The organism is Kitasatospora sp. NPDC094016 (assembly GCF_040304045.1).
Classification (GTDB): domain Bacteria; phylum Actinomycetota; class Actinomycetes; order Streptomycetales; family Streptomycetaceae; genus Kitasatospora.
This window is the reverse complement of the sequence record NZ_JBEOUK010000005.1, coordinates 1-55,712: the sequence shown is the minus strand read 5'-3', so window position 1 is coordinate 55,712 and position 55,712 is coordinate 1. Positions and strand designations below refer to the sequence as shown.

Sequence of the window (55,712 nt, the reverse complement as noted above, 5' to 3'; positions counted from 1 at the left end):
ACCCTTGACGAGCGCCGGGTGTCGTTCACCGTGGCCGGCGACCTAGACCCCGCTATCGAGTCGTGGGCAGGGCTCCGGGACGAACTGAGCATGACCCCCGAGGGCGCCCCCGTAGCGGGCAGCCGGGTCCGCCTCGCCGAGCCCGCCGCGGCGTAGCCCACAGCGGGGGTGGTGACGGGTGACGTTGGAGACGCAAAATCTGGTTTCTCTATGACACTGCACATCTAGAGAAAACCAGAATCACCCTCACCAACGTCACCCCGTCACCACCGCGGGAATTCGTCCCCCTCTTCTACTGGCGACCCCGAAGACACGGGCTCTGCCATCGACAGACAGAGGAGCACCGGTGAACACCGCCAGCCGATACCAGTACGCCCACGAGGACCGGGAGGCCAAGCGGCTCCGACTTCACGCCGACGCCTTCAAGTACAACGCCGCCATGGAGCAGCTTGCCCAGATGAAGCGCGACCGCCCCGAGCAGTACGAGCAGATGAGCCCTGTCGTCCGTATCTCGCTGGGTCACTACGAGGCTGCAAAGGCTGCCGCGAAGCAGCTCGGCCGCAACGTTTCCGCTCCCACCGATCGCGAGGTCTGAAAGTGAACCCTGACGTTTCCAAGGCGGCCGACAAGCTCGCCAAGCTGCGTGCCCAGGCGGACAAGCTCGCCGCTCCACTTGCGGAGGCCGAGGCAGCTTTGGCGGGCGCCGAGGCGGTCGAGCAGGCTCGCCGTGCCGAGCGTGCCACCGAGTACGACCGCGCGTTCGTCAAGACGTGGATAGCGCAGGCCGAGGGTCGATCCACGCGGGGCAACGAGCTGCATGCGGAGTTCCTTGAACTCCTTTCCGCTGAGCCGTGGTTCAAGGCATATGTCGCACACCGTGCCGAACGATACAAGCGCGAGAAGATCCTGACCGCTGCACAGAACGCACAGTCCCACCTCGGTGACCCGCTGACCGTTCCAGAGCCGCGCCGGTACGACCTGCGGATCATCGAGGACATCACCAGCGCGGTGGAACGGTCCGCTGAGGCCCTTGGCGCGGCCTACGCCGAGGAACTGGAGACCAAGCGGACCGCCTTCATCGACGGGACCGACTGACATGGCCGTTGACGCTCTCGACCCCGGCCCGGACGGGGCCTATCCGTACTTCCCTCGGGACGCGCAGGGGCGGCCTGTCTGGTCGGACTCCCCAACTGGCCTGCCTGTGATCAACGGTGGGGCGCCGATGCCGCGCGGAGTCCAGCCGATGCGCGATCCGAGGAACCCCGGCCGGCTGCTGGCCGTGGACGTGACGCCGAGGTATCCGGACGGCAGCCCGATCGATCCTCCGGTCACTCCGCCGGGACAGTAGAGCAGCTGCGTGGGCCGCGAGCCCCCTGGATCAGGACCTCTATGGAATTGCTGATCCAGGGGACTCGCGGCGCTACAGCGGCGCCGAGCGGCTTCGCCGGCGAATCGACCGGGGCGGCTCCGCAGTCTGCGGGCTGTGCGACGGGGCGTTCCCTGCCGAGCTGGTCGACGTGGACCACCGGACCCCGCTCTCCCTCGGCGGCGAGGACACCGACGACAACGTGTGGCCGTTGTGCCGCACCTGCCACCGAGGGAAGACCGCAGGGGACTTCGGGGCGTTCGCTGTTGGCCCCTAGCTGTCAAGCACGAAGTGTGTACACGCCGATGATGGTGGAACGGGTGATAGCGGCGAGGCCGAGCAGACAGATCGTTCCGATGATCGACAGTTGCACGATCTCTGAGGGGTTCCCCAACCGCATATGGGCGTTGCCGTACCCGAGTTCAAAGGGACTAGGGGAGGGTGCACCATCGCTGTCATCCGTGTTCTTGGGCATGGACGCAGGACACCGTGCCTTGGGGGTCTCCGTCAAACCCGCAGCTAACGGCGCACTCTTCGTTGCCTCAGTCCGTGCAGGAGGTGACCCCCATGCCACGCAGACCCCGCCCCCCGTGTTCAGTCCCCGGGTGCCCCGAGCTGACCGCCCGTGGTGGTCGCTGCCCCATGCACCAGGCCGAGGCGGACGCACAGCGAGGCACACCAGGCGGAAGCGCGTACGGCCCTCGCTGGCCCCGCATCCGTCGGGCCTACCTATACGCCCATCCGTGGTGCGTGCTGTGCGCGAGGCAGGCGACGACCGCGGACCACTTCCCGGAGTCGCGTCGGTCGCTGGTCGCCCGAGGTGTCAGCGATCCGGACGCGTGGTCGCGTCTTCGTCTGCCGTGTACGCAGTGTCACAGCCGCGAGACGGCTGTTCATCAGCCCGGAGGATGGGTGAGCGAGCGCGCTAAGCCTGTCCGAGGCCCTGACCTGCGGTGATACCCAGGGGGGTGACTCCCTTTCGGTGCCATAAGGCGCGGCAGGGAGGGAAAAGACTCTCGCCGCAACTAGACCCGTTTGCGCGGAGAGTCACAGGTAAAAACACAAAGGCCCCGCCCTGTTCCCCTTAGCGGGACAGGGCGGGGCCTTTTTTCGCCCCGTCAGTCGCTCTACGGGGCTATCTGTAGGCGCATTCCCTCATAGACTTCCCTTAGATCCCGCGCATCGGAGATCCTTCGCACTTCTACTGCTTTGACGACTTCGAGCGCGCGCCAATGGTTAGACGGCGCAACTCGACCAGATAGCATGGCATGCTGCGCCGAGTCACATGCTTCATCCAATCGATTAGTGGCCACCAACGAGAGTGCCAGGTCGATATTGGCGGATGCCACCCGGCGAGGCCATTTGCTCACGTCCTCCGAGGGCGAGAGTCGCGAAATAACCTCTCGCGCATATGCTTCGGCCGCCGGGTCGCCGAGCCATGCAAGTGTGGTAGCCGCATAGGCGAGTGACTCAGCCGGATCGTACTGGAAATGATGTTCTGGCCGATTTGGAGCGCCCATCGCTGCGGAAAGCGCTTGCACTCGATCTATTGCAGCATAGGTCTCGGCCGAATACCCCAAGCGTGCAAACGCCCGCCCCTGCTGCGCAAGAGACTGGATCTCAACGGAGCTTCCGGATGGCGCCAGCTGCTGAGCAGTAGCGCTAAGTTCTGCCGCCTTGGAGTAGCCGCCGTCAGTGAGCACCCGCCAAGCGTCCGTTTCAAAGCACCACGCCTGAATTTCTGAATTTTCAGCGTGCTGCGCTAGGGTCATCGCTGTGCGCAGCCTTGCTGTTGCTGCGTCTTGCTGATTTAGATCGATATGCAGAGTTGCGCCAAGAAGAGAGAACCAGCCACCTATCACGAGTAGCTGCCGATGTTCGGCAAGGGTCTTCTTTGCGTCCATGAGCTTGGCTACATAAAGCGCATATTTCCGCACCTGCCCCAAGAGCTCCTGGGGGGCTACGGTCGGATATTTGATTGCGAGATCATGGAAAGTCAGCTCAAGGCGTTCAAGTGTCTCCTTGCCTACATCGCTGGCAGAGACCCTGCGTGTAAGCTCCAGCGCTTCGATCTCATCGTCATATTCCAGCGTAACGACGGGGAAGCTTTCTTTCTCTGCGGGCTTCGAGGCCGCTGTGGCGTACAAGAGAGAGCCGAGATCAATTAGCGTGACTCGCAGGACCTTGGCCAGGGCCGGGCGCTGCCAGTCCTGGGGGTCTACCTTTCCGCTCTCCCATCGCGCCACGGTTGAGCGATCCACACCCAGATCCTGGGCAAAGGACTCCTGAGTGAATCCAAGGGCCTTTCGCCTATCAACAAAGGCACTGCGCCGCTCTGCCATGCCGCCTCCCGGTCTCTGACTACCCGTTCTAGCAGGTCAGGGCACTCAATGCGGAGACTCTGAGACATGGATGCCACACAGATGCGTCACCGCTGCTCTGTCCTGGCGTGAACGGCAGCTCTGTACTGGTGAATCACACAGTCCGGCGCTGAGCTGATCGGAGGGACGGCAGTGGAACGTCCAAGCATCGTGACTGGCGCCCTGGCCGTGATGGTCGCTCTCGGGCCCGCCGCTCTGCTGGTAGCCCTCGCCAATCTTGACCCGCAGACCGCCCGCCGGTGGGTCTGGTGGTTCCTCGCCTTAGCGGTCGCCATGCTCGGCATCGTCTACGGCGGAGACTGGGAAACCTGGTGGCGCCGAAGACGTGCCACTCCCCGGCGGTCCCGGCTACGGATCACCGTTCGCCACATTCGTCCCGGAGATCCGCCGTGACCGTCCCGGCCGAGGTACTGCCGACGCTGGCCGAGATCGGCGCGGGACGGTTGCCGGAGCCGCCCGACGAAGATGACGGGAACGCGTGGGTGCTCGGGGACTGTTGGCTCTACTGCGGGCGCACCTCGGTCCGGGTGCTCTGGCTCGGACCGGTCACGGCTGCCGGAGGGATCTCGGCTGCACTGCACGCCTGTGCCAAGTGCGTTGCCGAGCTGCACCGCAGGGCGGTCGCTGCGATGACCGAGCGCGACGCCCCGAAGACCGACCCGAACCGGCGACCACGCCACGCGCGACCGAGGACGCCCAGCCCGCTGTGGGCCACGTGGTTCCGCCTGCCCAACACTGACCCCACCACCTGACTCCCGGCGTTGCCTGCGCTGTGCCGGGATGCACAACCCCCTTCCTAGTGACGTGACTTGGATGGCACGGACACCCAGGGCGGGGCCCAACGCTCCTGTTCTGGCGGACGGGGAACGGTCAACACCTCTGCCGGGCGGGTCCAGACCAACAAGGGAGGGTGAACCGTGGAAGCAACGGAACGGGCCCAGCTTGACCGGTACTTCGGTCGGATTGCTACGACGTTCGCACCGCAGCAACGCCCCGCCGGACTGCTGGTTACGCACCTGCTGACGGGGCGGGCGAGCTTCGTACACGCGGCCGACCAGGTGACCGATCTTCGGGCAGTACTGCCCAAGCCGAAGTCCATTGACCCCACCACCCGCCGGGAGGTCGAACAAACACTCGCGGTTGACGACCTGTCGCGCGAGCTGTTCGCCGACCCCGAGGCCGCAGTGACCTATGTGGAGACTCGAGCAGCCGGCGAAGACATGGTGCTGTTGGACGTGGGCGGCTACTTCGTCCCGACCCTCGAAACGCTGTGCGAGCGGTTCACGGGACGCATTCTCGGAGTGGTCGAGGACACCGAGAACGGCCACCAGCGGTACGCCGGGATGGACAAGCTCCCGTGCCCGGTCGTCTCCGTCGCACGCTCGCCGCTCAAGGAGCCGGAGGACTTCTTGGTCGGTCAGTCCGTCGTCTTCTCGACCGAGGCTCTGTTACGAGGGCGCGACGACATCATGCACGGCCGCCCCGCGTTGGTGATCGGATTCGGGAAGCTCGGATCGAGCATCGCCCGTCTGCTGCACGCCAAGGGGGTTCAGGTCACGGTGTACGACGTGGACCCGGTCCGCAAGGTTCAAGCGCTCTCACAGGGCTTCACCGTGGCGCAGGACCGGGACCGAGCGATCCGCCGAGCGGGCGTCGTACTGTGCGCGACTGGGGCGCTGGCGCTCCGCGGTGAGGACTTCCCGCTGTTGCGCAACGGTGCGTTCGTCGCCACGGTCACCAGCTCGGAAGACGAGTTGGAGTTGAGCGGGCTGCCCGACTGCTACACCCGCAGCTCGGCCGGCGAAGGCATCACCCGGTACAACGCGACCGGCCACTACTTCTACTTGCTCAATAACGGAAACGCCGTCAACTTCCTGCACGGCGCGAGCGTGGGACCGTTCATCCACCTGGTACAGGCCGAGATCCTGGCCAGTGTCCGGATGCTCGCCCGGGAAGAACTCGAACCCGGTATGCATGAGGTCTCGGCGGCTGACCGTGCAAGCATCGCCGAAACCTGGCTCCGCTACTACAACAGGTGATCCCATGACCATCACGCCCGAACACATCTGCGACACCATCGGCAGCTACGTCGATCAGCACCCCGAGGACAAAGCCGGGTTGGCCGTGGTACTCGCCCTGCTCGACCAGGGCGCCGACGTGACCAGCCGGAAGGAGTTCCGCGGACACGCCACTGCCGGGGTCGTTCTGGTCGACAACGACGGCAGGGCGCTCTTCATCCGACACGTGGCGCTCGGTCGGTGGCTCACCCCCGGTGGCCACCTTGAACCGGAGGACAGCACCCTGTCCGGTGCCGCTCTGCGGGAGCTGACCGAGGAAACCGGCATCCCTGCCGAGTCGGTCGCCCTCGCCTACCCCGAGCCCGTGCACATCGACGTGCACCCCATCCCGGCGAATCCCAACAAGGGCGAGCCGGACCACCAGCACTTCGACTTCCGTTACGTCTTCCGCCTGCTCGACGGCGCGGCAGTCACCCTGCAGGAGGAGGAGGTCAGCGGGTACACGTGGGGTCCGCTCGACCGGATTCCTGACGAGACGTTCCGTTCCCGGGTACGGGAAGCCCTGCGGTAGGCAGCGGGCAAAGTCAGGCGGGACGCGGGCGTCGAGACCAACAGACGATCCGTGCCGGACCCGCGCCCCTCGGCCCCGTCCCGCTGGTGAACTCCGGCAGGGCGGGGCTACTTCGCTTTCGGCTCCGGTCGCTCACTGAGCGGGACGACAGCCGATCCCTTGCCCCACCGCGTAGTGATCAAGCCCTCTTCCTCGCGGAGCACTTCGAGCGCGCGGCGAACCGTCATATTCGCCATCCCGAACCGGGCCATCAAGACCGTCTCGGACGGGAACGGCTCGCCCTGGTCGTAGGTGCCGCTACGGATCTCGGCAGCCAACTCGGCAGCAGCGAGACGGTAGGGCGGCACTCGGCGGGGGCGATCAGGCATGGCGCCAGCGTAGAGAGCTGATCCGCATCTCTCTACTTAGGTGAGTGGGGGAGTAGAGAACTTAGAGGAGTGGGCCTATCTTGGAGCACGAAAAACCCCGAGCCGCTTAGGACCGGCCCGGGGTTGTGTCCGCACAGCTATTTGGGAGCTGCCGACATGCGTCACCTTATCGCCCTCGCCCTACGGGCCGCCCTGCGCCTGGTCCTGCCGGCTCGGGGCCAGCACCGCCGTCCCCGCCCCCTGGTCGTGATCTGCGGCCCCGCCGAGCCTGTACAGCTCACTGTGCCGAAGCGGGTCATCTGCGCCCCTACCCGGCCGATCCCTGCGCACGTCCTCACCCGCACGATGCCGCTCCCCGTCCCGTCCCGGTTGGTCCCGATGTGGCTGGAGCTGTGGGAGCGCACTCCCGAGGCGCAGCAGCGCGAAGAGCGGGCCCGCCTTGCCGAAGCGGCTTGGCCTCGGTGGCAGCGGACTTACCACGGCGAGATGATCCGCCGGAAGGATCGGGCGGAGAACCAGGAGCACGCTCGGCGGGCTCGGCGGGTGTCTCTGTTTGCTACCGCCTACGACTTGCCCGACCCTGCCGACTGCTGGGCCGAGCTGACCGACGACGCGCCCGTAATGGCCGGGGCGGTGGCGTGATGGGTCGGGCGTTCATCAAGCCTCTGCCGGACGGCACTCGCCGGGGCAACACACGGGGTCTGCGCGAGTGCGAGCGGGACGGGTGGCAGATCCTCGCCGGAGCCCGCCACGTGGTCCGCTACGCCCCCCGTACGCCGCACGACTGCCGCCCGTGGACCGACGGGGTTTCCCGGTTCTGGTCGCGTGACTGCTGGGCCGTGCCGCACCACCGCACGGGCACCCGCCCTGCCGAGTAGTACCCCCTCGCCCCGTCCGGGACCGATCCGGGCGGGGCTCCCTCGGCTCTGCCGTAGAACCCCTAAAACCGCCCCTCCGGAGACCCCGAGGGCAACGAGTTCTGCGTCCACTGACCGCCGGCCCGGGGCAGGCGCCCCCGGGAACGACGGCGGCCCCGCCCTTCCCCCAGGGGGAGAGGGCGGGGCCGCCGGTGGAGCGGTACGGCGTCAGAGCAGGCCGAGGGCCGGCATCAGGTAGTAGAAGGCGAACACCGACGCCACCGCGTACAGCGGGACGGGCACGCTGCGCCCGCGCCCGGCGGCCAGGCGCAGGACGCAGAAGGCGATGAAGCCGAAGCCGATGGTGATGCTAGCCACCACCTTCTTGCGTAACAGGCGGCAACCCGCCATCTGCCTGGCTCCGTCCGGGCTTTAGTCGCCAGCTTGGCCCCCGGCAAGGCCCATCCATTGGATACTTGCTGCAGCAGGCACCTCGGTCCCGTGCTCGCGGGAATGGCTCCGAAGTAAGGCAGCTCTTCGCATCGGCCCCGCGTTCGCGGGGGTAGATCCTCGATCCGAGGCCGAGAGTGCGCCACGCGCTGCGGAATGAAGTAAGTCAACTCACTGCAGAGAAAGATGACTTGATGTTGAGTCAGATAAGCCAGGGGTGCGGAAGCGATGCGCTACTGTAGCCCTCACAACGCAAAGAAGGGCGCCCCTTGCCCTAGGAAGCATTGACGGGGCGCCCGTTCACAATCAGGAGGACAGATGCCTCTCCCGATCTGCGATGCCCGCATGCACGGCAGCATCTCCAGCATCCTTGCATGCCAGCTCAGGCAGAACAAGAACCTGACCACCTTGGCTACGGCCGCAGCAGCCTGCGCGATCAAGGCAGGTCCAACGGCAGGCGCCCAGGGCATCGGCCTGGTTATCGCGGTCATCATCTTGATCACTGTGAGCAGCACCGCCCGGACGTCCAACGGCCGATACCACCCGAGCACGACTGGGATCCGTCCCGCCCGTAGGTAGAAGCGACCGCTCTCGTAGAGGCTCGATGCAAGCCATAGCCCACCGCCAACAGCGGTTGGCGCGGCCCAATGTCCGCCGTGTCCGGCCAATCGATCTTCTCCGAAGCGGCTGATCGGAGACTGTCTGCTAGGGCCCTTTCTTCTTCCAGAGCAGGTCCGACGAAAGCGGCCCTCCCTTCCCCCGCAGGTGCGGGGGAAGGGAGGGCCGCCAAGCCTGCCGCGGAGGAGGATCAGAGCAGGCCGAGGGCCGGCATCAGGTAGTAGAAGGCGAACACCGACGCCACCGCGTACAGCGGGACGGGCACGCTGCGCCCGCGCCCGGCGGCCAGGCGCAGGACGCAGAAGGCGATGAAGCCGAAGCCGATGCCGTTGGTGATGCTGTAGGTGAACGGCATCATCACGATCGTCAGGAAGGCCGGGATCGCGATGGTGTGGTCCGACCAGTCGATCTCCTTGATCGAGCCCGCCAGGATCAGGAAGCCGACGGTGACCAGGGCCGGGGTCGCGGCCTGGGCCGGGACCATGGTGGCGAGCGGCGTGAGGAAGAGCGCGACCACGAAGAGCAGGCCGGTGACGATCGAGGCGAAGCCGGTCCGGGCGCCCTCGCCGACACCGGCGGTGGACTCCACGAAGCAGGTGTTCGCGGAGGCGGAGGTGGCGCCGCCGGCCGCGGTGGCGATGCCGTCGACCATCAGGATCTTGTTGATGCCCGGCAGGTCGCCGTTCTCGTCGAGCAGGTGGGCCTCGTCGGCGACGCCGAGGATGGTGCCCATCGCGTCGAAGAAGCAGGACATCAGCACGGTGAAGACGAACAGCACGCCGGTCAGCACGCCGACCTTCTCGAAGCCGCCGAACAGGCTGACCTTGCCGACCAGGCCGAAGTCGGGGGCGGCGACCGGGTTGCCCGGCCAGGCCGGGACGGTCAGGCCCCACTTGAGCGCCGGGACGTCGACGAGCTTGTCGATCACCACGGCGAGCGCGGTGCTGACCACGATGCTGATCAGGATGGCGCCGGGCACCTTGCGGATCAGCAGGACGAGGGTGAGCAGCAGGCCGAACACGAAGATCAGCACCGGCCAGCCGAGCAGGTGCCCGCTGCCGCCGAGCTGCAGCGGGACGGTGGTGTGCGCGGCGTCCGGCATGCGGCTGACAAAGCCGGAGTCGACCAGGCCGACGAGGCTGATGAACAGGCCGATACCGATCGCGATGGCCTTGCGCAGCCCGAGCGGCACGGCGTTCATGACCCGCTCGCGCAGGCCGGTGGCGACCAGCAGCATGATCGCGAAGCCGGCCAGCACGACCATGCCCATGGCGTCCGGCCAGGTCATCTTGGGGGCGAGCTGGAGCGCCACGATGGTGTTGACGCCGAGTCCCGCGGCCAGGCCGATCGGGACGTTGCCGATCACGCCCATCAGCAGGGTGGTGAGACCTGCGGTGAGGGCGGTGGCGGTGACCAGCTGGGCGCTGTCCAGGTGGGCCCCGGTCATGTCCGTGGCGCTGGCCAGGATGATCGGGTTCAGCACCAGGATGTACGCCATGGTGAAGAAGGTGGCGACGCCGCCGCGGATCTCGCGCGGCAGGGTGGAGCCGCGCTCTCTGATCCGGAAGTAGCGGTCCAGGGCGCCGGTGGGGGGCTTGGGGGCGCTGGAGGCGGGTTCGGGCGACTCGGTGGTCGGCTGGACCACAGGCATGCGTGCGTCCTCTGTGGGGGAGCTGAGGAGGGGGGGACGCCCGGGGCGACGGTGGCCGGGCGGGGAACTTTCAGTATGGTTTCCCGATCGCACACGCGCTATCTTCGCGCGTAGAAGCCCAAGGGCCCCTGAGGGCCGGCCGCCGCACCGTACGCTAGGCCCCATGCCCAAGAAGCCGCTGCACCCCTCACCCCCTCCGCTGGAGGCCAACGACGTCGCCATCGTCGGCGGCGGCACGGTGCTGTGGTTCGTCGCCTTCCTGGCGCTGCTCCCCTTCCAGGGCACCCTCTCCGACCACGGCCACGGCACCTGGCCGTGGATCTGCCTCTCCGGCGGCCTGCTCGGCCTGATCGGCCTCTGGTACTGCCGCGCCCGACGGGACGCCATCGCCCGCGACCGCGCCGCCGAGGCCGCGAACCGGGAGGCCGGAAACGACGGCCAGGACCCGGCCACCCGGTCGGACTGAATAGTCCTTTAGTAGCACGCACCGGACATAAGGCACCCGTAGAGTCGGTGCCATGACGCAGCCTGCCCACCCCGCGGAAGAGCAGCCCGGCGACGCCGACCGCCCCGACGGTGCGCACCCCCTCGGGCTGCTGCCCGGCCGACGCGGCGGACTGACCTCCGCCGAGGTGGCCGAACGGATCGCGCTCGGACAGGTCAACGACATCCCCGTACGGTCCAGCCGCTCCGCCAAGGAGATCGTCCGGGCCAACGTCTTCACCCGCTTCAACGCGATCATCGGCGTGATGTTCGGGATCATCCTGATCGTCGGTCCGCTCCAGGACGGCCTGTTCGGCCTGGTCATCGTCGCCAACACGGCGATCGGCATCATCCAGGAGCTGCGCGCCAAGAAGACCCTGGACAGCCTGGCCCTGATCGGCGAGGCCCGCCCCGAGGTCCGCCGGGACGGCACCGTCGAACAGATCGCCGTCGCCGAGATCGTGCTCGACGACACGGTGCTGCTCGGCATCGGCGACAAGGTGATCGTCGACGGCGAGGTCACCGAGGCGGACGGCCTGGAGATCGACGAGTCGCTGCTCACCGGCGAGCCCGACCCCGTCCTCAAGCAGCCCGGCGACCAGGTCATGTCCGGCAGCTTCGTGGTGGCCGGCGCGGGCGCGTTCACCGCCACCAGGGTCGGCCGCGAGGCGTACGCGGCGCAGCTCGCCGAGGAGGCCAGCCGGTTCACCCTGGTGAAGTCGGAGCTGCGCAGCGGCATCAACAGCATCCTGCGCTTCATCACCTACCTGCTGATCCCCACCGCCATCGGCCTGATCATCAGCCAGCTGGCCGTCGAGGGCCGCGACTGGCGCGAGGCCGTGCGCCGGATGGTGGCCGGGATCGTACCGATGGTCCCCGAGGGGCTGGTCCTGCTGACCTCGGTCGCCTTCGCGATCGGTGTGATCCGGCTGGGCCGCAAGCAGTGCCTGGTCCAGGAGCTCCCGGCGATCGAGGGCCTGGCCCGGGTCGACACCGTCTGCCTGGACAAGACCGGCACCCTCACCGAGGGCGGCATGGACGTCGTCGACCTGCGGGTCCTCACCGACGGCGAGCCCGGCGCCCTCGACCCGGACACCATCAAGCACGCGCTCGGCGTGATGGCCGGCGCCGACGCCCGCCCCAACCCCTCCATGCAGGCCGTCATCGACGCCTACGGGCGCGGCGACGGCGCCCCGGGGGCGGGCGGCTCCCCGGCCGTCGACGGCTGGCGGGTGATCGAGGCGATGCCGTTCTCCTCCGCCCGCAAGTGGAGCGGCGTGCAACTGCTGGAGCCGCAGGGCGGCGAGGCCAGCTGGCTGCTCGGCGCCCCCGACGTGCTGCTACCCGCCGGGCACCCGGCGCTCACCGAGGTCGACGAGCTGGGCGCCAAGGGCCTGCGGGTGCTGCTGCTCGGCCGCACCCCCACCCCGCTGGACTCCCCCGACCCGGCCGCCGGGCTCGCCCCGCTCGCCCTCGTGGTGCTCCAGCAGCGGCTGCGCCACGACGCCGCCGAGACCCTGCGCTACTTCGAGGGCCAGCAGGTGCAGGCCAAGGTCATCTCCGGCGACGCCGCCGTCTCGGTCGGCGCGGTCGCCGGCCACCTCGGCCTGCCCGGCGCCGACCACCCGCTGGACGCCCGGACGCTGCCCGCCGAGCCGGACGCCCTCGCCGACACGGCCGAACGGACCACCGTCTTCGGCCGGGTCACCCCGCAGCAGAAGCGCCAGCTGGTCGCCGCCCTGCAGTCCCGCGGACACACCGTGGCGATGACCGGCGACGGCGTCAACGACGTGCTCGCGCTCAAGGACGCCGACATCGGCGTGGCGATGGGCACCGGCAGCGACGCCACCAAGGCGGTCGCCCAGATCGTGCTGCTCAACGACTCGTTCGCCACCCTGCCCTCGGTGGTCGCCGAGGGCCGCCGGGTGATCGGCAACATCGAGCGGGTCGCGGGCCTGTTCCTGGTGAAGACGGTCTACTCGGTCCTGCTGGCCCTGCTGGTGATCTTCACCCACTCGCCGTACCCGTTCCTGCCCCGGCACTCCACCGTGCTCTCCACCCTCACCATCGGTATCCCGGCCTTCTTCCTCGCCCTCGCCCCCAACAACGAGCGGGCCCGCACCGGCTTCGTGAAGCGCGTCCTGCGGCTCGCCGTGCCGGGCGGCGTCATCGCCGGCACCGGCACCTTCGTCGCCTACGCGCTGGCCCGCGCCGACCACGCGACCGACCTCAAGGCCGACACCAGCGTGGCCACCCTCACGCTCTTCCTGATCGCCATCTGGGTGCTCGCCATCGTCGCCCGCCCCTACAACTGGTGGCGCCTGCTGCTGATCGGCACCATGGGCGGCGCCTTCGCCCTGGTCCTGCTGGTGCCCTGGCTGTCGGAGTTCTTCCAGCTCTCGCTGGTCGGCCTCCGCGACCCCCTGGTCGGCGTCGGCATCGCGGTGGTCTGCGGCCTGGCCCTGGAGATCGCCTGGCGCGTCATGAAGCGCCGCGGGATGGAGTGAGGCCCTGGCACCCCCGGCCCGCGGCCTGGATGATGGATCGCGGAAGGGGGTGCCGACATGGCCCGCACAGGTGGGGAGACCGAGCGCGAGACCGGGCAGGTGGAGGCCTTCGCCGCCTTCCTGGCCGGCCTGCTCGCCGCCGGACTGACGGTCCTGGCCCTGGTGGGCGGCCGCTGGCTGACGAACGCCGGCGAGGTGACCGCCCCGGCGCTGCCGTGGGTGCCGACGGCCGTGAAGGCCCTGGTGGCGGCCGTCTGGCTGGCCACCACCACCGTCGTCTACCTGCGGTTCAAGCGCCGCGGGCGGGCCCGCTGAGCGCTCAGCCCTCGAAGTCCCGCGCCGAGGACAGCTCGTACGCCCGGTCCGGATCGGTGAGCGCGGCCAGCACCTCGAACCGCCGGTGCCACTGCCCGACCGACCAGGCGAGCCCGGCCGCCAGGCCCTCCGGGGTGGCCGCGTGCAGCAGCCCGGGCACCGGCGGGAGCTCGAACTCGTCGTCCTCGTCGGCGGCCTCGGCCGCGTCCGGGTCGTAGGGCGCCTCCGGGGCGTCCGCCTCGACGTCCCAACGCCACTCCACGGCGGCGTCGTTGCCGTCCGGGCCGACCACCAGCAGCTCCTCGTGCTCCTCGTAGGCGACCGGGCAGCCGGGCAGCAGCTCCCGCACCACGGCGGGGACCCGGTGCAGCACGCCCTCGGAGAGCACCCGACCGCCCGCCACCTCGCTGGCGAGCGAGACGTGCAGCCGCTCGGCGAGGTCGGCGGCGAGCGCCGGGGCGACCGGCACCAGCGGGTACGGGTGCAGGAGCTGGACGAGGTCGGGCGCGTCGGCGACGACCGCCCTGGAGGAGTCGACGATCACCGTGTGGGCCGGCCGGCGGCCGGTGTCCGGGTCGAGCGGCGGCAGCGCCCGCACCACGTCGACCGGTTCGATCCGCTCGATCTCGACCCGCGCCAACGCGCTGTGCAGGCCGTGCAGTTGGCGGTGGCCGACATCGGAGGCCTGATCGGTGAGCCGATCCAGCACCTCGTCCGGGCCGTGCGGTTCGGCGAGCAGCGCGGCCAGCGTGGTGCGCACCCCGAGCGCGTGCAGGAACTGCTCGTCCAGGGTCGTCCGGGCCTCGTCGTAGAGGCCGCGCAGCAGCGGGTCGGCACCGGCCGCGCGCAGCCCGGCGGGCTCGCGGCCGTCCAGCACCGGGTGGTCGCGCAGCCACCAGGCGGTGTACGGCGGCAGGTCGGTGTAGGAGCCGTCCGGCAGCAGGGTGCGGACGGGGTTGACCACGGCGTCCCGGTACGGCGGGCGGGAGAGCGCGGCGAGCGCCTCCGGCCAGGCGTCGTCGTCGACCAGGTCGAGGTCGCGGACGGCCAGCAGTTCGGCGGCCACCGGCGGGACGCCCGCGACGTCGTCGGCCTGCAAGGCTTCGAGGGCGTCCTCGGCCCAGTCGGCGAGGCCGTCGGGCGCCTCGTCGAGCAGCCCGGTGGGGTGGCCGCCGGCCGCGCGGTCGGCGGGCGCGGTGGGGTCGAGCCGTTCCAGGTCGTCCGGGTCGAGCACCACGTCCTCGGCGCGGACGAGGACGAAGTCGGCGAGCACGCCGACGGCGGCGAGCACCTCCGGACCCCAGCGCTCCAGCAGCTCGTCATCCACCCAGCCGGCGTCCTCCTCGCGGGCGAGGGCCGCGAACGGGCTGCCGGGCAGGACGAGTTCACCGGCGCGGGCGGGCTCGCCCTCGTCGTCGAGCAGGGCCAGCCGGGCCAGCCAGGGGTGCTCGCCGGCGGCCGGGCCGGCGACCTTGACCAGCGCCAGGACGGCGTCGGCCAGTTCGAGCGCGGCCTCGACGTCGTCCTCGGCCACCTGGTAGGAGCGGGCGACGGCGGCCCGCACCTCGGGGGTGTCGAGCACCCCGGCCGGGGTGGCGGTGCCGGCGCCGAGCTTGGCGAGCAGCGGGTGGGCGGCCTCGGGGTGGGCGAGCCGCAGGTCGAGGGCGGCGAGCGCGTCGGCCAGCGACTCGGGGTAGCCGGGGAAGGCCGCCCAGTCGGCGTCCTCGGAGGGCAGCAGGACGCGCCGGGGCCCGGTGATGGTCCGGCCGTCGGCCAGCGGGACGGGCAGCGCGCCGAGCGACTCCGGGTCGGCGGCGCCGAGCGCCGCGTACAGGTTGCGCCACCAGGAGGGCTCGCGGTCCAGGCCGCCGAGCTGGTCGACCACGTCGGCCAGCGGCACCCGGCGCACGTTCAGCACCCGCAGCTCGGTGCGGCGCTCCAGCCCGGCCGGCAGCAGCCCGGGGAAGATCGGCGCCAGCGCCTCGACCACCGAACCGTCCGCGCCCTCCAGCAGGGTGGCGTCCCGGGGGCGCAGCGCGGGCGTGCCCGCCTCCACCGGCGCCGGGTGCGGCAGGAACGGCGTGCCGGGCAGTCGGGAGAGGACGGCCCCGCGGAGCGCGTTGTCGAGCGCGCCCTGGCCGAGCGGCCCGGGGACGAGACCGAGCGAGCCGAGGTCGGCGCCGCGGGCGCGCAGCAGGTCGGCGTAGCTGTCGGCGGCGCGCTCGGTGAGGAAGTCGGCGAGCGCGCCGGGGGCGACGTGCCGGCGGGTGGAGTCCAGCGGGTAGGAGGCGATGAGCAGCGCGGGCAGGCCGATCGGCTCGTCGCTGGGCGTGGGCGCGTGCAGCACCGGCGCGATGCCGGGCGCCTGCGGGGTGCCGTCGGCGGCGACCGGGACGGCCCAGGTGACCGTCCAGTACGGGCGGGCGCGCTCCTCGGTGGGGCGGTCGGCGAGCAGCTCGGCGGCCAGGGTGCCGGTGGCGCCGGCGGTCTGCCAGCGGGTCCGCCGCGGCCGGCCGTCCGCGTCGTCGGTCACGGTGACCTCGGTGACGCCGTCCGGGCGGGGCTCGGCGGCGGCGCGGGTGAGCGTCCGGGTGCCCTCCGGGGTCTCCACCACGACCTCGCCGAGGCCGGGCAGGGTGAGCAGCAGCGCGTCGTCGATGCCGGCGAGCAGACGGCGGGTCAGGTCCTCGGCGGCGGCGTCCCGCAGCGGCAGCACGACCACCGTGTCGTAGCCCTCGGGGGCCGGGCCCTCGGCGGCGAACGGCAGCCGCAGCAGCGGCACGTGACCGTCCCGGCGGCGCAGTTCCTCGGCCAGCGCGGGCTGCGCCTGGGCCAGCGAGCGGGCCTCGCCGAGCGACCAGCGCACCCCGCCGGCGGCGCCGAGCACGGCGGGTTCGTCGGTGACGGCGAGGACGGCGGCGAAGCCGACGCCGAACCGGCCGACGGCGGGCGTCTCACCGCGTTTGGAGGAGGCGCGCAGGGTGGACAGCGACTCGACGGCGGCCGCGTCCAGCGGGGCCCCGGTGTTGGCGGCGGCGAGCACGCCGTCGGCGAGGGTGAGCCGCAGCCGGCCGGGCCCGTGCCCGGCCCGGACCGCCGCGTCGGCCGCGTTCTGCGCCAACTCGACGACCAGGCGGTCGCGGTAGCCGCCGAGCGCGAGTTCCTCCTCGGCGTTGGCGTCCTCCCGGAACCGGGCCGGCGAGGCGGCCCAGGCGTCCAGCACCCGCCGGCGCAGCGCGGCGCTACCGAAGGGGTCCGCGAGGTGCTCGTCCGTGCCGCTGCCGATGATCCGAGGTTCCACTGGACCTGCCGCCTTCCGCCGCCCTGTACTTCGTACGGGGGGCATTCTCCCCCGCCCCGGCCGCTGCTCCGGACCGCGCCCCCGCCGCCGGGCGCCCGCAGGGCCCCCACCCGCACGAACGCCGCGGCCCGCCCCACCGGTTCGGTGGGGCGGGCCGTGAGCGACGACAGGCCAGGTCAGGAGTGCCCGAGCTCCTCCGCCGGGGCGTCCGGCTCGACCGAGCCGGAGGTGCGGTCCGGGTGCAGCTGCATCGGCTCGACCACCAGCTCGTCCAGGATCAGCTCGGACGGCGCCGGCGGGGCCGGGATGACGGCCGCCTCGGAGTGCCCGCCGCAGCCGTACGCGAAGGAGACGATCTGCCCGTCCGCCGGCCCGAACTCGTTGCCGCACACGCCGAAGGCCTGTCCGAGCGAGCCGCCGATCGGGATCAGGAAGCCGCAGCTGCCGCACGCGGCGGGCGCGGCCTGCGCCATCGGCGTCTGCGCGCCGTGCGCCTTCTCCCAGCGGTCGGCGGCCAGGTGCAGGCCGAGCCGGGAGAGCACCCGGCTGCGGCCCATGCCGAGCTCCTCGGCGACGGCGTTGATCTGGGCCCGGGCCGGGGCGGGCTGGATGCCCGGGTCGGTGACGACCACGTCCTCCTCGGCCGCGAGGGCGACCGCGGAGTTCGGGGCGGGCTCGTCCTCCCCGCTCCAGCCGGGCTCCAGGCGCGCGTCGTCGGCGCCGGTGGGCAGCAGGTCGCCCGGGCCCATGTCGCCGGGGCGCAGCCGCTCGCTCCACGGCACCCACTGGGGGGCGAGGACGGCGTCGGCGCCGGGCAGCAGGACGACCTCGTCGAGGGTGACGTTCTTGGCGCGCGGGGCGCGGGCGACGGTGACCGCCCAGTGCCAGCCACGGTAGGCGGCGTCCAGGCACTCGAAGGTGTGGGTGACGACGCGGTCGGCGTCCGCCTGGGCGCCGAGATGTGGTCCGACGGTCTCCGGGCCGACGGCCTCCTCGGCCGCCTTCCGGGCGAGTTCGACGGCCTCGGCACAGAGCCGATCGGGGGTACGGCTTCGCATCGCAGCACTCACGGCGTCGATTCTCTCCCAGTTCTTCTGTCGCCCACGGCGTGTTGCCTGTTCCGTCGCGGCTCGATAGTCCCTTGTCCATTCTGCGCGACCAGGGGCCGCCGCGGATACCGGCCGCGCCGCTCGTCCGGGCCTGCCGGCGCCCCGGCGCTCGGCGCGCGGCCCTTGGGCAGGCTACCCGCCGGTCGGCGCCCCGGCACAGTCCGGGGCGGTGGCGGCCGTTCCGGGGCCGCGCCGAGGGGGGTGGATTCCCGCGTCGCTGCGGCGATTCTGGGGCAGGATGGGCATGTGGCGGACGAGGACCCGTCGCAGCACGCACTGCACGCCTCGCAGGCCGGCAGCCCCGACCAGGCGGACGCCGTGCCGCGACAGCAGTCTCCGGCCCCCGCTGCGGGCGAACCGCAGCCGGGGGGCGATTTCGAGTCGCCCGCCGCCCCCGTGAGTCTCGTCAAGACCGCCGCCGCGACCGCCACCCTGACCGACACCGGCGCCGACCCGGCCGGCCACGTCCGCCAGCTCGCCGCCCTGGACGGGCACCCCGGCGAAGAGGATCCCGAGCCGAGCCGCAACCTCCTGGTCCGGACCGCCTCCGCCGCCGGCGCCCGCACCGGCCGGGTGGTGCACGGCACCGGCCGCCGGATCCGCAAGGCCACCTCCGCGGAGGGCGCGGGCGAATCCGGCCTGGCGAAGCTGATCGAGCTGCACGCGCTGAACTCCTTCGGCGACATGCTGATCACCGTCGCGCTGGCCTCGACCATCTTCTTCTCCGTGCCCACCGGCGAGGCCCGCGGCCGGGTGTCGCTGTACCTGCTGATCACGATGGCCCCGTTCGCCCTGCTGGCCCCGGTGATCGGCCCGCTGCTGGACCGGCTGCCGCACGGCCGCCGGGCGGCGATGGCCATGTCGATGCTGGCCCGGGCGGTGCTGGCCTGGACGATGGCCGGGGTGATCACCGGCGGCGGCCTGGCGCTGTACCCGGAGGCGCTGGGCGTGCTGGTGGCGTCCAAGGCGTACGGGGTGGTGCGCAGCGTGGTGGTGCCGCGGCTGCTGCCGAGCCGGCTGTCGCTGGTGAAGGCGAACTCCCGGGTCACCCTGGCCGGACTGCTGGCCACCGGGGCGGCGGCCGGGGTGGGCGGTCTGCTGCACCTGATCGGGCCGGGCTGGCCGCTGCGCGGCGCGTTCCTGGTCTTCGTGATCGGCACCCTGATGGCCTTCCACCTGCCGCACGCGGTGGACTCCGCCAAGGGCGAGCAGCGTGCCCTCCTGCACGCCGAGATGCGCGGCGAGCTGCGCGGCGAGGTCCACGGCGAGCGGGCGTCGGAGGACACCCGGGCCCCGAAGGCCTCGCTGCGCACCGTCGGCCCGTCGGTGGTCCTGGCGCTGCGGGCGATGTCGGCGCTGCGCTGGCTGGTCGGCTTCCTGGTGATGTTCCTGGCGTTCCTGCTGCGCGACGAGCCGATCGGGGGCCTGCGGCCGACGCTGGCGCTGGGCCTGGTGGCGCTCGCGGCGGGGACGGGCAACGCGCTGGGTTCGGTGCTGGGCTCCTGGCTGCGCACCCGGGGCCCGGAGGCGACGGTCACCGCGATGCTGCTGCTGGCGACCGGCGCGACGGCGGCGGCCGCGCTCTGGTACGGCGTGGTGACGGTGGTCCTGGTCGCCGGCGTGGCCGGGGTGGCGGCCTCGCTGGGCAAGCTGTCGCTGGACGCGCTGATCCAGCGGGACGTCCCGGAGGCGGTGCGGACCTCGGCGTTCGCGCGGTCGGAAACGCTGCTCCAGCTGTCCTGGGTGGCCGGCGGCGCGGTCGGCATCCTGCTGCCGCTGAACGGCGTGCTGGGTCTGTCGGTGGCCGCCGGGGTGGTGGGTCTGATGCTGCTGTGGACGGTCCGCACGCTGTTCCGGGTGGGCCTGCGGCGGCGCCCGACGGCACCCCGGGTGGCCTGAACCGGCCACGGGCAACACGCGGTGGCCGACCCCCGCGTAGCGTGATCGACGAAGCCCGGTAGATTCTGACGCATGAGCCTCAATACCCGTGCCATCGCCGCCCTCGGCGCCGTCGTCGTGGTCGGTGCTGCCACGGTCGGCACGTCCGTCGCCATCGCGAGCGGCCAGACCGAGCACAGCTCCCACCGCGCGACCCTCACGGTCGGCAACTCCTCGATCGTCGCGGACCCGCTGTGCTTCAACGGCGGCAGCCCGATCACGGAGGACCTGCAGCAGGAGTGCCAGCAGAAGGCCACCCAGGCCCTCGCGGAGGGCACCCTCCCGACCTCCGACGTCGTGGTGAGCGACCGGGTCGGCGTCGGCGTCTCCCCGAACGTGGCCGACACGGGCTGGTGGGCCTTCACCAACGGCGGCTCGCAGGGCCAGGGCGGGCGCTTCAGCCTGTTCTCCTACGCCAAGGGCCCGACCTTCTCCGGCTCCCAGCCGGCGAGCCAGGTGCTGAACGCCTCCGGCAAGACCCTGGTCACCGTGGTCGAGGGCGACAAGAACTCGGACAACCCGGTCGCCGTCTGGTACTTCCAGCTGAACACCCAGGACAGCTGACGTTCCCGCGATGACCGCACACGCCGTCGCGGACGAGCGCAACGAGCAGTCGGGCCCCGACCGGGCCCGGCTGCTCGTCGTCGTCGCGGTGCCCGCCGAGGCCGAGGCCGTCCTGCGCGGCCTGCCCGGCCCGGCCACCGTGCTGCCACTGCCCGGCGGTGCGCTGCACCGGGCCGCGGGCGCCCCGGTGGACGTCCTGGCGGGCGGGGTCGGCCCGGCCGCCGCCGCGGCCGCCGCCTCCGCCGCGCTGGGGGCACAGTCGGCCTCGGGGGGCCGCTACGGCCTGGTCGTCTCGGCCGGGATCGCCGGCGGGTTCGCCCCGCACGCCCCGGTCGGCACCACCGTGCTGGCCGACGCGATCGTCACCGCCGACCTCGGCGCCGAGACCCCCGAGGGCTTCGCCGACGTCACCGAACTGGGCTTCGGCACCGTCCGGCACACCCCTCCCCCGGCCGCCGTCGCGCTGGCCGCCCGGGCCCTGGGCGCCGCCACCGGCCCGGTACTGACCGTCTCCACCGTGACCGGCAGCGCCGCGCGGGCCGCCGCGCTGGCCGCCCGCCACCCGGGCGCCCTGGCCGAGGCGATGGAGGGCTTCGGGGTGGCCGAGGCCGCCGCCCGGTACGGCGTGCCGGTGCTCGAACTGCGGACCGTCTCCAACCCGGTCGGCCCGCGCGACCGGGCAGCCTGGCGGATCGGCGAGGCGCTGGCCGCCCTGGAGCGGGCCTTCGCCGCACTGCCCGTCCACGAACTGATCGAGGAGGCCGGCCGTGGCTGAACGGCTGAGCATCGCGTACTCGCCCTGCCCGAACGACACCTTCGTCTTCCACGCCTGGGCGCACGGCCTGGTGCCCGGGGCGGACACCCCCGAGGTGACCTTCGCGGACATCGACGTCACCAACGGCCTGGCCGAGCGCGGCGAACTGGACGTCCTGAAGATCAGTTACGGCGCGCTGCCCTGGGTCCTGGACGAGTACACCCTGCTGCCCTGCGGCGGCGCGCTGGGGCGCGGCTGCGGCCCGCTGGTGCTCACCCGGCCGGGCACGGACGCCCCTGCGGACCTCACCGGCAAGACGGTGGCGGTGCCGTCCGAGCGCTCCACCGCGTACCTGCTGTTCCGGCTCTGGGCCGCGAAGGCGGTGCCGGGCGGCTTCGGCGAGATCGTCGTCCTGCCGTTCCACGAGATCATGCCCGCCGTCCGGGACGGCCGGGTGGACGCCGGTCTGGTGATCCACGAGGCCCGGTTCACGTACCGGCAGTACGGCCTGCACAGCCTGGCCGACATGGGCGAGGCCTGGGAGCAGGAGACCGGCCTGCCGATCCCGCTCGGCGCGATCGTCGCCCGGCGCTCGCTCGGCGCCGAACGGCTGCGCGCGCTCGCCGACGCCGTCCGCGCCTCCGTCCGGCAGGCCTGGGCGGACCCGGACGCCAGCCGGGAGTACGTGCTGGCGCACGCGCAGGAGATGGACCCGGCCGTCGCCGACCAGCACATCGCCCTGTACGTGAACGAGTTCACCGCGGAGCTCGGCGAGGAGGGCTACGCGGCCGTCCGCGCGCTGCTCACCCGGGCCGCCGCGGAGGGGCTGGTGCCCCCGCTCGACCCGGGTGCGCTGGCGTTCTGATCCCCCTCGGTCAGACGTCGAACTGGTCGGCCACCGCGCGCAGCAGGCCGGCCAGCTTCTGGCCGGTCGCCTTGGCCGGGTAGCGGCCGTGCTGGAGGCCCGGCAGCACCGCGTCCAGCGTGGTGATCAGGTCCTGGACGATCGGCGCCATGTCGTCGGCGCTCTTGCGCTGGGCGGCGGCCACCGACGGCAGTGCGTCCAGCAGCTGCACGGCCATCGCCTGGTCGCCGCGGTGGCCGGCGACCACGCCGAACTCGACCCGCTGGCCCGGCTTCAGCACGGTGACACCGGCGGGCAGCGCCTTGGTGTGGACGAAGACGTCGCCGCCGTCGTCGCGCGACAGGAAGCCGAAGCCCTTCGTCTCGTTGAACCACTTGACCTGGCCGGTGGGCATCTCGACAGTCCTCGAATGGGTGTGAGGGATCCCGGCCCTGGCCGGGGATCACTGGGTGGTGGGGAAGGCAGCCGACCTCGGCTCGGCGCCCGCGGGCGCTCATGGTCAGCACGCTGTCAGGAGCAGACTAACGGTCCGTCACTGCCTCATCCGCGTTCCGCGAAAGATCCGCGTTCCAAGGCCCGTTGGGGCCGGTACGGGCGCGGCGTTCTCGCGATCACGGGCGACCCGGTACTGGCACGGCCGGGGCGCGGCTCAGCGCGGTCCATCGGCTCACACCCCCGGGTCTGAGGAAACGGGGCGCACGTGTCGCACCCCTCGGCACCCCCTGCATACCCCCGCCCAGCAGGGATCAAAACGTTCAGCTTCCGAGAAACTGCGCAACGTGACCGAACCGCTCCGGTGGCGGGGGCCGGCGGCCGCTCTGCCAGACTGGACGGACCGGCCCGACCAGCCCCGAGGAGCGAGCAGACGTGAGCAGCCAGAGCGCCGACCCCGGCGACGTGTACGTCAAGGCCGGAACGATCGTCTTCGGTCTGGGCGCGCTCGCCACCCTGGTCACCTTCGTCCCGCTGTTCCTGCACCTGACGCCGCTGCCGACGGCCGCGTACTGGCTGAGCATGCTGATGCCGGCGGGCTTCCTGGCCGCGCTGACCGGGCTGTTCCTGAACGCTCGGGCCCAGCGCCGCCGGGTGGAGTCCGCGGGCGCGTCCTAGGACCAGGGGCCGGGGCTCAGCCGGCCAGGTGGGCGTCGAGCCAGGCCGGGAAGCCGGTGAGGTCCGCCAGCACCACGTCCGCCCCGGCCGCGCGCAGTTCGTCCGCGCTGTACGGGCCGGTGGCCACGCACACCGCGACGGCGTCCGCGCGCCGGGCGCCCCGGATGTCGCCGAGGTGGTCGCCGACGTAGATGCTCGCGCCGTGCTCGCGCAGCGCCTCGCCCTTGGTCTCCGCCCAGAGGTCGCCGACCAGCGCGTCCGCGTGCAGCCCGGCGTGCTCCAGGTGGAGGCGGGCGTTCGGCTCGTACTTGCCGGTGATCACCGCGACCCGGCCGCCGTGGTCGCGGACCGCCTCGACGGCGGCGTGCGCGCCGGGGAGGGCGACGGTCGGAGCGAAGGCGAGGTCGCGGTAGAGCTCGCGGTAGCGGGTGGCGGCGCGCTCCACCTCGGCTTCCGGGAACCAGTTGCGGATCTCGTCCAGCAGCGGCGGGCCGAGCCGGGTGACCACCAGGTCCGCGTCGATGCGGGCGCCGGTCTCGGCCGCGAGCGCCAGGTAGGTGGCGTGGATCCCCGGCCGGGTGTCCAGCAGCGTCATGTCGAGGTCGAAGCCGACGGTGAGCGGGGCGGTGCGGGTCTCGGGCATGCCGCCAGGCTATCCAACGGGCGGTTCGGGGGGCCGAGGCAATTTGCCCCGGCTTCCGACGGGAACTTAGGTTTACCTGAGTTGTCTGCGGAGAGGGCCCATGACCGACACCACCGCGCCACCCGGCGCGCGACGGACAGCGCGCCACCGAATACTGTGGCTCGCCGCCGCGCTGGCCGTCCTGGCCGCCGCGGTGCTGCTGAGCCTGGCGGTCGGCAGCCGCACCATCCCCTTCGGCGACACCCTCGACGCCCTGCTGCACGGCGGCGACACGGCCAACGCCGTCGTCGTCCGCGAGCTGCGGGTGCCGCGCACCGTCGTCGGACTGGCCGTCGGCGCGGCGCTCGGCCTCGCCGGGGCCGTCATGCAGGGGCTCACCCGCAACCCGATCGCCGACCCCGGCATCCTCGGTGTCTCCCAGGGCGCGGCGGCAGGCGTGGTCCTCGCCATCTCCGGCTTCGGCGTCTCCACCCTCACCGGCTACGTCTGGTTCGGCTTCGCGGGCGCCGTGATCGCCACCGTGCTCGTGTACGGCCTGGCCGGGCGCGGCCGGGGCGGGGCCACGCCGATCAAGCTGGCACTGGCCGGTTCGGCGATGTCCGCGTTCATCGCCTCGCTCAACACCATGGTGCTGACGACCGACGCGGCCACCATGGACCAGTTCCGCTTCTGGCACGTCGGCTCGCTCTCCGGGCGGACCTCGGACGTGGCCTGGCAGCTGCTGCCGTTCCTCGCCGTCGGCACCGTGCTGGTGGTCGCGGTGGCCCGCGGCCTGGACGCGCTCGCGCTCGGCGAGGACACCGCCAAGGGCCTCGGCGCCAAGACCGGCCTGGTCCGGGCGGTCGGCGCGCTCGGCGCGACGGTGCTGACCGGCTCGGCCGTCGCGGCCGCCGGGCCGATCGCCTTCGTCGGCCTCGCCGTCCCACACGCGGCGCGGGCCGTCGCCGGCGCGGACCACCGCTGGGTGCTCGCCTTCTCCGCCGTCCTCGGCCCGGCCCTGCTGCTGCTCGCCGACACCCTGGGGCGGGTCCTCTTCCCGCCGTCGGAGGTCCCGGCGGGCGTGATGACGGCGCTCGTCGGCGTCCCGGTCCTGGTCGCGCTGGTGCGCCGCCGGAAGGTGGTCGCGTCATGAGCGCGCAGGGCGTGCGAACCGTCGGGCGCGGCGCCGTCTCCCCGCGCGGGTACACCGTGCTGCGGGCCGGTCGGGCGTCCGTGCTGCTGCACCGCCGGTCGGCGGTGGTGGCGCTGGGCCTGCTGGTCGCGCTGACCGGGACGGTCGTCGCCTCGCTCTGCCTGGGCGAGTCGGCCGTGTCGCCGGTCGACGTGGTGAAGGTGGTGCTCGGGCAGCCGAGCCCGCACGAGCTGGTGGTCGGCGAGTTCCGGCTGCCCCGGGTGGTCGTGGGCCTGCTGGTCGGCACCGCGCTGGGACTGGCCGGGGCGCTGATCCAGACCGTCGCCCGCAATCCGCTGGCCAGCCCCGACGTGGTGGGCGTGACCTGGGGCGCGACCGCCACCGTCGTCGGGCTGATGGCGTACGGCGTGGTCGGCTCGACCGGGCAGGCCCCGTACGCGGCGGTGGCGGGCGGGCTGGTGGCCGGGCTGCTGGTGTACGCGCTGGCGTGGCGGCGCGGCCTGCACGCGCAGCGCTTCGTGCTGATCGGGATCGGGATCAGCGTGGCCCTGTCCTCGCTGACCTCCGTGTTCCTGACCAAGGGCGACGGCTTCCAGGCGCAGGCCGCGAAGGTCTGGATGACGGGCAGCCTGAACGGCGCCGGCTACGACCAGGCCGACTGGCTGGCCTGGGTGCTGCTCGCCGCCGTGCCCGTCGTCCTGTGGGCGGCTCGGGCGCAACGCTCGATCTCCTTCGACGACGCGACGGCCGTCGGTCTGGGCCTGCGGCTGGACCGGATCCGCCTCGGCATGGCGCTGCTGGGCATCGTGCTCGCCTCGTGCGCGGCGGGCGCCGCCGGACCGGTGGACTTCGTGGCGCTGATGGCCCCGCAGATCGCGCTGCGGCTGGTCCGGTCCGCGCAGGTCCCGCTGTTCTGCTCGGCGCTGACGGGCGCGCTGGTGGTCGTACTGGCCGATCTGATCGCCCGGCGGCTGATGGCGCCGACCGAGCTGCCGGTGGGCGTGGTGACCGGCCTGGTCGGCGCGCCGTACTTGATGTGGCTGCTGATCCGTTCCCGTCGTGGAGGTTCCTGATGTCCGCTCACCGTCTCGAGGCCCGGGGCCTCACCCTGGCCTACGAGGCGCGCACGGTCGTCGAGGGCCTGGACGTCGGCATCCCGGACGGGCGGGTGACGGTGATCGTCGGCCCGAACGCCTGCGGCAAGTCGACGCTGCTGCGGGCCCTGGGACGCCTGCTGAAGCCGGTCCGGGGCGCGGTGCTGCTGGACGGCGAGGAGCTGGCGCGGATCCCGACGAAGCGGATCGCCCAGCGGCTGGGCCTGCTGCCGCAGTCGCCGACGGCGCCCGAGGGCATCTCGGTGGCGGACCTGGTCTCGCGGGGCCGCCAGCCGCACCAGAGCTGGTGGCAGCAGTGGTCGCCGGAGGACGAGGCGGCGGTGACGGAGGCGTTGGAGCGGACGTCCACGGCGGAGCTGGCCGAGCGCAGCATGGACGAGCTGTCCGGCGGCCAGCGGCAGCGGGCGTGGATCGCGATGGCGCTGGCGCAGGGCACGGACATCCTGCTGCTGGACGAGCCGACCACCTACCTGGACATCGCGCACCAGGTGGAGGTGCTGGACCTGGTCCGCCGGCTGAACGTCGAACGCGGCCGGACGGTGGTGGCGGTGCTGCACGACCTCAACCAGGCGGCCCGGTACGCGGACCACCTGGTGGCGATGCGGGACGGCCGGGTGGTGGCGCAGGGCGCGCCGACCGAGGTGGTGACGGCCGAACTGGTGCGGGAGGTGTTCGGGCTGGAGTCGGTGGTGGTGCCGGACCCGGTGACGGGTACGCCGTTGGTCGTTCCGGGGGCCCCGTGGGCGGCGGCCGTGGACGCCTGACGACAATTCCTCACCAAACCGGACATAATCGGCGCGCCCCCGAAGCCTCACCGCCCGAGGACCGCCGATGCACCGGATCGCCCGCCGTTCGTTCCTCGCCGGTCTCGGCGGGGCCGCGCTCGCGGCCTGCACGACCGGACGGTCGGCACCGCCGACCGCCGACGGCCTGGGCGCCTCCGCCTCGCCCACCCCGGTACCGCCGGTCACGGTGGACGCGGCCACCGGGCCGGTACTGGTGCCGGGCGAGCCGCTGCGGGTGGTCGTCCTCGACACGGACGTGCTGGACTCGGCGCTGACCCTCGGCATCACCCCGGTGGGCGCCGCGCTGCCGGCCGCCGACATCCGGTTCCCGAGCTACTGGCCGGCCTCCCGGGTCGCCGGGATCCACCGGGTCGGCCTGGCCGGCGCCCCGGACCTGGTCGCGATCCGGGCGCTGCGGCCGGACCTGATCCTCTCCAACCAGGCGCGCGACGGCGACCGCTACGACCAGCTGCGGGAGATCGCGCCGACCGTGCTCACCCAGACCACCGGCGCGCCGTGGAAGGCCGACTTCCAGGTGCACGCCCAGGCGTTGAGCCGGGAGGCCGCGGCGGCGGCCTTCGTCTCCTCGTACCAGCGGCACGCCAACCAGGTGGTGCAGGCCCTGTCGGCGGCGAAGGCGTCCGGCCAGAAGGTCAGCCTGGTGCGGTTCGTGGAGGGCGGCGGGATCCGGCTGTTCGGAAAACAGAGCTTCCCCGGGATCGTGCTGTCGGACGCCCAGGTGGGGCGGCCGGACGCGCAGAACGTCGACCAGTCCGACGTCGAGATCCCGCTCGACCAGATCGCGAAGGCGGACGGCGACCTGCTGCTGTACGCCACCTCCGGCGACCCGAATCTGGCCGGCACCAACGCCGCGCTGGAGAGCCCGGGTTGGCAGGCGCTGGGGGCGGTCAAGGCGCACCGGGCGTTCCCGGTGGACGACCAGCTGTGGTTCCAGGGGATCGGGTACACCGGCGCCAACTTCATGCTGGCCGAACTGCAGCGCTTCCTGGGGGCGTGACCCGCCGCGCGGCGTCGGCGTAGCGGGCCGGGGAGGTACCGACGGCAGCCGTGAAGTCGCGGGTGAGATGGGCCTGATCCGCGTACCCGAGTTCGGCCGCGAGCGCCGCCAGGTCCAACGCGCCGCCCGCGTCGGCGCGTTCGGCGGCCTCGTGGAGGCGGGCGCGGCGCAGCACCCACTTCGGGGAGGCGCCGACGTACTCGGCGAACAGCCGCTGCAGCCGGCGGACGGTGAGGCCCAACTCCCGCGCCAGGTCGTCGACCCGGCACAGGTCGGGGGTGCCGGTGATCCGCTCCACCATCGCGGCGACCTCCTGCGCGACCGGGTCGGGCGCGGGCAGCCGGGGCAGCAGGAAGGCGTCCACGAGGGCGGCCTGGTCCCGCGACCGCTCGCCGAGGACGTCCTCGTCGAGCCGGTCCGCCTCCGGGCCGAAGTAGGCGGCCGCGGGCACCGACCGGTCCGCGAGGGCGGCCACCGGATGCCCGGCGAACGAACGGAACGCGCCCGGCCGGAACTTCACGCCCAGCACGTGCCCGGCGCCCTCCAGGCGGCGGACGAAGAGCGACCGGTCGACCCCGTGGACGCGGGCCCGCGGGGCCTCGAAGACCAGGTGCACGTTCGGGTGGGCGAGCACCTTCTGCTCGTACGGGGGCCGGCCGCGCAGGTCCCAGCGGACCAGCCAGTAGAACTCGACGAAGCGCGCCACGGCGGGGGCGGGCGCGCGCCGCTCCACCCTGACCGCCTCCGCCGCGCGGGCGGGGTGGAGCACGCCGCGTCCGAGACCGGAAGAGTCCATACCGGCCAGGCTAGATCCTGTCCGGCCGGTCTTCCCGGGCCCGCGACGCCGGGGTTCCGGCGCTGGTCGGGGCGGCCGTGCCCTGCCATAAGCTGGCGCGGTGAGTAGTGAACCGGCCCCGCCCGAGGACACCGCCGTCGAGCTGATGCGCGCGATGACGCGGCTGCGGGCACGGCTGCGCACCGAGGCCCCGATCGACGACCTGCCGTGGAACTGGTCGCACCTGACCACCCTGCGCCGCGTCGTGCAGCAGGGTCCGGCAACGGTGACCGAACTCGCCCAGGCCGAGCACGTGCGCCGCCAGTCCATGGCGGAGACCGTGGCCGCGCTGCGGGCCGGCGGCCTGGTCAGCGCCGCCAAGGACCCGAACGACGGGCGCAAGTCCCTCTTCAGTGCGACCCCGGCCGGAGCCGACCTGAGCGAGCGGATCCCGGCGGCGCGGGAGGCGTGGCTGGCCTCGGTGATCGGCTCCACCCTCCGGGCCGGCGAGCGCAAGACGCTCGACCGGGCCGCCGAGATCATGAACCGCCTGGCGGACAGCTAGGGCGTGTCCGGTTCGCCTGCGGTGGCTAGGACTCGGCGAGTCGGCGGTCGCAGACGGTCAGGACGAGGAGGAGGGCGGAGATCGCGACCAGCACCCAGGCGATGGAGTGCAGGCCGGCGTCGCCCACCCGGTCGTGGAAGGCGGTGCCGGTGATCGCCGCCGAGGCGATGGAGCCGAGGTAGCCGAAGGTGCGCAGCAGTCCGGAGGCGGTGCCGACCGTCTCGGCGGGGGCCTCCCGGTAGAGGACCGTCTGGTTGGCCACCGCCCCGGCGCCGGAGGTCAGGCCGAACACCGCGCTGACGGCGACGACCGCCGCCATCGGGGTGCCGCCGCCCACGAACAGCACGGCCACCGCGCCGAGCAGCAGCAGCACCGCGCAGACGATCAACGGCAGCCGCACGCCCGTCCGTCGTGCCACCACCCGGGCGGTCACGGCGCTGAGGACGCCCATCGGCATCAGCGCGAGGCCGGCCTGGTAGGCGGACAGCCCGCGGGCCGCCTCCAGCCACTGGGTGAGCCCGTAGAGGATCACGTACGTCCCCATCAGTGTCAGGCCGTTGCGCACGTAGGTGCGGGTCAGGGCCCCGTTGGAGGCGAGCAGCCGGACGTCGAGGAACGGGTGGGCGGCGCGCAGTTCCCAGCCGACCAGCACGGCGGCGAGGACGAGGGCGGCGGCGAGCGCGGGCCAGTCCCGGCGCGGCAGGGCGGCGAGGAAGACCATCAGGGCGGTCAGCGAGCCCCCGAAGCCCAGCATGCCGGGCAGGTCGAGGCGGGAGGCGAGGGCGCGGGGTGAACCGAGGCGCAGCGGATCGGGGTCCGGCGCGATCCCGACCACGGCCAGGACCAGGGCGACGGCGGCGACCGGAATGTTGATCCAGAAGGCGGTCTGCCAGCCGAACCAGCCCACCAGCAGCCCGCCGAGGGCGGGGCCGACGGCGACGGTGGCGGCGCCGGTGATCGCCAGGCCGCCGAGCACCCCGCGCGGCGGGGTCCGGTGGCCGGCCTGTTCGGCGCGGCGGCGGATCAGCAGCATCGCGGCCGGGTAGCCGGCCGAGGTGCCCGCGCCGATCAGCACCCGGGCCGCGATCAGGGCGGCCATCGAGTGGGCCAGCGTGCCGACGATCCCGGCCGCGAACACCAGCACGATGCCGGCGACGAAGATCCGCCGGGGCCCGAACTCCTCGGCGAGCCGCCCGGCGGCGGGCTGGGCCAGCGCGCTGGTGAGGTACAGGCAGGAGATCAGGACCGCGGTGTCCCCGACGGGGAGGTGCAGGGCGGCCGCGATGGCCACCAGCGCGGTCGCGATGATCGAGCTGTTGACCGGGTTGAGCGAGGCTCCCAGGTACAGCGGGGCCACGAAGCGCGGGCCGAAGGGGTTGCCGGCGGGCGCCGGGGTCGTCTGCCGCGGGGTGCGGGTGTCGCCGGGGAGAGGCATGCCGGGTTCCTTCCGCTTCCTCCGGGACCTCTGCGACGGGGCGGGGCCTGCTGGGGAGATCCCGGCGGAGATAGGCAGGCTGCCTGCTGAACATTAGCAGGCAGCCTGCCCATTTTGAAGGGTTCGCCGCAGTCGGGGCGGGCCGCGGCGAGCCCCGACCCGATGCTCCCGGCCAGAGCGCCGGCCGTCGCGTTTCTTCAAGACCAGGCGGCCCCGACCGGCGCAGGATCGGGGCATGAACGATCACCCGACCCCGGACACCCACCCGCTGCACCCCCTGCTGGCCTGCGCCGCCGCGGCCGCCGCCCGCATCGCCGACGGCGTCCCGGCCGACCACCCGCTGGACGGCCCGACACCCTGCGCGGACTTCGACGCCCGCGCGCTCGTCAACCACTGGGTGCTCTACACCTCGCACGGCCTGGAGCACCGGGCCCGCCGCACCGAACTGCCCGAGGCACTGATCGACCACGACTTCACCGCCGACCCCGGCTGGCCCGCCGCCTACGCGGCCCAGTTGGACCGGGCCGTCGCGGCCTGGGCCGACCCGGCCGTCTGGGAAGGGGACGTCGACCTCGGCGGCTCCCCGGCACCGGCGGCGGGCATCGCCCGGATGCTGATCGCGGAGCTCGTCCTGCACGGCTGGGACGTCGCCCGGGCGACGGGCGGTCCGATCGGGATCGACGAGGAGCTCGCGCAGTTGGTGCTGGAGGTCGTCGAGGAGAACGCCGAGCTGTACCGCCAGTACGGCGGCTTCGCCGCCCCGGTGGCGGTGCCGGACGGCGCCCCGGCACTGGACCGTGCGCTGGCCACCTCCGGGCGCGATCCGCGCTGGAGCGCCTGAACGGCCGAGCCGGACAGTCGGTCGGTCAGGCCCTCAGCCCGCCGCCCGCCGGGACGCGCGGAGCCGGGCGCGGCCTGGCGGGCGGGCGACTTCGAGACGCTGCGGGGGCCGCTGGCGGGCTTCGCCCGCTGAGCGGGTTCCACACCGCGCGGCCCCGGCTACCGTCGCGCCAGCCGGCCGCGAACCGCCCAGGCCGCCGCGCCGAGGGCGAAGCCGTAGACCGCCACCAGGCCGTGCCCGTTGTCCTGGGCGAGCCACATGGCGAGGCCCAGCACCGGGACGCCGACGGCCAGGGCGCGCTCCTTGGGCAGGCGGGTGCGGGCGAGGAACGCGAGGGCCAGGGTGGCGCCGAGGAAGTAGGTGGCGCCGGAGCTGCCGGCGAAGTTGCGGGGGTCGGTGCTGGGGCCGTCGCCGAAGCCGAGCAGGTCGTCGATCCGGCCGGGCAGCAGGATGCCCGCGAGGAAGTAGGCGAGGGTGAGCGGGCCGCCCCAGTACCACTGGGCGAGCGCGGCGACGGCGGCGAGGGTGGCGAGGTTCCACAGGCCGCCGCCGAGGCCGCCGTTCTGCAGGAAGACCGAGGTGAACTCGCGCCACCAGCCGGACTTGGCGGGGTCGGCGTCGAGCGCGTCCATGGCGCCGGACCAGAGCAGTTGGAGCAGCACGCCGCCGACGGCGAGCGCGGTCAGGGCGACCGCCGCCCACGGGATCGACCGCCCCCGCAGCGTGTCCCGGCCGACCGCGCCGAGCCCGCAGTTGACCATCATGACCATCAGCGCGGCCGTGGTCACGTTGAACAGGATCGCCCCCATGACTGCCCCTCCCCCATCACATTCCAACACCGTTCGAAAACCGGGCAGAGCAAAGCTAGCACAGCTTTCGAACGGTGTTGGAAAACGTTGTACGGTGGAGCCATGAAGCTCACCAAGGAGCGCATCGTCGATGCGGGCATGGCCGTCTTCGCGGAGGTCGGCTACCACAACCTGTCCATGCGCCAGGTCGCCGACCGCCTCGACGCCCACGCCGGCAGCCTCTACTACCACGTGCGCGGCAAGGACGAGTTGCTCACCCTGATGGCCGACCGCGTCTGCCGACAGGCCTACGACACCGGCACCGCGGCCCTCGCCGCCCTCCCCCCCGACGCCACCTGGCGGGACCGGGTCGAGGCCCAGGCCGCCACCCTGCGCCACAGCATCCGGCAACACCCCGGCGGCGCACTGCTCCTCGCCGAGAGTCCCGGCGTCCTCAGCTCCGGCGGCCTCTCCCTGATGGAACGCCTGCTGCGCACCCTCCTCGACGCCGGCCTGCCCACCGCCCACTGCGGCATCGCCGCCGACATCCTGCTCAGCCACGTCACCGGCTTCGTCCTCCAGGAACAGAACCAGCCACCGGCCCCACCACCCGTCAGCGCCGAGCTCTACGCCGACCTGTGCGCGCAGTTCCCGCTGGTCATGGGCGAGTTGATCCCCCGGATCGGCCAGGACGAGAAGTTCACCCAGAGCATCCGACTGCTCTGCACCGGCTTCGCCGCCCTCGTCCCGGGCGTCAGCCCTGCTGCGGCGGGCGACGGCGCAGGCTCAACAGCAGCAGCACCACCGCCGACAGCACGGCCGACAGGCGCAGCACGCCCGGGGCCGCCGACCAACTGATCTGACTGAACTGCGCACCGGCCTGCACGCCCGCGCCGCCCTGGGCGCCCGGCTTGGCCTGCATGGCGTGCAGGGTGGCCGCGCTCATCGTGATCAGCGGGATCCCGAGGATGACGAACTTGCGTGTCAGATCGGAGAGTTGACGGGACAGGTAGCCGAGGGCCCAGCCCACCAGCATGGCGGGGAAGAAGCTCATGGCGGCGCCGCCGATCAGCAGCCCGCAGGAGAGCAGGACCAGCAGGGACGGCCGCCGGGCCCCGACGCCCGCGCCCGCACCCGCACTTTCGCCCGCACCGGCACCGGCACCGGCCTGGCCGGCGGGGGCGGCCGGCTGCGCCTTCGCCTTCCCCGCGGCGGCGCCCCTCCCCTTGGCCTTGCGCAGCTTCGTCCCCTTCCCCGAAGCCGCACCCGCACCCGCACCCGCCGAATCGGCAGCCTGCGCGCCCGCCGCACCCGCCGCACCCGCCCCGTCCCCGGCGCGCTGCTCGGGGATCGGCTTCGGCGGGGCCTGCGGCGCGTCCGAGAAGTTGAGCAGCACCAGATCCCAGCCGTTCGCGCCGGAGCTGTACACCTGGGGCGGCGGGATGGCGCCCGGATCGTCCTCGGGCCCGTCGAGACGCGGCTTGTCCAGCTGTACGGGCGGCGCCCCGGCCCCCGGGGTGCGCGGCGTCCGGGGCGGGTCCAGCGGCACCGACGGGGTCCCGCCGCCCGGCGCCGCCGTGTCGTACACGCTGTCCCCGTCGGAGGCACCGGACGGACCGGAGGCGCCGGACGCACCCGAACCGCCCGAACCGCCCCTGTCGCCGGCGGCACCCGACCCGGCAGACCCGTCAGAGGCCCCCGCCCCGCCCCCCGAACGGCCGCTCCACGGCCCGCTCCTGCGCCACCACTCGCCGTCCGTCATCACCGACACCCCGCCTCGCGCCCGTACCCCGGCCCACCGAACCACCCTCGGCCGTGACGCTACCCACCCCGCCCCCGCCCGCGCGAGTCCTGAGGACCGGTCCACCACGGGCCGCCGCACGGACACCCCGCCGTCCGCCCGCCCGACTAACCTAGGTCGAATGACCACACAGCAGGGCCCTCAACGCCAGGGCAGGTCCGCCGCCGGCCCCCGCACCCTCGCCGAGGAGTTGCGCGCCCGCCCCGACGACGCGCTCGCCGCCCTGCTCCGCTCCCGCCCCGACCTGCTCAACCCCGTCCCCGGCGACCTCACCCAGCTGTCCGCCCGGCTCTCCTCCCGCGCCTCGGCGCTGCGCGCCCTGGAGCGCCTGGACCGCTTCACCCTGCAAGTCGCCGAGGCCCTGGCCACCGCCCCGGACGGCACCGGCCTGGCCACCGTCCGCACCCTGCTGACCGGCCCGGCCAAGGTCAAGCCGCACCCCGGCGCGACCCCGCTGACGCCCGCCGACCGGTCCGCCGTCGCCGCCGCCCTCCCCCGGGCGATCGCCACCCTGCGCGACCGGGCGCTGCTCTGGGGCCCGGACAACGGCCTGCGGCTGGTCCTCGCCGTCCGCGAGGCACTCGCCCCGACGGCCGCCAACCCCGGCCGCACCGGCCTCGGCCCGACCCTCTCCGACGCGACCGTCGGCATGTCCCCGGCCCGGCTGCAGCAGCTGCTCGCCTCCGCCGGGCAGCCCGCCACCCCGGACCCGGTCACCGCCGTCGACGCGCTCGCCTCCCTGCTGAACGACCGCGCCCGCTGCGCGGCGCTGCTCGACACCGCCCCCGAGGCCGCGCTGCGGCTACTGGAGCGGCTGGTCTGGGGGCCGCCGACCGGCACCGTCCCGGACGCCACCCGCCCGGTCACCGCCGAGGACGCGCAGAGCCCCGTCGAGTGGCTGCTCGCCCGCGGGCTGCTGCTGCCCAGCGGGCCGGGCAGCGTCGTCCTACCGCGCGAACTGGCCCTGCACCTGCGCGGCGGCCGCACCCACCGCGCCGTCGAGCCGGTCCAGCCCGAGCCCGCCCCGGCCGCCGCCCCGCGCGATCCACAGGCTGTGGACAGCGCGGCGGCCGGCCAGGCCCACACCGCCGTCAAGACCGTCGAGGAACTCCTCGACACCTGGGGCCTCACCCCGCCGCCCACGCTGCGCGCCGGCGGCCTCGGCGTCCGCGACCTCAAGCGCACCGCGCAGGCCCTGGAGACCACCGAGCAGCAGGCCGCCTTCTGGCTCGAACTCGCCTACGCCGCCGGACTGCTGGCCCCCGACGGCGAGGCCGACGAACGCTGGGCCCCGACCCCGGCCTACGACGGCTGGCTCCAGCGGGACACCGCCGAACGCTGGTCCGTCCTCGCCGCCGCCTGGCTCGCCGCCACCCGCGTCCCCGCCCTCACCGGCACCCCGGACGGCAAGGGCAAGCCGCGCGCCGCCCTCGGGCCCGAACTCGACCGCACCCTCGCCCCGTCCGTCCGCCGCGCCACCCTCGCGCTGCTCGCCGAGTTCCCGCCCGGCACCCCCGCCACCGCCGCCGAACTCCTGCCCACCCTGCGCTGGCAGCGCCCGCTGCGCGGCGGCCCGACCGGCCCGGACGGCCACGAGCTGCGCGACGACCTCACCGCCTGGACCCTCGCCGAGGCCGAACTCCTCGGCGTCACCGGCCGCGGCGCCCTCGCCGCCCCCGCCCGTGCCCTGCTCACCGCCGAATCCGACCCGGCCGAGGTGCTCGCCCCGCTGCTGCCGCAGCCGCTCGACCACGTGATCCTGCAACCGGACCTCACCGCGATCGCCCCCGGCCCGCTGCTCACCCCGCTCGCCCAGGCCCTCGCGCTGTGCGCGGACATCGAGTCCAAGGGCGGCGCCACCGTCTACCGCTTCACCCCGGTGTCCGTGCGCCGCGCCCTCGACGCCGGACGCACCGCCGCCGACCTGCGGGCCTTCCTGGAACAGCACTCCCGGACGCCCGTCCCGCAGCCGCTCGCCTACCTGATCGACGACGTCGCCCGCCGGCACGGCATCCTGCGGGTCGGCGCCGCCTCCTCCTACCTGCGCTGCGACGACCCGTCCCTGCTGAACGAGGTCCTCGCCGACCGCCGCTCCGCCGACCTGCGGCTGCGGCTGCTCGCCCCCACCGTCCTCGCCGCCCAGGCCGCCCCGGACGTCCTGCTCGCCGCCCTGCGCACGATGGGCTACGCCCCGGCCGCCGAGTCCGCCGAGGGCGACGTCCTGATCACCCGCCAGGACAGCCACCGCACCCCGCCCCGCACCGCCCCCGCGCCCGTCCCGGACGGCCCGCCGACCCCCGACGACACCCTGCTCGCCGCCGCCATCAAGGCCATCCGGGCCGGCGACCGCGCCGCCACCGTCAACCGCCGGGACTCCGCCCCCGACCCGCGCCGGCTGCCCCGCACCGCCGCCGCCGAGACCCTCGCGGCCCTGCAGACCGCCGTCCTGCTCGGCGAACGGATGTGGATCGGCTACCTCAACGCCGAGGGCATCGCCAGCCAGCGGATCATCGACCCGGTCAAGGTCGAAGGCGGCTTCGTCACCGCCTTCGACCACCACGCCGACGAGCTCCGCACCTTCGCCCTGCACCGCATCACCGGCGTCGCGGAGCTCGACGAGTAACCCCGGCGGCAGGGCCGGGCTCAGTGCCCCTGCGACTCCTTCATCTTCTCCTTGACGGCCTTGTCCGCCAGGCTGCCGATCTCCCCCTGTCCGATCGGCAGCGAGCCGCCGCCGACCTGGTCGGCGATCAGGAATCCGGGCGCTGCGAGCAGCCCGCCGGGCCCCTCCCCGATCCCCGCGAGGGCGTGCGCGGAGCCGGCGGACGAGGCGGTGGCCGCGAAGGCCGTGCCCATCAGGGCGAGAGCGGTGAGAACGCGCTTCGACTTCTTCATGCCCGGCTCAACGAGCGATGCGCACCGTGGTCACCCGGCGCCGCGGCCCGGAGCGCGGGCCCGGTCGCCCGTACGAAGGCAAGGAGCCCGCTCGCGTTCGGAGGGAGCCCGACCACGTTCGCCGCGGAATGCGCGACACTGGAGGGTCTGCGTCAATCCAGCCTGTCAGCCAGTGGAGGGCTTCCCCGCGTGAACGACGGACCGCTCATCGTCCAGAGCGACAAAACTCTTCTCCTGGAGATCGATCACCCCAAGGCCGCCGAGTGCCGCCGCGTCATCGCGCCGTTCGCCGAGTTGGAGCGCGCCCCCGAACACGTGCACACGTACCGGGTGACACCGCTCGGGCTGTGGAACGCGCGGGCGGCGGGGCACGACGCCGAGCAGGTGGTCGACGCCCTGGTGACGTACTCGCGCTACCCGGTGCCGCACGCGCTGCTGGTGGACGTGGCGGACACCATGGGCCGCTACGGGCGGCTCCAGCTGCTCAAGCACCCGACGCACGGACTGGTGCTCGCCACCACCGACCGGCCGGTGCTGGAGGAGGTGCTGCGCTCCAAGAAGATCGCCCCGCTGGTCGGCGCCCGGGTCGACCCGGACACGGTGGTGGTGCACCCCTCCGAGCGCGGCCAGATCAAGCAGGTGCTGCTCAAGCTCGGCTGGCCGGCCGAGGACTTCGCCGGGTACGTGGACGGCGAGGCGCACCCGATCGAGCTGGACGAGGACGGCTGGCGGCTGCGCCCGTACCAGGCGCAGGCCGTCGAGGGCTTCTGGCACGGCGGCTCGGGCGTCGTGGTGCTGCCCTGCGGCGCCGGCAAGACGCTGGTCGGCGCGGCCGCGATGGCGCACGCCAAGTCGACGACGCTGATCCTGGTCACCAACACCGTCTCGGCCCGCCAGTGGAAGCACGAACTGGTCAAGCGCACCTCGCTCACCGAGGAGGAGATCGGCGAGTACAGCGGGACGCGCAAGGAGATCCGCCCGGTCACCATCGCCACCTACCAGGTGATGACCACCAAGCGGAAGGGCGCCTACGCGCACCTGGAGCTGTTCGACGCCCGCAACTGGGGCCTGGTGGTCTACGACGAGGTGCACCTGCTGCCCGCGCCGGTGTTCAAGTTCACCGCCGACCTCCAGGCCCGCCGCCGCCTGGGCCTGACCGCGACGCTGGTGCGCGAGGACGGCCGCGAGGGCGACGTGTTCAGCCTGATCGGGCCCAAGCGCTTCGACGCGCCGTGGAAGGAGATCGAGGCGCAGGGCTACATCGCGCCCGCCGACTGCTGCGAGGTGCGGGTCACCCTGACCGACTCGGAGCGCCTGGCCTACGCCACCGCCGAGCCCGAGGAGCGCTACCGCTTCTGCGCCACCACGGCGACCAAGCGGCGGGTGGTGGAGGCGCTGGTGAAGAAGCACGAGAAGGACCAGACGCTGGTCATCGGCCAGTACATCGACCAGCTGGACGAGCTCGGCGAGGTGCTGGACGCGCCCGTGATCAAGGGCGAGACCAGCAACGCCCAGCGCGAGAAGCTGTTCGAGGCGTTCCGCAACAAGGAGATCGGCGTCCTGGTGGTCTCCAAGGTCGCGAACTTCTCCATCGACCTGCCCGAGGCCACCGTGGCCATCCAGGTCTCCGGGACGTTCGGCTCCCGCCAGGAGGAGGCCCAGCGCCTGGGCCGCGTCCTGCGCCCGAAGGCGGACGGCCACTCGGCGCACTTCTACTCGGTGGTCGCCCGGGACACCGTGGACCAGGACTTCGCCGCCCACCGGCAGCGCTTCCTGGCCGAGCAGGGCTACGCGTACCGCATCATCGACGCGGACGACGTCCTGTAGGACGTACGGCAGGACGTGCGGCAGGACGTGCGGCAGGACACGCCCCGGTACCGGACACCGCCGCGCCCGAGGAGGACCACGCGCGCGGCGGCGCCCGGGGCGGTGCCGCCGCCGCGCACGTCCTGCGGCCCGTACGGGGGCCGGGACCTGCGGGCCCTGGACCTGCGGGGCTGGAACCCCGGGGCGCACGGGTCTAGGATCGTCCGTCTGCCCCCTCCCGAACCGTGGTACCTGCTGAAGTCGCGCAGGCAGCCGGGGGAGGCGTCGACCGCACGGCAACCGGTCGACCGTACCCACCGTGAGCTCCATCGATCCGCTGCGCCCGCTTCCGGCGCAGCCGGGAAGGTTCGCTGTGCCCGCCACCCCCACCACCGACCCCCTCCAGCGCGAACGCGACCACCTGGCCGCGTCCCGGTCCGCGCTGCGAGCGATGCGCGAGGACGTCCAGTCGCTGGACCTGCGCGACGTGACCGGCACCTGGGTGTCCGCCGCCGTCCTCCAGAACCAGATCGAGGCCCGGATCGCCGCCCTCGCCGACCTCTCGCACACCCCGCTGTTCTTCGGCCGCCTGGACTACCTGCACACGATCAGCGAGGAGCTGAGCGAAGGCGGCGGGGGCGAGAACTTCTACATCGGGCGCCGGCACGTCCACGACGCCGACGGCGACCCGATGGTGATCGACTGGCGCGCGCCGGTCTCCCAGCCGTTCTACCGGGCCAGCCGCACCGAGCCGCTGGACGTCGAACGCCGCCGCCGCTTCGGCTACACCGGCGGTGAGCTCACCGCCTACGAGGACGAGCACCTGAGCGACCCGGCGGAGGCGGACACCGCCTCCGCCCTGCTCGCCGCCGAGATCGAGAAGCCCCGCGTCGGCCCGATGCGCGACATCGTCGCCACCATCCAGCCCGAGCAGGACGAGATCGTCCGCTCCGACGTGACGGGCACCATCTGCGTCCAGGGCGCCCCCGGCACCGGGAAGACGGCCGTGGGCCTGCACCGCGTCGCGTACCTGCTGTACGCGCACCGCGAGCGCCTCGCCCGGACGGGCACGCTGGTGATCGGGCCGAACAACGCCTTCCTCTCCTACATCGAGCAGGTGCTCCCGGCCCTGGGCGAGCTGGACGTCAACCAGGCGACCGTGCAGCAGCTGGTCGGGCACGTCGAGGTGCGCGGCGAGGACGACCCGCAGGCCGCCCGGCTGAAGGGCGACGCCCGGATGGCCGAGGTGCTGCGCCGGGCGGTACGTGCGGGCATCACGCTGCCCACCGAACCCTGCGTGGTGGTCCGCGGCTCCCGCCGCTGGCGCGTCCAGGTGCACGAACTCACCGCGATCATCGAGGAGCTGAAGGGCCGCGACGTGCGCTACGGCGCCGCCAGGGACGCCCTGCCGCAGCGGATCGCGCACACCGTGCTGCTGAAGATGGAACAGTCCGGCGAGGCCCCCGACGACCGGGTGCAGGACGCGGTGGCCCGCAACGCCGCGGTCAAGGCGGTGGCCAAGGAGTGCTGGCCGGCCGTCGACCCGGCGAAGCTGGTGCTGCGGCTGCTCTCCGACCCGGAGTTCCTGGCCGCCTGCGCGGAGGGCGTGCTGACCCCGGAGGAGCAGCAGGCGGTGCTGTGGCCCAAGCCGGGCCGCTCGGTGAAGACGGCCCGCTGGACGCAGGCCGACGCCGTCCTGGTCGACGAGGCGACGGACCTGGTGCAGCGCACCCCCTCGCTCGGGCACGTGGTGCTGGACGAGGCGCAGGACCTCTCCCCGATGCAGTACAGAGCGGTCGGCCGCCGCTGCACGACCGGCTCGGCGACCGTCCTCGGCGACCTCGCCCAGGGCACCACCCCGTGGGCGACGGCGAGCTGGCCGGACGCGCTGCGCCACCTGGGCAAGCCGGACGCCCACGTCGAGGAGCTGACCAAGGGCTTCCGGGTGCCGGAGGAGGTCATCGCGTACGCCTCCCGGCTGCTCCCGGCGATCGCCCCGGGCCTGGCCCCGGCGACCTCCGTCCGCGACGCCCCCGGCTCGCTGACGATCCGCCGCCTCCCGGACGCGGAGGCCGCGCCCGCCGTCGTGGCGGCCTGCCGCGAGGCGCTGGAGCACGAGGGCTCGACCGGGCTGATCGCCGCCGACGCCCGGATCCCGATGCTCGCCGAGGCGCTGACCGCGGCCGGCCTGCCGTACCTGTCCCCCGGCGCCGAGACCAGCGCCGAGGCCCGGCTGACGCTCGTACCGGCCTCGCTGGCCAAGGGCCTGGAGTACGACTACGTGGTGCTGGACGAGCCGGCCGCGGTGATCGCGGGCGAGCCGGACGAGCGGACCGGCCTGCGGCGGCTGTACGTGGCGCTCACCCGTGCCGTCTCCGGCCTGACGGTGCTGCACGGCGAGCCGCTGCCCGCGCAGCTGCGCTGAGGAACCGAGCAGCGGGGGCCGGCCCCACCGGGACCGGCCCCCGCCCTCCGCGCGCGCTCAGGCGTCGATCCGGGCCCGCCACTCGGCGACCTTGGCCGCGTCCACCGGCGTCCGCCAGCCGTCGACCCGCACCGCGCCGCCGACGTGGAAGCCGTCGAAGCCCTCGGCCCGCAGCCCCTTCAGGTGTTCGGCCCGCAGGCCGCCGCCGATCAGGATCCGCTGCCCGTACCCGGGCTCGCCCGCGCGGGCCAGCTCCGCCAGCAGCACCTCGTACCCGGCGTCGACGCCGGCGGGCGCGCCCGAGGTGAGGAAGGTGTCCAGCCCGGGCAGCGCGCCGACGGCGGTCCGCAGGGCGGCCCGGTCGGTGCTGTGGTCGATCGCCCGGTGGAAGGTCCAGCGGCAGCCGGCCACCGCTTCGGCGACGGCGGCGGTGGCGGCCAGGTCGACGGCGCCGTCGGCGTGGAGGAAGCCGAAGACGAACTCGTCGGCGCCCTCGGCCCGCAACGCGGCGGCCCGGGCGGCCAGTTCGTCCAGGTCGCCGGGCGCGAAGCCGTCCCGGATCCGGAGCATGACGCGCAGCGGGATGTCGACGGCGGCCCGGATCCGGGCGAAGTCCTCGACGGACGGGGTGAGCCCGTCCGCGGCCATGTCGGTGACCAGTTCGAGCCGGTCGGCGCCGCCCGACTCGGCAGCCTGGGCGTCCTGGGGCGTCAGCGCGATGACTTCGAAAATTGGTCTAGACATATCAGTAGGTTGCCACATCCGGCCGGGCCCGGCGAGCACTTCGCCCCACCCCCCGGGTCACGCCAGGCTGCGGCCCTTCCCGGAGTCCCCGCCGAGCCATCCGCCGAACCGCCCGCCGGGCCCGTCGCCGGCCCCGATCCGGCGCATCGCCACCGCGGCCGCCACCAGGAGCAGCAGCACCGGCGCCGCCATCGGCAGCACGTGCCAGAACCCGCGGCCCTCGCGCCAGATGTTGAACAGGCCCGCGAACATCGTCAGCGACAGCACCGCGACCCCGACGGCGGCCGGCAGCACCCGGCCGCGCAGCGCGGTGAAGGTCAGCAGCAGCGGCCCGATCAGCAGCAGCGCGAACCACTGCATGTCCAGCGGGAAGGTGGAGTCGCCCCAGTGCTGGAGCGCCACCAGCAGCCCGCCCCCGAGGACCGAGGCCAGCGCCAGCCCGCCGGAACGCCAGGAGGCCCTGGGCAGCAACTCCGTCGGCGCCGCGGCCAGCACCAGCGCCCCCAGCACGAACGGCATGGTGGCCACGCTGCTGTCCCCCACCCCCCAGAGGTCGAACTCCGGCGGCAGCACGACGGCCTGCGCCAGCACGAACAGCGCGGAGACGGCCTGGACCAGCGAGATGGCCCGCACCGCCGTCCAGCGCCCCATCACGACGGCTGCCGCGAGCAGCAGCGCGATCACCGGCGGCGCGATGGTCAGCGCGTACGTGCTGTACGAGGTGTCCCAGGTCAGCCGGTGGGCGGCCCGCTCCGCGTCGCTCACCCACGGCACCAGCGCCGCACCGGCCAGCGCCCCGGCGACCATCGGTGCGGCCAGCGCGAGCACCCGCCCGGCCAGCGAGGAGCCGGTCAGCCCGAGCCGCACCCGCAGCCCGTACGCGGCCAGGTCGAACGCCTCGCGGGCGACGGCCGAGCGGCCCGCCTCCGCCGTGGTGTCGGCGAACACCGCGGCCAGTTCCTCGCCGCGCTCCCGGCGGTAGCGCGGCGGGTAGAACTGCAGCGCCGCCCGCAGCACGGTCGACGGCGTCCCGATCGTCGGCGTGGTCATCGTCATGCGAAGAACCCCCTCATCGTCGACTTCCCCTCCGGCTCCGGCTTGCCCTGCAGCGCCGACAGGACGTTCGCGAGACGGCGCTCCGCCTCGGTGGCGACGGCCCGCAGCCGCTCCGCCTCGGAGGCCAGCGCCTCCCGGCCGACGCTGGTCAGCGCGTAGCTGCGCCGCGCCCGCCCGTCCACGACCTCCTCCGCGGCGACCTCGATCAGCCCCTGCTGGAGCAGCCGGTCGAGGGCGCCGTACAGGGTGCCGGTGCGCATCTTGACCCGGCCCTCGGAGATGGCGGCGATCTCCTGGATGAGGGCGTAGCCGTGTCTCGGGGCGTCCGCCAGGGCGGTGAGCAGCAGCAGCGTCGGCTCCTGCATCGAGCGTTCAGTCATACGACTACATATATCGTCAACCTACCTATAGGTCCAGTACCCCCGCCGCCCGGTCCACGGCGCGGACCACGAGCGGGCCGGGCGCGGACCGGGTGCGAGCCGGGAGCGGACAGGCGCGGGCCAGGAGCCGCCTAGGAGAGCTCCCCCACCGGCGCGACCACCGCGCCCTGCTTGCCGCACACCCAGTGCGGCTCCGGCCCCAGCTCCGGCTCCACCCCGAGCGCGTGCGGGTCCCCGTCGGCGGCGCAGGCGGTGCACAGCGGCCAGCGCCCGTACGCCTCCAGCAGCGCGTCCTGGACGTCCTGGGCGACCAGCCCGAGCACGTACTCGGTGCCGTCCGGCCACTGCTCCAGCCACCAGCGGCGGTGCGTCACGGCCTGCTCCACCAGGGAGACGACGGCGGCGTCCGCCACGTCCCGCGCGGTGAGGTCGGCCAGGATCAGCGCCCGCGCGTTGTGCAGCGCGGTCTCGATGTCGTCGGAAGCCATCTGTCCATTCTCCGGTAGAACGCCGCGTGGGCGGCCCCCCGAAGGGGACCGCCCACACGATCAGGAACCAGCCGATCCGATCGGTGCGATCAGGATCAGAAGTCCATGTCACCGCCCGGCATGCCGCCGCCGGCGGCCGCAGCGGCCTTCTCCGGCTTGTCGGCGATGACGGCCTCGGTGGTGAGGAACAGCGCCGCGATGGAGGCGGCGTTCTGCAGCGCGGAACGGGTCACCTTGGCCGGGTCGATGATGCCCTCGGCGATCAGGTCGACGTAGGTGTTGGTGGCCGCGTTCAGGCCGTGACCGGCGGGAAGGTTGCGCACCTTCTCCACCACGACGCCACCCTCCAGGCCGGCGTTGGTCGCGATCTGCTTGATCGGGGCCTCCAGCGCGACCTTGACGATGTTGGCACCGGTGGCCTCGTCGCCCTCCAGCTCCAGCTTGTCGAAGGCGACACCGGCCTGCAGCAGCGCGACGCCACCACCGGCGACGATGCCCTCCTCGACGGCGGCCTTCGCGTTGCGGACGGCGTCCTCGATGCGGTGCTTGCGCTCCTTGAGCTCCACCTCGGTGGCCGCGCCGGCCTTGATGACGGCCACGCCGCCGGCCAGCTTGGCGAGGCGCTCCTGGAGCTTCTCGCGGTCGTAGTCCGAGTCGCTGTTCTCGATCTCGGCGCGGATCTGGTTCACGCGGCCGGCGACCTGCTCGCTGTCACCGCCACCGTCGACGATGGTGGTCTCGTCCTTGGTGATGACCACCTTGCGGGCGGTGCCCAGCAGGTCGATGCCGGCGTTCTCCAGCTTGAGGCCGACCTCCTCGGAGATCACGGTGCCACCGGTGAGGATGGCGATGTCGCCGAGCATGGCCTTGCGGCGGTCGCCGAAGCCCGGGGCCTTGACGGCGACGGACTTGAAGGTGCCGCGGATCTTGTTCACGACCAGGGTCGACAGGGCCTCGCCCTCGACGTCCTCGGCGATGATGACGAGCGGCTTGCCGCTCTGCATGACCTTCTCCAGCAGCGGCAGCAGGTCCTTGACCGAGCCGATCTTGGAGTTGGCGATGAGGATGTACGGGTCCTCGAACGTCGCCTCCATGCGCTCCAGGTCGGTCGCGAAGTAGGCGGAGATGTAGCCCTTGTCGAAGCGCATGCCCTCGGTGAGCTCGAGCTCCAGACCGAAGGTGTTGCTCTCCTCGACGGTGATGACGCCTTCCTTGCCGACCTTGTCCATGGCCTCGGCGATGAGCTCGCCGATCTGGGTGTCGGCGGCCGAGATGGAGGCGGTGGAGGCGATCTGCTCCTTGGTCTCCACGTCCTTGGCCTGGGCCAGCAGCTGGTCGGAGACGGCGGCGACGGCCTTCTCGATGCCGCGCTTCAGGGCCATCGGGTTGGCGCCGGCGGCGACGTTGCGCAGACCCTCGCGCACCAGGGCCTGGGCGAGCACGGTGGCGGTGGTGGTGCCGTCACCCGCGACGTCGTCGGTCTTCTTGGCGACCTCCTTGACGAGCTCCGCGCCGATCTTCTCGTAGGGGTCCTCGAGCTCGATCTCCTTGGCGATGGAGACACCGTCGTTGGTGATCGTGGGGGCGCCCCACTTCTTCTCCAGCACGACGTTGCGACCCTTGGGGCCGAGCGTGACCTTCACTGCGTCGGCGAGCTGGTTCATGCCACGCTCAAGGCCGCGGCGAGCTTCCTCATCAAAGGCGATGATCTTGGCCATCAGAAGTGGTCCTCCGGGACACGGTCGACTGCTCGGACCAAGGGGTGCCCGCGACGGACGGCCCTGGTGTGCGGGGGTCCTTTCCCCTACCGCTCCCGGGGGCCTCACCGACCCGGTCCGCTGTCACTCTCACGCTGTGAGTGCTAACGCCAATGATTAGCACTCCGGGTGGTCGAGTGCAAGCCCAATCGCGATCCCGCGAGCCGCCCGGGGCGCTCCCGCCGACCCGCGCAACTCCCCGCCGGGGAACGCCGACGGGCCCGCACGACGCGTGTCGTACGGGCCCGCCGAGAAGCGAGTGGTCACCAGCCGTGGGCCGCGCCGAGCTCCTGGGGTCGGAAGGGGGTCACACCGCGGCGCGGACCATGTCCGCCTGCGGGCCCTTCTGTCCCTGGGAGATCTCGAACTCGACCCGCTGGCCCTCCTCGAGGGTGCGGTAGCCGTCCATCTGGATCGCGCTGTAGTGGACGAAGACGTCCGCACCACCGTCGACCGCGATGAAGCCGTAGCCCTTCTCCGCGTTGAACCACTTGACGGTGCCCTGAGCCATTCCGAACTCCCCTAGTGCTGTGCTGGCCCTTCACGCGCCCGCAGGTCGCGGGCCCGGGTCTGGTTTGAAGGCCGGCCCGGGGAACCCCCCCTGGGCGCAGCCGTGCACGCCGCAGTCCTCCGCCGGGGGTGCCTGACGGCGCCCTGTGAGCGGGTGATTACGTCGACCGCGGCTGAATGTATCCGGATCGACGCCCTCTGCAACAGGGTCAGCTGCGGGGAATTCCGGCACCGCGCCAAGGGGCAGGACGGGCCAAAGCGGGAGGAATTCGGCATTTCACGCCGGACATAGCGGACGGATTACTACAAATCCCCGCGGGAATTCTGACATCTGCCTGACATGTTTCACGGCCCAGGCACCCGACCGGTCTCAGCGGCCGGACGACCGTCCGGCGATTCGCGGGTGATTCGCGGGTGAGGATGAGGGGAAGCCCTGTTCCCAACCGAGCCACACTCTACTCCGACTTGACCCCGCCATATTCCCGCCGAAATGCGGCCGGCCGCCCGTACGTACGGAGAACGGAATTCCGTACGCGCGGACGGCCGGTCGGACGAACGGCTCGGGCGGGGTGCCCGGATCGGGGCGCGGCTCAGCAGCCGCCGGCCACCGCCGGGATGATCGAGACGCTGGCGCCGTCCGCGATCCCGGTCGCCAGGCCCTCGGCGAAGCGCACGTCGTCGTCGTTCACGTAGACGTTGACGAAGCGGCGCAGCTTGCCGGCGTCGTCCAGGATGCGGGCGGAGATCCCCGCGTGGTTCTTCTCCAGGTCGGCGATGACCTCGCCCAGGGTGGCGCCCTCGGCGGCCACCTCGGCGGCGCCGCCGGTGTAGGTGCGCAGGATGGTGGGGATACGGACGTTGGCGCTCATGGTTCTCCTAGCGGACAGGGCCTGGCGGGGTGGGGGGTGTTCAGGCGGACGCGAGGCCGGCGTCGTGGAAGGACGCCAGGGTCGGGCGGATCACGGCGGTCATCCCGGACCCGGCGACGGCGTCCAGGGTCTTCAGGCCGTCGCCGGTGTTGATCGCGACGGTCTCCTTGGCCGGGTCCAACCGGCCGGTCTCCACCAGCTTCTTCAGCACGCCGACGGTCACCCCGCCCGCGGTCTCGGCGAAGACGCCCTCGGTCCGGGCCAGCAGCCGGATCGCGTCCACCACCTCGGCGTCGGTGACGTCCTCGACCGCGCCGCCGGTGCGCCGGGCGATGTCCAGCACGTACGGGCCGTCCGCCGGGTTGCCGATCGCCAGCGACTTGGCGATGGTGTCCGGCTTGACCGGGCGGATCACGTCCTGGCCGGCCTTGAACGCCGCCGACACCGGGGAGCAGCCCGCCGCCTGGGCGCCGAAGACCTTGTACGGCCGGTCCTCGACCAGGCCGAGCCTGATCAGCTCCTGCAGCCCCTTGTCGATCTTGGTCAGCTGGGAGCCGGAGGCGATCGGGATGACGATCTGCTCCGGCAGCCGCCAGCCGAGCTGCTCGCAGATCTCGTACGCCAGCGTCTTGGAGCCCTCGCCGTAGTACGGGCGCAGGTTGACGTTGACGAAGCCCCAGCCCTCACCGGCCGGGTCGCCGATCAGCTCCGAGCAGAAGCGGTTCACGTCGTCGTAGTTGCCCTCGATGCCGACCAGCTCGCCGCCGTACACCCCGGCCATGACGACCTTGCCCTGCTCCAGGTCGTGCGGGATGAACACGCAGGACTTGAAGCCGGCCCGGGCGGCCGCCGCGCCCACCGCGCCGGCCAGGTTGCCGGTGGAGGAGCAGGAGAGCGTCGTGAAGCCGAAGGCCCGCGCGGCCTCGATGGCGCAGGCCACCACGCGGTCCTTGAACGAGTGGGTCGGGTTGCCCGAGTCGTCCTTGATGTGCAGCTGCGCGGTGAAGCCCAGCTCGCGGCCCAGGTTGTCCGCCTTGACCAGCGGGGTCCAGCCGGGGTTCAGGTTGGGCTTGGTGGCGACGTCGGCCGGGACGGGCAGCAGCGGCGCGTAGCGCCAGATCGAGCTCGGGCCGGCCTCGATCCGGCGGCGCAGCTCCTCGGCGCCCTCGCTGCCGAAGTCGTACGCGATCTCCAGCGGGCCGAAGCACTCCAGGCAGGCGAAGCTCGGACCGAGCGGGAAGCGGGTGCCGCACTCCCGACAGGACAGCGCGGTGGCGGGGCCGAGGTCCACGGATGCGGGTGCGACAGTGTCGATAGCCATGATGGCGGAGGCCTCTCTCCTCATCTTCCCCGTGGCACGGTCGCGCCACAGGCCGGAATTGGCACCTGTCCCGCCGGGGCCTGTCGACAGACAGCCGCGCGAGAAGGTTGCCGGGACGTCAACGGGCCGTTCCCTCAGTCCCTCTGGATGAGCATGTGAAATTGTGGTGGTGCTCAACGGCGACCCCGGCGTGCAAAGGTCCGGCCGCTGTACGAAGACTGTATCCGAAGGCGTCAACCCCGAATGGGATCGTCCGCCACGCGAGATGGCGCGTCCCACCGACCCCGCCGAGGAGAGTCCCGTGCCCGCCGAACCGACCCCCGCGCTGCTCCCGCAGGCGGCGTCCTGGCTGCGCCGCCGCTCGTGGAGCGCGGTCGACCGGCCGGTGCACGCCCTGCTGGAGGCCAAGCGCCGGACCGGCCGCACCGTCAGCGTGGTGCTGCCCGCGCTGGACGAGGAGGCCACCGTCGGCGACATCGTCCGCACCATCCGCCGCGAGCTGATGGAGCGCCTCCCGCTGGTCGACGAACTCGTCGTGGTCGACTCCGGCTCGGCCGACGCCACCGCCGCCGTCGCCGCCCGGGCCGGCGCCCGGGTGGAGTACCGCGACGCGATCTTGCCCCGGCTGCCCGCCGTCCCCGGCAAGGGCGAGGTGCTCTGGCGCTCGCTGCTGGTCACCCGCGGCGACATCGTCTGCTTCGTCGACGCCGACCTGCGCGAGTTCGACCCGGCCTTCGTCTCCGGCATCCTCGGCCCGCTGCTCACCGAACCGGACATCCAGCTGGTCAAGGCCATGTACGACCGGCCGCTGGAGACCGAGGGGGCGGTGGTCCCGGCCGGCGGCGGCCGGGTCACCGAACTGGTCGCCCGCCCGCTGCTCAACCTGCACTGGCCGGAACTCGCCGGTTTCGTCCAGCCGCTCGGCGGCGAGTACGCGGCCCGCCGCGCGCTGCTCGAACGGCTCCCCTTCCCCACCGGCTACGGCGTCGAACTCGGCCTGCTGGTCGACGCGCTGGAGACGGTCGGGCTGGACGCCCTGGCCCAGGTGGACGTCGGCGTCCGGCACCACCGGCACCAGGACGGCCAGGCCCTCGGCCGGATGGCCGCCACCATCTACCGCACCGCCCTCGAACGCCTCGACCGCACCCACCGGCTGAAGGCCTCGGCCGACCTGGTCCACCCGCTGCTGACCCAGTTCACCCGCGACCCGCAGAGCCGGGAGTTCACCGCCCACACCCACCCGGTGACCGCCCTGGAACGCCCGCCCATGCACACCGTGCCCGAGTACGCGACCCGACACTGAACACCCACCGAAAGGGTTTGCCGCTCCGGAGCCCCGGCAACGTACCAACCATGGGCGATCTCACGACCGAACGTTCGAGTGCGACCGGCACCGCCCCCGTCCTGGTGGCCTCCAATCGGGGACCGGTGTCGTTCGGCACCGCGGACGACGGCACGCTGACCCTCCGCCGCGGCGGCGGAGGCCTGGTCTCCGGCCTCTCCGCCATCGACAACCCCGACGCCGTCTGGGTCTGCGCCGCCCTCGGCGCGGCCGACCGGCAGGCCGCCAGAGGGGCCCCGGACGGCCGCCTCGACCTCGCCGGGCACGACGTGGGCGGCCAGGCCGTCCGCATGCTGGACATCGATCCCGACACCTTCGCCCGCGCCTACAACGGCGTCGCCAACTCCACCCTCTGGTTCGTCCACCACCTGCTCTACGCCACCCCCACCGCCCCCGCCTTCGACGCCGGGTTCCGCACCGAGTGGGCCGCCTACCGCGCCTACAACGCCGCCTTCGCCGAGGCGCTGGCCGCCGAGGCCGCCCCCGGGGCCGCCGTGCTGGTCCAGGACTACCACCTCTCGCTGACCCCGGCCCTGCTCCGCGCCGCCCGCCCCGACCTGCGGATCGGCCACTTCTCGCACACCCCGTGGGCCCCGCCCGAGTACTTCCGGCTGCTGCCCGACGACGTCGCCGAGGCCGTCCTCACCGGCATCCTGGGCGCCGACCGGGCCGGTTTCCTGACCCGCCGCTGGGCGCTGGCCTTCGCCGACTGCTGCGCCGACCTGCTCGGTGCCGAGGTCGACCGGGACGCCATGACCGTCACCCACGCCGGCCGCACCACCCGGCTCGGCGTGCACGCGCTCGGCGCCGACGCCGACTTCCTGCGCGAGCGCTCCCACCGCCCGGACGTCGACGAACGCCTCGCCGCCCTCCGCGAGGCCGTCGGCGGGCGCCGCACCATCGTCCGGGTCGACCGCACCGAGCTCAGCAAGAACATCGTCCGCGGCCTCCAGGCCTACCGGCACCTGCTGCGCACCCGCCCCGAATGGCACGACCGGGTGGTGCACATCGCCTTCGCCTACCCCTCGCGCACCGACCTCGCCGAGTACCGCGCCTACACCGCGCAGGTCCAACGGCTCGCCGAGGACATCGACGCCGAGTTCGCCACCCCCGCCTGGCAGCCGCTGATCCTGCACGTCGACGACGACTTCCCGCGTTCCCTGGCCGCCTACCGCCTCGCCGACGTGGCCCTGGTCAACCCGATCCGGGACGGCATGAACCTGGTCGCCAAGGAGGTTCCGGTGGTGTCCGACCACGGCTGCGCCCTGGTGCTCTCCCGCGAGGCCGGCGCGCACGCCGAACTCGCCGAGGACGCGCTCACCGTCAACCCGTACGACGTCATCGCCACCGCCGACGCCCTGCACGCCGGCCTCACCATGCCCGAGGAGGAGCGCGCCGACCGCACCAAGCGCCTCGCGGCGGCGGCCACCGCGCTGCCTCCGCAGCAGTGGTTCCTCGACCAGCTCAACGCGCTGTGAACCGGCTCGGCGCGGGCTGAACCGGCCCGCGCCGCGCGCCGGCGCCCGGCTCAGCCCGCGCCGACGGCCGCGCCGAGCGCCGCGAGCAGTTCCACCACGCCGGCCGGGCCCTGGACCACCAGGTCCGCCCGGTCGGCGAGTTCGCGCACCGGCGCGTCCCCCACCGCGCCACTGCACACCAGCAGCCCCGCCACCCCCGCGCCGCGCAGCTTCTCCACCGCCGCGAAGGCCGCCACGTCCCCCAGGTCGTCCCCCGCGTACAGCACCGAAGCCGCCCCGCGCTCACGCAGGAAGCCGGTCAGCGCCGCGCCCTTGTCCACCCCCGGCGGCCGCAGCTCCAGCACCAGCCGCCCGGGCTCCACCGCCAGCCCGTGCCCGGCCGCCAGCTCGCCGATTGGCGCCCGCAGCAGCTCCAGCGCCTCCTCGGGCGCCGCCGTGCGCCGGGTGTGCACCGCCAGCGAGCGCCCCTTGTCCTCCAGCCACGTCCCCTCGGGCGCCCCCGCCGCCGCCAGCAGGCCGGGCAGCGCCGCCCGTGCCCCGGCCACCCCGGGGTGCACCGACGGCGCGGTCACCTCGCCGCCCTCCCAGCGCTCGGCACCGTAGTGCCCCAGCACCACGACCCCGGGCAGCCCGTCCAGGCCGCCGTACTCCGCCGCCAGCGCGGCCGGCCGCCCCGTCACCACCACCACGGCCCGCACCGCCGGCACCAGCGCCCGCAGCGCGGCCGCCGCCCCCGGATGCGCCCGCGCCCGATCGGGATCCGCCACGATCGGCGCCAGCGTCCCGTCGAAGTCCAGCGCGATCACCGCCTCGCCCGGCGCCGCCAGGATCGCCCGCAGCCCGTCCCGCCCGTCAGCCGTGACCGGCACCCACTTCTCGTCAAAGCCCATGCCCGAGCCCTACCCCGCGGCCCCGTCCCGCTACCGTGCCGCCCGCCGGGCCTCCCGGATCCGGCGCAGCCGGTTCACCAGGACCGGGGCGTGCGCCAAGGCCTCCGGCCGGTCCAGCAGCGCGTTCAGCAGCTGGTAGTACCGGGTGGAGGAGAGCCCCAGCTCCTCCCGGATCGCCCGGTCCTTGGCCCCGGCCGTCCGCCACTGCCGCCCCTCCAGGGCCAGCACCGCCACGTCCCGCTCACTCAGCTCGCCCACCAGGACACCTCCGCCATCACTACGGAGTGTCATTCTCCCGCGTGAGCCGGACACACTGTGCGCCCCCCGGCGCTCGGCCGCCCCAGCTAGCGTCGGCGGTATGACCACGCCCAGCTTCGCCGTGCACATCCCCACCGCCGACCTCGAACCCGACCCGCTCGACCCGGCCCAGATCGTCTCCGGCACCCCCGAGGTCTCCGGCCGGGTCCTCTCCGAGTCCCCCGACGGCCGCCAGCTGCGCGGCATCTGGCAGATCACCCCGGGCGTGGTCACCGACGTGGAGGCCGACGAGCTGTTCGTGGTACTCAGCGGCCGGGCCACCATCGAGGTCGAGGGCGGCCCGACCCTGGAGGTCGGCCCGGGCGACTGCGCCGTGCTGCGCGAGGGCGACCGAACCACCTGGACGGTCCACGAGACGCTCCGCAAGGCCTACGCCATCACGCTCCCCTGACGGGCCCGACCCCGACGCGAGCCCGACCCTGACGACCCCGCCCCTGGAGGGCCCCCGGCCCGGGTTCACTTGCGGACCCGGGCCGCCTCCTTGACCGCCGCGTCCTGCAGCCCGGCGAGCGCCTGCTTCGGGTCCCCCGTGACGGCCTGCCCGATCCCGGCCTTGATCCGGTTGCTGACGTCGCCCCAGGCCGGGTCCCCGAACGGGTAGAAGCTGGCGTTGGTCAGCCCGACCGCGAACTGCTTGAGGTCCTCGTGCTTCGGGTCGGACGTCATCTGGTTGAACGCGTCCTGGGTGACCGGCAGCAGGTTGTACTGCTCGTCGAACTTCAGCTGGAACTCGCGGGAGTAGGCGAAGGACAGGAACTTCTTGATCTCGTTCTTGTGCCCGTTGGCCTTGAACGCCATCATCCAGTCCGCGACGCCGAGGCTGCCGGTCTTGCCCACGCCGTCCTTCTTGGGGATCGGCGCCGTCCCGAAGTCGATCTTCCCGGCGGTGGCCATCCGCAGCAGCGTCGGGTGCCCGTTCAGCATCGCGACCTTCCCGGCCGCGAAGTCCTGGAAGACGGGGGTGCGGTTCATCTTGCCCGGGTCCGGATAGGTCAGCCCGGTGGTCACCAGGTTGTTCTTCAGCCAGCTGAAGGTGGCCTGGTTCTGGGTGCTGTCGATGGTGTAGTTGCCGACGTCGTCGGAGAGGCTGCCGCCGCCGCTCAGCGTCCACAGCATGGACTCGGCCGGCGCCTCCTCCGGCCCGAGCGGCAGCCCGTACGGGGTCACGCCCGGCACCTTGGCCTTGATCTTCTCGGCGTCCTGGCGCAGTTCGTTCCAGGTGGCCGGCGGCTGGGTGATGCCGGCCTGGCGGAAGACCGCCTTGTTGTAGAAGAGCACCCGGGAGGAGGAGACGAACGGGATGCCGTACTGGGTGCCGAGCACCTGCCCGGCGTGCGCGAAGGTGTCCAGGAAGTTGGCCTGGGTGTCCATCGAGAGCACGTCGGCGGCCGGGTACAGCCGGTCCGCCGCGACCTGGTCGGCGAAACCGCCGGTCTGCAGCAGGTCGGGGGACTTGCCGGCCGCGATCATGTCGTCGACCTTCTTGCCGATGTCGGTCCAGCTGTCCACCTCGACGTCGACCTTGATGCCGGGGTTGGCGGCCTCGAAGCCGCGCGCGATCTCGTCCCAGTACAGCTTGGAGCTGGTGTCGGCGCTCTCCCCGTAGTCGGCGGCGACCAGCTTGAGGGTCACCGGCCCGCCGTCCTGCCCGCCGCAGGCGCTGACGGCGGTGAGTACCAGTGCTCCGGCCAGCGCGGTGCCGAGGACGCGGGTGGGAACGTGGGCGCGCCTGTTCAACGCGGGTACCGCCTTCAGGGGAGAACTGCGACCGGACGGGGGAATCCGGGAGGGGGGAGGCGCAACACTGCCAAATCCACCTGGCAGTGGTCCACACCACTGTGGCGAGCCCGCCGAGTAGTTATCGAAGTGCGGACGTCATTGCACGATGCGCAACAGAAGGTGAACGGAAGGCGCCCGGCGCAAAGCCGCTCACACCGCCCCCATCTGCGACAAAGCTCACCTACTTTGGACCAGACCAATCCGACAACTGGACTAGACCTCTTCTACCCGACCAAGGGAAACTGTCCTCCGTGAAGCACGTCATCGCACTCGATGTAGGCGGCACCGGCATGAAGGCCGCGCTGCTCGCCCAGGACGGCTCCGTGCTGTTCGAAGCACGCCGACCGACCGGGCGGGAGCATGGCACGGACGCCGTGGTCACCGCCATCCTCGACTTCGCCGCCGACCTGGCGGACGAGGGCCGGGGCCGCTTCGGCGTCGCCCCGCTCGCAGCCGGCGTCGCCGTCCCCGGCACGATCGACGAGAGGAACGGCATCGCGGTCTACTCGGCCAACCTCGGCTGGCGGGACCTCCCGCTGCGCAAGCTCCTGGGCGAGCGCCTGGCCGGGCCCGACCGCGCCGTCATCCCCGTCGCACTCGGCCACGACGTGCGCTCGGGCGGCCTGGCCGAGGGCCGGCTCGGCGCCGGCCGGGGCGTCGACCGCTTCCTGTTCATCGCGCTGGGCACCGGCATCGCCGGTGCCATCGGCATCGGCGGCCGGATCGAGGCCGGCGCGCACGGCTACGGCGGCGAGATCGGCCACGTCGTGGTCCGCCCGGGCGGACCGCAGTGCGGCTGCGGCGCCCGCGGCTGCCTGGAGACGCTCGCCTCCGCCTCCGCCGTGTCCCGTGCCTGGGCCGCGGCCAGCGGCGACCCCGACGCCGACGCGGCATCCTGCGCCGCCGCGGTGGACGCCGGGGACGACCGCGCGCTCGCGGTCTGGCAGGTCGCCGTCGACGCCCTCGCCGACGGGATCGTGCTCGCCCAGAGCCTGCTCGACCCGTCCACGGTGATCGTCGGCGGCGGGCTGGCCGAGGCCGGTGACACGCTCTTCGGCCCGCTGCGCACGGCGGTCACCGAGCGCCTGACCTTCCAGATGCCCCCGAAGGTCGTACCCGCCATGCTCAAAGACACCGCCGCGTCCCTGGGCGCGGGCCTGCTCGCCTGGGATCTGCTCTCCATGGAGGTGACCGCGTGACCACCGCGGACCGTGACCGTACCGCACTGGCCGGCGCCCGGCTGGTCCTGCCCGGCGGCGTCGTCGAGGGCGGCCGCCTGGCCGTCGAGGGCGACCGGATCGCCGGCCTCGGAGGCGAGAGCGAGCCCGGCGACCTCGACCTGACCGGGTACACCGTCGTCCCCGGCTTCGTCGACCTGCACGTGCACGGCGGCGGCGGCGCCTCCTATGCCTCCGGCATCGCGGAGGAGGCCCTACTCGCCGCCCGGACGCACCTGGAGCACGGCACCACCACCACGGTCGCGTCCACCGTCACCGGGGAGATCGACGAGGTCGCCCGCCAGGCGTCCGT

Annotated in this window: 55 protein-coding genes and 1 riboswitch (1 of these 56 running past the window's edge); of the genes, 30 read left to right on the top strand and 25 right to left on the bottom strand. The window is 73.0% G+C overall.

Features of this window, described 5'->3' with window-relative positions; all coding sequences use genetic code 11:
• From ABT015_RS06860 to ABT015_RS06845, 4 genes are all read left to right on the top strand, one after another.
• A protein-coding gene (locus ABT015_RS06860; protein ID WP_350877516.1) for a recombinase family protein crosses the window boundary here: on the top strand, positions 1-156 show its final stretch. It extends 1,614 nt beyond the left edge of the window; only the last 156 of its 1,770 coding nucleotides appear in the window; its start codon lies off the left edge, out of view; the stop codon is at positions 154-156.
• Between the two features lie 190 nt (positions 157-346).
• Positions 347-595: a hypothetical protein gene (locus ABT015_RS06855; protein WP_350877514.1), complete on the top strand. Its 249-nt coding sequence runs from the start codon at positions 347-349 to the stop codon at positions 593-595.
• 2 nt (positions 596-597) lie between these two features.
• Complete coding sequence (locus ABT015_RS06850; RefSeq protein ID WP_350877512.1) at positions 598-1,095, top strand: hypothetical protein; 498 nt, start codon at positions 598-600, stop codon at positions 1,093-1,095.
• Between the two features lie 203 nt (positions 1,096-1,298).
• A complete protein-coding gene (locus tag ABT015_RS06845; protein WP_350877759.1) occupies positions 1,299-1,643 on the top strand; it encodes an HNH endonuclease in 345 nt (114 codons plus the stop codon).
• Positions 1,644-1,646: 3 nt separating this feature from the next.
• On the opposite strand, the gene ABT015_RS06840 is transcribed toward ABT015_RS06845, so the two are convergent.
• Both ABT015_RS06840 and ABT015_RS06835 read right to left on the bottom strand, forming a co-directional pair.
• Positions 1,647-1,841, bottom strand: a complete 195-nt coding sequence (locus tag ABT015_RS06840) for a hypothetical protein (RefSeq protein WP_350877510.1) — start codon at positions 1,839-1,841, stop codon at positions 1,647-1,649.
• Between the two features lie 652 nt (positions 1,842-2,493).
• The gene (locus ABT015_RS06835; protein ID WP_350877508.1) at positions 2,494-3,708 is read right to left on the bottom strand and encodes a helix-turn-helix transcriptional regulator; all 1,215 of its coding nucleotides are present in this window, start codon (positions 3,706-3,708) and stop codon (positions 2,494-2,496) included.
• A 428-nt stretch (positions 3,709-4,136) separates the two neighbouring features.
• Between ABT015_RS06835 and ABT015_RS06830 the strand changes: the two genes are divergently transcribed.
• The 3 genes from ABT015_RS06830 to ABT015_RS06820 all read left to right on the top strand — a co-directional run bounded on the left by ABT015_RS06830 (position 4,137) and on the right by ABT015_RS06820 (position 6,336).
• Positions 4,137-4,499: a hypothetical protein gene (locus tag ABT015_RS06830; RefSeq protein ID WP_350877506.1), complete on the top strand. Its 363-nt coding sequence runs from the start codon at positions 4,137-4,139 to the stop codon at positions 4,497-4,499.
• A gap of 165 nt (positions 4,500-4,664) precedes the next feature.
• Complete coding sequence (locus ABT015_RS06825) at positions 4,665-5,786, top strand: adenosylhomocysteinase (protein ID WP_350877504.1); 1,122 nt, start codon at positions 4,665-4,667, stop codon at positions 5,784-5,786.
• Positions 5,787-5,790: 4 nt separating this feature from the next.
• Positions 5,791-6,336, top strand: coding sequence for an NUDIX hydrolase (locus tag ABT015_RS06820; RefSeq protein ID WP_350877502.1), 546 nt, complete (start codon positions 5,791-5,793; stop codon positions 6,334-6,336).
• A gap of 107 nt (positions 6,337-6,443) precedes the next feature.
• Here ABT015_RS06820 and ABT015_RS06815 read toward each other — a convergent pair whose 3' ends face one another.
• The 3 genes from ABT015_RS06815 to ABT015_RS06805 form a co-directional block, all read right to left on the bottom strand.
• A complete protein-coding gene (locus tag ABT015_RS06815) occupies positions 6,444-6,704 on the bottom strand; it encodes a GntR family transcriptional regulator (RefSeq protein ID WP_350877500.1) in 261 nt (86 codons plus the stop codon).
• Positions 6,705-7,789: 1,085 nt separating this feature from the next.
• A complete protein-coding gene (locus tag ABT015_RS06810) occupies positions 7,790-7,939 on the bottom strand; it encodes a hypothetical protein (protein WP_350877792.1) in 150 nt (49 codons plus the stop codon).
• Positions 7,940-8,819: 880 nt separating this feature from the next.
• Entirely contained in the window at positions 8,820-10,280 is a 1,461-nt protein-coding gene (locus ABT015_RS06805) for an NCS2 family permease (RefSeq protein WP_350877498.1), read from the bottom strand.
• Positions 10,281-10,443: 163 nt separating this feature from the next.
• Here ABT015_RS06805 and ABT015_RS06800 point away from each other — a divergent pair, with 163 nt between their 5' ends.
• Genes ABT015_RS06800 through ABT015_RS06790 form a run of 3 tightly spaced genes read left to right on the top strand, consistent with a single transcriptional unit; the run spans position 10,444 to position 13,585 of the window.
• Complete coding sequence (locus tag ABT015_RS06800) at positions 10,444-10,746, top strand: DUF2530 domain-containing protein (protein WP_350877496.1); 303 nt, start codon at positions 10,444-10,446, stop codon at positions 10,744-10,746.
• Positions 10,747-10,798: 52 nt separating this feature from the next.
• Entirely contained in the window at positions 10,799-13,270 is a 2,472-nt protein-coding gene (locus ABT015_RS06795) for an HAD-IC family P-type ATPase (RefSeq protein WP_350877494.1), read from the top strand.
• 57 nt (positions 13,271-13,327) lie between these two features.
• Positions 13,328-13,585 (top strand): hypothetical protein, encoded by a 258-nt coding sequence (locus ABT015_RS06790; protein ID WP_350877492.1) that lies wholly within the window; start codon positions 13,328-13,330, stop codon positions 13,583-13,585.
• A 4-nt stretch (positions 13,586-13,589) separates the two neighbouring features.
• Here the strand turns inward: ABT015_RS06790 and ABT015_RS06785 are convergent, their stop codons facing one another.
• On the bottom strand, positions 13,590-16,886 hold the full coding sequence (locus ABT015_RS06785) for a sacsin N-terminal ATP-binding-like domain-containing protein (protein ID WP_350877489.1): 3,297 nt from the start codon (positions 16,884-16,886) through the stop codon (positions 13,590-13,592).
• 176 nt (positions 16,887-17,062) lie between these two features.
• On the bottom strand, positions 17,063-17,944 hold the full coding sequence (locus ABT015_RS06780; protein WP_350877758.1) for a DUF3027 domain-containing protein: 882 nt from the start codon (positions 17,942-17,944) through the stop codon (positions 17,063-17,065).
• 582 nt (positions 17,945-18,526) lie between these two features.
• On the opposite strand from ABT015_RS06780, the gene ABT015_RS06775 reads away from it, so the two are divergent.
• The 4 genes from ABT015_RS06775 to ABT015_RS06760 all read left to right on the top strand — a co-directional run bounded on the left by ABT015_RS06775 (position 18,527) and on the right by ABT015_RS06760 (position 22,116).
• Entirely contained in the window at positions 18,527-19,894 is a 1,368-nt protein-coding gene (locus ABT015_RS06775) for an MFS transporter (protein WP_502897275.1), read from the top strand.
• Between the two features lie 72 nt (positions 19,895-19,966).
• Positions 19,967-20,497: a hypothetical protein gene (locus ABT015_RS06770; protein ID WP_350877487.1), complete on the top strand. Its 531-nt coding sequence runs from the start codon at positions 19,967-19,969 to the stop codon at positions 20,495-20,497.
• A gap of 10 nt (positions 20,498-20,507) precedes the next feature.
• Positions 20,508-21,272, top strand: coding sequence for a futalosine hydrolase (locus ABT015_RS06765; RefSeq protein WP_350877485.1), 765 nt, complete (start codon positions 20,508-20,510; stop codon positions 21,270-21,272).
• Complete coding sequence (locus ABT015_RS06760; protein WP_350877483.1) at positions 21,265-22,116, top strand: 1,4-dihydroxy-6-naphtoate synthase; 852 nt, start codon at positions 21,265-21,267, stop codon at positions 22,114-22,116. The genes ABT015_RS06765 and ABT015_RS06760 overlap by 8 nt, the downstream gene beginning before the upstream one ends.
• A 10-nt stretch (positions 22,117-22,126) precedes the next feature.
• On the opposite strand, the gene ABT015_RS06755 is transcribed toward ABT015_RS06760, so the two are convergent.
• Positions 22,127-22,510: a cold-shock protein gene (locus tag ABT015_RS06755; protein WP_063348207.1), complete on the bottom strand. Its 384-nt coding sequence runs from the start codon at positions 22,508-22,510 to the stop codon at positions 22,127-22,129.
• A gap of 473 nt (positions 22,511-22,983) precedes the next feature.
• Between ABT015_RS06755 and ABT015_RS06750 the strand changes: the two genes are divergently transcribed.
• Positions 22,984-23,226 (top strand): hypothetical protein, encoded by a 243-nt coding sequence (locus ABT015_RS06750; RefSeq protein ID WP_350877480.1) that lies wholly within the window; start codon positions 22,984-22,986, stop codon positions 23,224-23,226.
• 16 nt (positions 23,227-23,242) lie between these two features.
• Here the strand turns inward: ABT015_RS06750 and ABT015_RS06745 are convergent, their stop codons facing one another.
• Positions 23,243-23,869 carry an HAD family hydrolase gene (locus ABT015_RS06745; protein WP_350877478.1) on the bottom strand — a complete coding sequence of 209 codons (627 nt, stop codon included), beginning with the start codon at positions 23,867-23,869 and terminating at the stop codon, positions 23,243-23,245.
• A gap of 100 nt (positions 23,870-23,969) precedes the next feature.
• Between ABT015_RS06745 and ABT015_RS06740 the strand changes: the two genes are divergently transcribed.
• From ABT015_RS06740 to ABT015_RS06725, 4 genes are all read left to right on the top strand, one after another.
• Positions 23,970-25,001, top strand: a complete 1,032-nt coding sequence (locus tag ABT015_RS06740; protein ID WP_350877476.1) for a FecCD family ABC transporter permease — start codon at positions 23,970-23,972, stop codon at positions 24,999-25,001.
• Positions 24,998-26,074, top strand: coding sequence for a FecCD family ABC transporter permease (locus ABT015_RS06735; RefSeq protein WP_350877474.1), 1,077 nt, complete (start codon positions 24,998-25,000; stop codon positions 26,072-26,074). The genes ABT015_RS06740 and ABT015_RS06735 overlap by 4 nt, the downstream gene beginning before the upstream one ends.
• A complete protein-coding gene (locus tag ABT015_RS06730; protein ID WP_063348212.1) occupies positions 26,074-26,880 on the top strand; it encodes an ABC transporter ATP-binding protein in 807 nt (268 codons plus the stop codon). Before ABT015_RS06735 ends, ABT015_RS06730 begins: the two co-directional genes overlap by 1 nt.
• 67 nt (positions 26,881-26,947) lie before the next feature.
• Positions 26,948-27,919: an ABC transporter substrate-binding protein gene (locus ABT015_RS06725; protein WP_350877471.1), complete on the top strand. Its 972-nt coding sequence runs from the start codon at positions 26,948-26,950 to the stop codon at positions 27,917-27,919.
• Here ABT015_RS06725 and ABT015_RS06720 read toward each other — a convergent pair.
• Positions 27,882-28,715: an AraC family transcriptional regulator gene (locus tag ABT015_RS06720; RefSeq protein WP_350877469.1), complete on the bottom strand. Its 834-nt coding sequence runs from the start codon at positions 28,713-28,715 to the stop codon at positions 27,882-27,884. The genes ABT015_RS06725 and ABT015_RS06720 overlap by 38 nt on opposite strands.
• 100 nt (positions 28,716-28,815) lie before the next feature.
• On the opposite strand from ABT015_RS06720, the gene ABT015_RS06715 reads away from it, so the two are divergent.
• Entirely contained in the window at positions 28,816-29,259 is a 444-nt protein-coding gene (locus ABT015_RS06715; RefSeq protein ID WP_350877467.1) for a MarR family winged helix-turn-helix transcriptional regulator, read from the top strand.
• A gap of 25 nt (positions 29,260-29,284) precedes the next feature.
• Here the strand turns inward: ABT015_RS06715 and ABT015_RS06710 are convergent, their stop codons facing one another.
• Entirely contained in the window at positions 29,285-30,694 is a 1,410-nt protein-coding gene (locus tag ABT015_RS06710) for an MFS transporter (RefSeq protein ID WP_350877465.1), read from the bottom strand.
• Between the two features lie 235 nt (positions 30,695-30,929).
• On the opposite strand from ABT015_RS06710, the gene ABT015_RS06705 reads away from it, so the two are divergent.
• On the top strand, positions 30,930-31,535 hold the full coding sequence (locus tag ABT015_RS06705; RefSeq protein ID WP_350877463.1) for a TIGR03086 family metal-binding protein: 606 nt from the start codon (positions 30,930-30,932) through the stop codon (positions 31,533-31,535).
• Positions 31,536-31,693: 158 nt separating this feature from the next.
• On the opposite strand, the gene ABT015_RS06700 is transcribed toward ABT015_RS06705, so the two are convergent.
• Positions 31,694-32,344 carry a hypothetical protein gene (locus ABT015_RS06700; protein WP_350877461.1) on the bottom strand — a complete coding sequence of 217 codons (651 nt, stop codon included), beginning with the start codon at positions 32,342-32,344 and terminating at the stop codon, positions 31,694-31,696.
• Between the two features lie 102 nt (positions 32,345-32,446).
• Here ABT015_RS06700 and ABT015_RS06695 point away from each other — a divergent pair, with 102 nt between their 5' ends.
• Complete coding sequence (locus ABT015_RS06695; RefSeq protein ID WP_350877459.1) at positions 32,447-33,181, top strand: TetR/AcrR family transcriptional regulator; 735 nt, start codon at positions 32,447-32,449, stop codon at positions 33,179-33,181.
• On the opposite strand, the gene ABT015_RS06690 is transcribed toward ABT015_RS06695, so the two are convergent.
• Positions 33,078-33,911 (bottom strand): hypothetical protein, encoded by an 834-nt coding sequence (locus tag ABT015_RS06690; RefSeq protein WP_350877457.1) that lies wholly within the window; start codon positions 33,909-33,911, stop codon positions 33,078-33,080. The genes ABT015_RS06695 and ABT015_RS06690 overlap by 104 nt on opposite strands.
• Positions 33,912-34,245: 334 nt before the next feature.
• Between ABT015_RS06690 and ABT015_RS06685 the strand changes: the two genes are divergently transcribed.
• Positions 34,246-36,747, top strand: a complete 2,502-nt coding sequence (locus ABT015_RS06685) for a helicase-associated domain-containing protein (RefSeq protein WP_350877455.1) — start codon at positions 34,246-34,248, stop codon at positions 36,745-36,747.
• Positions 36,748-36,767: 20 nt separating this feature from the next.
• Here the strand turns inward: ABT015_RS06685 and ABT015_RS06680 are convergent, their stop codons facing one another.
• Complete coding sequence (locus tag ABT015_RS06680) at positions 36,768-37,019, bottom strand: hypothetical protein (RefSeq protein WP_350877453.1); 252 nt, start codon at positions 37,017-37,019, stop codon at positions 36,768-36,770.
• A gap of 189 nt (positions 37,020-37,208) precedes the next feature.
• On the opposite strand from ABT015_RS06680, the gene ABT015_RS06675 reads away from it, so the two are divergent.
• Both ABT015_RS06675 and ABT015_RS06670 read left to right on the top strand, forming a co-directional pair.
• Positions 37,209-38,846, top strand: a complete 1,638-nt coding sequence (locus ABT015_RS06675; protein WP_063348223.1) for a DNA repair helicase XPB — start codon at positions 37,209-37,211, stop codon at positions 38,844-38,846.
• 316 nt (positions 38,847-39,162) lie between these two features.
• Positions 39,163-41,250, top strand: a complete 2,088-nt coding sequence (locus ABT015_RS06670) for a HelD family protein (protein WP_502897274.1) — start codon at positions 39,163-39,165, stop codon at positions 41,248-41,250.
• Between the two features lie 57 nt (positions 41,251-41,307).
• On the opposite strand, the gene ABT015_RS06665 is transcribed toward ABT015_RS06670, so the two are convergent.
• The 8 genes from ABT015_RS06665 to thrC form a co-directional block, all read right to left on the bottom strand.
• The gene (locus tag ABT015_RS06665; RefSeq protein WP_350877450.1) at positions 41,308-41,994 is read right to left on the bottom strand and encodes a copper homeostasis protein CutC; all 687 of its coding nucleotides are present in this window, start codon (positions 41,992-41,994) and stop codon (positions 41,308-41,310) included.
• 57 nt (positions 41,995-42,051) lie between these two features.
• On the bottom strand, positions 42,052-43,050 hold the full coding sequence (locus ABT015_RS06660; protein WP_350877448.1) for a hypothetical protein: 999 nt from the start codon (positions 43,048-43,050) through the stop codon (positions 42,052-42,054).
• Complete coding sequence (locus tag ABT015_RS06655) at positions 43,047-43,430, bottom strand: PadR family transcriptional regulator (RefSeq protein ID WP_350877446.1); 384 nt, start codon at positions 43,428-43,430, stop codon at positions 43,047-43,049. The genes ABT015_RS06660 and ABT015_RS06655 overlap by 4 nt, the downstream gene beginning before the upstream one ends.
• Before the next feature lie 131 nt (positions 43,431-43,561).
• On the bottom strand, positions 43,562-43,918 hold the full coding sequence (locus tag ABT015_RS06650) for a DUF8819 family protein (protein ID WP_063348227.1): 357 nt from the start codon (positions 43,916-43,918) through the stop codon (positions 43,562-43,564).
• A gap of 95 nt (positions 43,919-44,013) precedes the next feature.
• The gene (gene groL, locus ABT015_RS06645; protein WP_049652341.1) at positions 44,014-45,636 is read right to left on the bottom strand and encodes a chaperonin GroEL; all 1,623 of its coding nucleotides are present in this window, start codon (positions 45,634-45,636) and stop codon (positions 44,014-44,016) included.
• 346 nt (positions 45,637-45,982) lie between these two features.
• Positions 45,983-46,186: a cold-shock protein gene (locus tag ABT015_RS06640; protein ID WP_030289665.1), complete on the bottom strand. Its 204-nt coding sequence runs from the start codon at positions 46,184-46,186 to the stop codon at positions 45,983-45,985.
• Positions 46,187-46,775: 589 nt separating this feature from the next.
• Positions 46,776-47,054: a MoaD/ThiS family protein gene (locus ABT015_RS06635; protein WP_350877443.1), complete on the bottom strand. Its 279-nt coding sequence runs from the start codon at positions 47,052-47,054 to the stop codon at positions 46,776-46,778.
• Between the two features lie 40 nt (positions 47,055-47,094).
• Positions 47,095-48,375, bottom strand: a complete 1,281-nt coding sequence (thrC, locus tag ABT015_RS06630; protein WP_350877441.1) for a threonine synthase — start codon at positions 48,373-48,375, stop codon at positions 47,095-47,097.
• A 17-nt stretch (positions 48,376-48,392) separates the two neighbouring features.
• A riboswitch (SAM riboswitch) is annotated at positions 48,393-48,529 on the bottom strand.
• A 171-nt stretch (positions 48,530-48,700) separates the two neighbouring features.
• On the opposite strand from thrC, the gene ABT015_RS06625 reads away from it, so the two are divergent.
• Both ABT015_RS06625 and ABT015_RS06620 read left to right on the top strand, forming a co-directional pair.
• A complete protein-coding gene (locus tag ABT015_RS06625; RefSeq protein ID WP_402455479.1) occupies positions 48,701-49,678 on the top strand; it encodes a glucosyl-3-phosphoglycerate synthase in 978 nt (325 codons plus the stop codon).
• Positions 49,679-49,728: 50 nt separating this feature from the next.
• Positions 49,729-51,195 carry an alpha,alpha-trehalose-phosphate synthase (UDP-forming) gene (locus ABT015_RS06620; protein ID WP_350877437.1) on the top strand — a complete coding sequence of 489 codons (1,467 nt, stop codon included), beginning with the start codon at positions 49,729-49,731 and terminating at the stop codon, positions 51,193-51,195.
• A 50-nt stretch (positions 51,196-51,245) separates the two neighbouring features.
• Here ABT015_RS06620 and otsB read toward each other — a convergent pair whose 3' ends face one another.
• A complete protein-coding gene (gene otsB, locus ABT015_RS06615) occupies positions 51,246-52,085 on the bottom strand; it encodes a trehalose-phosphatase (protein ID WP_350877435.1) in 840 nt (279 codons plus the stop codon).
• 30 nt (positions 52,086-52,115) lie between these two features.
• Positions 52,116-52,376 carry a DUF3263 domain-containing protein gene (locus ABT015_RS06610; protein ID WP_350877432.1) on the bottom strand — a complete coding sequence of 87 codons (261 nt, stop codon included), beginning with the start codon at positions 52,374-52,376 and terminating at the stop codon, positions 52,116-52,118.
• Between the two features lie 67 nt (positions 52,377-52,443).
• Here ABT015_RS06610 and ABT015_RS06605 point away from each other — a divergent pair, with 67 nt between their 5' ends.
• A complete protein-coding gene (locus ABT015_RS06605; RefSeq protein WP_350877430.1) occupies positions 52,444-52,794 on the top strand; it encodes a cupin domain-containing protein in 351 nt (116 codons plus the stop codon).
• Positions 52,795-52,859: 65 nt separating this feature from the next.
• Here ABT015_RS06605 and ABT015_RS06600 read toward each other — a convergent pair whose 3' ends face one another.
• Positions 52,860-54,140: an extracellular solute-binding protein gene (locus ABT015_RS06600; RefSeq protein WP_350877428.1), complete on the bottom strand. Its 1,281-nt coding sequence runs from the start codon at positions 54,138-54,140 to the stop codon at positions 52,860-52,862.
• 293 nt (positions 54,141-54,433) lie between these two features.
• Here ABT015_RS06600 and ABT015_RS06595 point away from each other — a divergent pair, with 293 nt between their 5' ends.
• On the top strand, positions 54,434-55,381 hold the full coding sequence (locus tag ABT015_RS06595) for an ROK family protein (protein WP_350877426.1): 948 nt from the start codon (positions 54,434-54,436) through the stop codon (positions 55,379-55,381).
• Positions 55,378-55,712: amidohydrolase family protein (locus ABT015_RS06590; protein WP_350877424.1), on the top strand; the 335-nt coding region annotated here is incomplete at its 3' end. The genes ABT015_RS06595 and ABT015_RS06590, both read left to right, overlap by 4 nt.

Coding starts and splice junctions, on each gene's coding strand:
- thrC (WP_350877441.1), bottom strand. CDS start 48,375: ATGGCTATCGACACTGTCGCACCCGCATCCGTGGACCTCGGCCCCGCC.
- ABT015_RS06805 (WP_350877498.1), bottom strand. CDS start 10,280: ATGCCTGTGGTCCAGCCGACCACCGAGTCGCCCGAACCCGCCTCCAGC.
- ABT015_RS06745 (WP_350877478.1), bottom strand. CDS start 23,869: ATGCCCGAGACCCGCACCGCCCCGCTCACCGTCGGCTTCGACCTCGAC.
- ABT015_RS06700 (WP_350877461.1), bottom strand. CDS start 32,344: ATGGGGGCGATCCTGTTCAACGTGACCACGGCCGCGCTGATGGTCATG.
- ABT015_RS06685 (WP_350877455.1), top strand. CDS start 34,246: ATGACCACACAGCAGGGCCCTCAACGCCAGGGCAGGTCCGCCGCCGGC.
- ABT015_RS06635 (WP_350877443.1), bottom strand. CDS start 47,054: ATGAGCGCCAACGTCCGTATCCCCACCATCCTGCGCACCTACACCGGC.
- ABT015_RS06655 (WP_350877446.1), bottom strand. CDS start 43,430: ATGACTGAACGCTCGATGCAGGAGCCGACGCTGCTGCTGCTCACCGCC.
- ABT015_RS06790 (WP_350877492.1), top strand. CDS start 13,328: ATGGCCCGCACAGGTGGGGAGACCGAGCGCGAGACCGGGCAGGTGGAG.
- ABT015_RS06725 (WP_350877471.1), top strand. CDS start 26,948: ATGCACCGGATCGCCCGCCGTTCGTTCCTCGCCGGTCTCGGCGGGGCC.
- ABT015_RS06680 (WP_350877453.1), bottom strand. CDS start 37,019: ATGAAGAAGTCGAAGCGCGTTCTCACCGCTCTCGCCCTGATGGGCACG.
- ABT015_RS06640 (WP_030289665.1), bottom strand. CDS start 46,186: ATGGCTCAGGGCACCGTCAAGTGGTTCAACGCGGAGAAGGGCTACGGC.
- ABT015_RS06660 (WP_350877448.1), bottom strand. CDS start 43,050: ATGACGATGACCACGCCGACGATCGGGACGCCGTCGACCGTGCTGCGG.
- ABT015_RS06605 (WP_350877430.1), top strand. CDS start 52,444: ATGACCACGCCCAGCTTCGCCGTGCACATCCCCACCGCCGACCTCGAA.
- ABT015_RS06735 (WP_350877474.1), top strand. CDS start 24,998: ATGAGCGCGCAGGGCGTGCGAACCGTCGGGCGCGGCGCCGTCTCCCCG.
- ABT015_RS06840 (WP_350877510.1), bottom strand. CDS start 1,841: ATGCCCAAGAACACGGATGACAGCGATGGTGCACCCTCCCCTAGTCCC.
- ABT015_RS06720 (WP_350877469.1), bottom strand. CDS start 28,715: ATGGACTCTTCCGGTCTCGGACGCGGCGTGCTCCACCCCGCCCGCGCG.
- ABT015_RS06610 (WP_350877432.1), bottom strand. CDS start 52,376: ATGACACTCCGTAGTGATGGCGGAGGTGTCCTGGTGGGCGAGCTGAGT.
- ABT015_RS06755 (WP_063348207.1), bottom strand. CDS start 22,510: ATGCCCACCGGCCAGGTCAAGTGGTTCAACGAGACGAAGGGCTTCGGC.
- ABT015_RS06710 (WP_350877465.1), bottom strand. CDS start 30,694: ATGCCTCTCCCCGGCGACACCCGCACCCCGCGGCAGACGACCCCGGCG.
- ABT015_RS06770 (WP_350877487.1), top strand. CDS start 19,967: ATGAGCCTCAATACCCGTGCCATCGCCGCCCTCGGCGCCGTCGTCGTG.
- ABT015_RS06620 (WP_350877437.1), top strand. CDS start 49,729: ATGGGCGATCTCACGACCGAACGTTCGAGTGCGACCGGCACCGCCCCC.
- groL (WP_049652341.1), bottom strand. CDS start 45,636: ATGGCCAAGATCATCGCCTTTGATGAGGAAGCTCGCCGCGGCCTTGAG.
- ABT015_RS06815 (WP_350877500.1), bottom strand. CDS start 6,704: ATGCCTGATCGCCCCCGCCGAGTGCCGCCCTACCGTCTCGCTGCTGCC.
- otsB (WP_350877435.1), bottom strand. CDS start 52,085: ATGGGCTTTGACGAGAAGTGGGTGCCGGTCACGGCTGACGGGCGGGAC.
- ABT015_RS06780 (WP_350877758.1), bottom strand. CDS start 17,944: ATGCGAAGCCGTACCCCCGATCGGCTCTGTGCCGAGGCCGTCGAACTC.
- ABT015_RS06835 (WP_350877508.1), bottom strand. CDS start 3,708: ATGGCAGAGCGGCGCAGTGCCTTTGTTGATAGGCGAAAGGCCCTTGGA.
- ABT015_RS06695 (WP_350877459.1), top strand. CDS start 32,447: ATGAAGCTCACCAAGGAGCGCATCGTCGATGCGGGCATGGCCGTCTTC.
- ABT015_RS06665 (WP_350877450.1), bottom strand. CDS start 41,994: ATGTCTAGACCAATTTTCGAAGTCATCGCGCTGACGCCCCAGGACGCC.
- ABT015_RS06820 (WP_350877502.1), top strand. CDS start 5,791: ATGACCATCACGCCCGAACACATCTGCGACACCATCGGCAGCTACGTC.
- ABT015_RS06800 (WP_350877496.1), top strand. CDS start 10,444: ATGCCCAAGAAGCCGCTGCACCCCTCACCCCCTCCGCTGGAGGCCAAC.
- ABT015_RS06765 (WP_350877485.1), top strand. CDS start 20,508: ATGACCGCACACGCCGTCGCGGACGAGCGCAACGAGCAGTCGGGCCCC.
- ABT015_RS06740 (WP_350877476.1), top strand. CDS start 23,970: ATGACCGACACCACCGCGCCACCCGGCGCGCGACGGACAGCGCGCCAC.
- ABT015_RS06650 (WP_063348227.1), bottom strand. CDS start 43,918: ATGGCTTCCGACGACATCGAGACCGCGCTGCACAACGCGCGGGCGCTG.
- ABT015_RS06705 (WP_350877463.1), top strand. CDS start 30,930: ATGAACGATCACCCGACCCCGGACACCCACCCGCTGCACCCCCTGCTG.
- ABT015_RS06795 (WP_350877494.1), top strand. CDS start 10,799: ATGACGCAGCCTGCCCACCCCGCGGAAGAGCAGCCCGGCGACGCCGAC.
- ABT015_RS06730 (WP_063348212.1), top strand. CDS start 26,074: ATGTCCGCTCACCGTCTCGAGGCCCGGGGCCTCACCCTGGCCTACGAG.